Consider the following 57,671-nt stretch of genomic DNA (forward strand, 5'->3'; position numbering starts at 1 on the left):
CCCATTACACCAAAAGAAAAATAAGGTTTTTCATCTTTCATTACAAGGGCAGGAATAATCGTGTGGAGCGTTCTTTTTCCTGGTTCTAATGTATTTAAATGGCTTTCTTCCAGAGAAAATCCTACCGCTCTATTTTGTAAAAACACACCTGTCTCCCCCGCAACCACTCCTGATCCAAAAGGAGTAAATAAGCTATTAATAAACGATATAACATTTCGATCTTTATCTACTACCGATAAATAAACGGTATCCCCTACCAGCTCAAAGCCAGGGCTTTCATTCGTCATCGGGTGTAACCTGTCAATTTGCTGGCTGCGGCTCAGTGCATACTGCTTGCACAGCATTTTTTCTACTGGTACAGGAGCAAAATCAGGATCAGCAATAAAACAGTCGCGATCAGCATAAGCAAACTTTTTTACTTCAGTAAGAAGATGAATATACTCGGAAGAATTGTGCTCTACATTTTTAAAGTCGAAGTTTTCGAGAATATTAAGCATCGACAGCGTGGCTACCCCTTGTCCATTTGGGGGAAGCTGATAAACATCATGGCCCCTGTAATTTGTTGAAATCGCTTCCACCCATGTTGATGAGTGTGCAGCTAAGTCCTCGTAACTAAGAAAGCCGCCTTGCTTTTCTACATACTCTGCAATTTCGCGGGCAATCTTTCCTTTATAAAAGGCATCCCTTCCTCCTTCGGCGATTGCTTTTAACGTATCGGCCAGTTTCGGGTTTTTAAAAATTTCCCCTTCTCTCGGTGCTCTTCCTTCTATCAAATAGTACTCGCTTGCTTCTTTATTTTGTTTTAATAGCGGTTCTGCCCGCCTCCATTGTGCCGCAATGATCTCAGAAACAGGGAAGCCCTTTTCAGCGTACTCAATGGCCGGCTGTAATACTTCAGCAAATGTCATCGTTCCATGCTTCTCTAAAACTTCAGCCCATCCATCTACAGTACCTGGAGTTGTGATTGATAAAATTCCTGTCTCCGGTACCTTCGTATATCCTTGTGACAAATAATAGTCTCTGCTTGATTTAAAAGGAGCACGGCCACTGCCATTTAAAGCCTCGACTCTTTTGTTCTTTTGATTGTAAATGAGTGCAAACATATCTCCTCCAAGTCCTGTCTGCATCGGCTCTACTACGGTCAGTACCGCTGCTGCTGCTATAGCCGCATCAAATGCATTCCCCCCTTGCTGTAAAATTTGCAGGCCGGTCATCGATGCTAACGGCTGGCTTGAGGCGGCCATACCATTTGGTGCATGAACAACTGAACGAGTAAGTGTCGGATTTCCAGCTGGACGATCTGCCATTCTTCTTCCCCCTATCTTATCAGATATCTGAAAATTCAGATTTATATCTTTGTAAAATACTTTCTCACAAACAATTGGTTAAGTCAATGACTTTTTTTCATTGATTTAGAAAGTTATTTAATATATAGTTATTCATAACGAAAGATTTTATTTTATTTAGCTTACATTTCGAAACAAAACTATTGGAGGGTCAGCTGATGACAAATAAAGATTTTGACAAAAATGAAATGCCCCCTATGAAACTAAATGAAATTGACAAAAAAATTTTGGAAGTACTTCTCGAAGATGCTCGCATCTCTTATACCGATCTTGCCAAGAAAATCGGGCTTTCTAGAGTAGCCGTTCAATCTCGTATTAACTCCTTAATTGAGGAAGGGGTAATTGAACGTTTTACCGCTGTTATTAACCCTATAAAAGTAGGCGTTCAAGTTTCAGCATTTTTTAATGTGGATGTGGAACCGAAGTATTTAGACGAAATAGCTGAAAAGCTGGCCTTGCATCCTGCAGTCACCAGTCTTTATCATATGACGGGACCGAGTACACTCCACATGCATGGCGTTTTTAAAAATGCGAAGGAAATGGAAAGCTTCTTACTTGAAACCCTTTATTCCACGCCAGGAATCATGCGTGTAGACACTCAAATGCTGCTAAAACGTTATAAGAGCCGAATGGGACTGAAGCTGTAAAATGAAACTTCCATCAGTGGGGTTTTCTCCATCCCCACTGATGATTAGTTGAATGGATCGGGCGTTTACTGGCAGTTGATCCCCACCTATGCTTCTTAGAAACAACCTAAAGACTTTGGGAGGGGGGTCTTACTGCCAGTTAATGCGGGATAAATGGATGAAAACGATGGGAGGGAGTTTATATGAACTTGAAAGCGTATTTAAATATTGCAGCGGCAATGATTAGAACGGGAATTTTAGGATATGGAGGCGGTCCATCAGTTATCCCGCTTTTCCGCCACGAAGCCGTCCTGCGATACAAATGGATGAGTGATGAAGAATTCGGTGATATACTAGCCTTCGCCAATGCTTTGCCAGGCCCTATTGCAACGAAGATGGCCGCACAACTCGGCTATCATCGAAAAGGAAGTCTCGGTGCGTGCATAGCAGTTATATTCCATATTTTGCCCACTAGTATCGGAATTGTCGGCTTATTAGGACTACTCTACTCCTTAAAAGAATCCGTCATTGTCGCTGGAATGGTTGCAGCTGTCCGTCCAGTTATAGCTGTCCTTCTCGGTATGATGGCTTATGATTTTTGTGCAAAAACATGGAAAGGATTAGGGAAAGTTGTCGGAGTGGCCTTCGGTCTTCTATCTTTTTTATTGCTTGCCGTCATTCATTTGCATCCAGCTATTACCATTATGTTGTTTTTAATCTATGGAGCGTTCCATATAAAGCTCTCCGGTTTGATGAAGAATAAATGGGAAAAATCAAAAACTAATCAAGATCGCGGGGTGTCATCATGATTTTGTGGGAACTATTTTCAGGATTTTTTGTAGCAAATATTCTGGGCTATGGGGGCGGACCAGCCTCTATCCCGCTTATGCAGCAAGAAGTGGTTAATCATTACGGATGGATGACAAATGAACAGTTTGTGGATATGCTGGCGGTTGCCAATGCCCTTCCCGGACCAATTGCGACAAAAATCGCCGCTTTTGCTGGTTACCAGCAGGCTGGGTGGATCGGACTCATTGTAGCCACGCTGGCAACCGTAGCTCCATCGGCGATTGCTATCATTATTCTTCTGAAAGTTCTGAATCACTTTAAGCAATCTTCTGTCGTTAAAGGAATGACGCTTTTAGTACAGCCGGTTATCGCAATTTTGATGATTCAGCTAACGTGGGATTTCAGCCATGTATCCTTTGATTCCATCGGTTATTGGCAATCACTCCTGATCGCCGGTATCGCTTTGTTAGCTATCACTAAGTGGAAAGTACACCCTGCACTCGTTATCGTAGCAGCGTTTATTTACGGCGGAGTTGTTTTGCCGCAGTTTATTATATGATTTCTTGTTCCTCTCTTCTTCCAAAGATAAGACGGCTCTCCCTAAAGGTAGTTATATATATAAGGCCATGGATAAACTCCATGACCTTTTTTATTATTAACGATGAAATTGGAAAATCTGTTGTAACCTGACTCGATAGATTCGAAAAAACTTACGTAGTGACAGGCACACTTCCATTATTCATATACTTTTTCTGCTCCTGGATGAATGGGAACTCCTTTAAACCCTTTTAAAATATCTTCTTCTTTAAAGTCTTTCATTGGTTCATTGTTCTTGATTAATTCATCTTTATTTTCTACGATGGCTCTAGATATACGCTCTACTAACTCTTCTGGCAAATCATTACTTGCGAAAATAACTGAGTAAGAAGCTAAAGTATCGACAGGCTCTTTTTGTCCTTCATATGTGTTTGCCGGGAGCTGAGCGGGTATAAACCCTGCGTTGTTTTTCTGAATATCTTCTGCAATCTCTTTAGGAACTTCTAAAAATTTAACACCCTTTAATGCATTTAATTCCATGACCATCGAAGAAGGAGCTGCAGTAATACCCATTGCTACATCGGCATGACCATCTGCAAGCAACGATGGCATGTCTCCAAAGGTTGTGTATGAAACTTTCCCTCCATTTTTTTCTATATCTTTATATGAAACATCATAATGTTTTAAAATGGCTTTAGTTACTAACTCGCCTCCCCAATTTTTCATGCCTGGAAGCAAATGTGCCCCTTTAGAAAGATCTTTAAATGTGTCGTATTTGCTATTTTCTACCGCAAACGCTTGATAATACGAAGTATACAACGAGGCTATACCACTAACATTTCCAATAGCACCGTCTTCAAACACGCCAGCTCCATTTACTGCATCATTAATGGAATCGGAAAAAGTGTAGCCAATGTGAGCGCTTCCATTCGCGACATCGCGAATGTTCGATTCACTTCCTCCTTCTATTACCGTAACATTTAATCCTGGAATTTCTTTCATTAAAATTTCAGCAACACTTGCCCCTGTTTGATACCATCCTCCTCCAATCGGTCCAGATGCGAGAGTAATATTGTTCGGTACTGGTTTGTAATTATCTTTTTTCGCACCTTCTCCTTCAGCAGCCGAATTTCCATCACTACAACCAGCCAAAGCTAGTACTAGCGAACCTATTAAAACTAATATTAAATTTACTTTCTTTTTAAGACTGTTCATTTTCATTCCCCCTTTTGTTATTATTCTCCATTACTCAGGAAAGCAGTTGACTAGAGTCAGCAAGGCCTTGAGAATGCCGCTTTTCTTTTTGTTTGCGGTGTTGATTAATTAAAGTGACCAAAAAGATTGAAATACCAATGATGTCAGTGATCCAGCCGGTATCTATTAATAAAACAGCACCAACGATATTTGCAGCTCTTTCAAATACATTCATTTTTTGGAATAACCAACCTTGCAAAGCAGAAGCTAAGCAGATGATCCCAATCATGGCGGTCACTACAGCTATAACAATATTTACAAGTTCTCCTTGAAGTAATAATTCGGGGCCGAAAACAAACATGTACGGAATAATAAATGTACCTAAACATATTTTCAAACCCGAAAAGCCTGTTTTAGTAGGGTCAGACTCAGCTATGGCAGCAGCGGTATAGGCAGCTACGGCCACCGGCGGAGTGACGTTTGACATAATGGCAAAGTAGAAAACAAAGAGGTGAGCTGCCAACGGGTCTACGCCAATTTGGACAAGAGCAGGAACCCCTAGGACAGCTAAAATGACATAGGCCGAAACAGTTGGCATGCCCATACCTAGAATAATAGATGCCAGCATAATAAAGATGAGAGAAAGAATAAGACTGCCACTTGTGAAATTCAAAACAACAGATGAAAACTTTAAACCGAGTCCTGTTAAATTCACACTGCTGATCAACAGACCTGCCGCTGCGCAAATGGCAGTGATTGATACTGAGTTTTTTGCCCCTAGTTCTAATGCTGATAAAATATCTTGAATACTCATTCTCGTATTTTTTCTAAAAAGCGAAACGAAAATAATAGCTAAAATAGAATAGAATCCTGCTATTTGAGGGGAATACCCTCCCATAAGCATTCCAATGATCAAGATGATAGGAAGTAATAAAAACCACCCTTCAATGAATACTTTCTTCAAATCAGGAAGTTCTTCTTTTTTAAGGCCTATTAAATTATTTTTCTTTGCTTCAAAGTGGACCATGTAGTAGACGGCAAAATAATGCAATAAAGCAGGAATTAAAGCATATAACATTAATTCAGCATAGGGGATTTGTAAGTTAGCCGCGATGATAAACGCTGCTGCTCCCATCACTGGAGGCATTAACTGCCCGCCTGATGATGCTGCCGCTTCTACTCCTCCAGCAAAGTGCCCTTTATACCCTACTCTTTTCATTAAAGGAATCGTCAAAGTTCCCGTTGTTGCAACGTTTGAAACCGCTGCCCCGCTAATAGTTCCCATCAAACCTGAAGCTACAACGGCTACTTTAGCTGGTCCCCCTGTTTTAGCACCAGTTAAAGAGTATGACAATTCTATAAAAAATTTTCCGGCTTTTGATTTTGCCAAGAAGGCTCCGAAAATGATAAAAGTAATGATATAATTTGACATCGCCCCTAAGATAATGCCAAATATCCCCTGTGTCGTATTAAAGTAAGTACTTATGGCTTTTTGAAACGATATGCCCGGGTGACCGAGAAGCCCTTGAAGATGTTGGCCAAAAAATACGTACATAATAAATAACGCAACGATAATAGTCATAGCCCAGCCCACAGATCTTCGAGTAGCTTCTAGTACTAATAAAACTAGAACCGTTCCAATAATCAAATCTGGCTGGGTTGGGGTACTTTCACGAAATACAACATCTGGATAACTGAAGATAATATAGCCGGCTGTTATTAAAGCTGTTATAAAATAAAGAGAATCAACTACCTTTTGCACATGGCTTGTTCGCTTTTTAAATGGAAATAGAAAGGGTATTAAGAGTAAAGTGAAGCATAAAGTGATAGAGCGTTGCTGCCAGGCTGAGAAAATACCAAAACCAGACGTGTAAAGGTGAACAATAGACATGGTGATCCCTAATGCCGCAATTAACGAAAATAATATTAGCTTAGAACCTGTTACTTTCTTTTGCATAATCTTGTCTATAAAAGAGTCCGGCTCTATTTGAATATTGTCTAAGTTTAAGGCATCCGCTTTTTTATCCATTTCTGTTCCCCGCTCTCTTATTTAATTTGCCTTTACATCATTTGTTTTCTTAAACACACTTTCAATGCCCCCGTGAGTTTGTTGAATTAAATTAAAGTCTAAACGATTTAATATAGAGAAAATGTGATTATACATTAATAAAGAGGCTTTTTCCGAATGACCATTTTTAATTTCCATTAAAATATTAAAATGTTCTTTAGGGGAACGGGGATTATTTGATGACATCGATCCAAAGAAAGTTAAATAAATATTTGTTAAGGCGATTAGATCCCTTAATTGATTGACCAAAATGTTGTTTCCAGAAATTTTTGCTATTTCAACATGAATATCTTCCACTTGTAATAACACTCCAGGAATATCTCCTTGTGAATAAGCTGCTTTTTCAAGCTCTATACATGATTCAATTCTTTCAAAAAACCCTTTTGATTCTTTAGATTTTTCACATGCTTTTCGAACCGAATAGTCTTCCAATAACATCCTCATTTCAAAAACATTTTTAACTTCTTGTGGCGTAGGCTGCGCAACAAACGCTCCTCTGCGCGGAATAATCGTAACTAACATTTCATAGGACAGTCTTTTTAAAGCTAGTCTAATAGGTGTCCTGCTTACATTTAACATGTTGGCAAGCTCTTCTTCCGATAATTTCGTTCCAGGTGCCAGTTCTCTATTAGTTATAGCTCTTTTTATCATTGAATAAATTTCGTCATCTAAAGAAACCTTCTTTTTATTTTTCTGCATAAAAACAAATCCTTTCTAAATTGTATTTGTGATTGTATACAATTTTAAATACGCTATTAAATCCAATTTATTAATCCTCCGCGCGTAGTATTCTAATTATTCAAATAAGTATATTTTTTGAGGCATGAACAACAGGGTAAAATCCTGTTGTTCATGCCTTAAGATAAATGGACAAAAGTAGGAATTTTCAGTACAATCTGATACAGCACCCTTCTTTATTAATCTGGGTTTTTGCACCTTAATTTTACTTAAAGAAATGGTGTTTTTCTTTTTCTGAAAAAGGTCGAATATTCAACTTCTAATAAGCATTAAGCCAAAAACTCATATACAGAAGTTGAGATTTCAATCATTTATATCTTCAAATAGAAAAGTAATCTCTCACTATTTCCTTCAACGTATTAACTTTTTGCAGGAGGCTATATGATGCACCGACTATCTAATATGTCTATGAATGTTGATATGACATTGGAAACACTTGTGAAAATCTTGGATTACTCGTCTGATGAGATCTTTGTTCTTGACAGCAATAAAAAGATTATTTACGTAAATAACGCCTGTGAAAAACATTATGGATTAAAAAAGTCAGATGTATTAGGCAAGTCCAGTGTAGAACTATTCGAAAAAGGATACTGGAGGCCGTCGCTCGTTCCAGAGGTATACGAAAAGAAAAAACCGCTTTTAATAAAGCAAACAACGAATATTGGCGCTGAATTACTCACCTCAGCCATTCCTATACTTAATGATAAGAACGAAGTCGAATTAGTCGTAACGACGGCTAGAGAATTACAAAGCTACAATATGCTCAAGGTGAAAGAAAAAGCAGGGGCACATTCTTCTAAACAAATAAATCAAACCGATATAGGTATGATTACTAATTGTGAAAAAGTCAAAGATATTCTAAAATTCGCTCAAAAAATTGCTGTAACAAACTCGACCGTTTTAATTCAAGGCGAATCCGGAACAGGTAAAGGAGTTCTTGCCCGCTATATCCATCAAACGAGCAAAAGAAAAGAAGGACCATTTTTAACGATTAACTGTGCAGCCATCCCGGCAGAATTACTTGAATCTGAACTTTTTGGATATGCCCCCGGAGCCTTTACTGGCGCCAATCGATCAGGGAAAATTGGGTTACTTGAAGCAACAGACAATGGCACACTCTTTCTAGATGAAATAGGTGAAATGTCACTAACACTCCAAGCAAAGCTGCTTCAGGTGATTCAGGAAAAAAAGTTTATTCCCATTGGCAGTCACGAAGAAAAAAAAGTGAATATCCGAATCATTGCTGCAACGAATCGAAATTTGAGCGAGATGGTAGAAAACAGGCATTTTCGAGAAGATTTATTTTATCGATTAAATGTCATTGATATCAAAATGCCGCCTCTTCGAGAACGAAAAGAAGATATTATTCCGCTCTCCTATCATTTTTTATATAAGTTTAATACCATGTACGAAGTAAATAAACTCATTTCAGAAGAATGCCTTGATATGCTTACATACTACAAATGGCCTGGAAACATACGGCAGTTAGAAAACCTAATAGAGAGGTTAGTTATTACAAGTGATTCGATCATTGAAGTTCATGATCTCCCAGAATCGGTCTACCACAATATTCGAGAAAATTCCGAGCTGTCCATCCCTTCATCACTCAACGAAGCGGTAGACAGAGCAAAAAAAGAGATCGTCCGAAAATCATTTCAAAAGTATAAAAGTTCTCGAAAAGTAGCAAAAGATTTAAAGATCAGCCAAACGAATGCTTTGAAGCTCATTCAAAAATATTGTGATGATTTACGTGACAATACAGAAGAACCTTGATTCAAAGGTTCATTAAAAAATAGGAATCGTCCGTTTATAAACGGACGATTCCTATTTTTCATTATCCATGCGCATGAAATTGTGCTGGGAAGAAAAAGTTACTTCATTAGCTAGATTTTCGTTCGGAAGAATACTCCTTTTCTTCACTCTTTTCAGATGAAGATTGTTGTACTGAAGAATTGATGTAACTATCTTCTTTTAACCACTTTAATAGTGATATCGCAATGATTACGGAAATAAACATAATCGGGAAGCCCGTGATCACCGATAACGTTTGTAAAGCTTCTAATCCACCCCCATACATTAATGTGATCGCGACAGAACCAATAATCATTGCCCAGCTTAAGCGAATCCATCTTGCTGGTTCTTTCTCATCAGTCGTTGCTTTTGTCGACATAAAAGAAAGTGTATAAGCAGCAGAGTCAATCGTTGTTGCCAAGAAGATAAACGCAAGTACAACGAATACGGCGAGAAGAACATTAGCTCCCATTGGCATTGCTTGAATCATCGCAACAATAGCTGCCGGTGCCCCCTCATTTTGTAAAATATCGATGACTGGAAGAATATTGTTTAACTCAAAATAAAGGCTCGTATTGCCAAATACAGAAAAGGCTAAAGCACACCCGAGAGTTCCCCCGACACACATGGCAAGTATTACTGAGCGTATCGTTCTCCCTTTTGAGATTCTAGCTGTAAACATTGCCATAAACGGAGCCAAAGCAAACCACCATGCCCAATAAAAAATCGTCCAATCCTGCGCAAAGCTTGATCCGCCTACCGAATCTGTATAAAGACTCATTCTTAAAAAGTTTTGTATTAATAATCCCGCGCTATCTGTGAATTTGTTAATAATAAATACAGTTGGTCCTGCTATAAAAAAGAAAAGAGCGAAGGCAATATAGATATAAATATTGATATCACTTAATACTTTTAACCCTTTTTTCAATCCGAAATATACACTTGCAGAAAAGATAGCGGTCCAGAACGCAATAATAGCTACGTCCAGTCCTAAAGAACGCTCAACCCCGATTAACTTCGAAACAGCTTCAGCTAACATTGGTGTACCAAGACCAAGAGATGTTCCGACCCCTCCGACGATGCCAAACATAAACAATATGTCGATGCATTTTCCTAAGTAACCGTCCACTCGATCTCCTAAAACGCCGCGACAAGCTGAGCTTAGTCGTGTATTAGGAATTTTCCGCACATATAACGCGTACGCCAAAGCAATAGATGGCAAACAATAAATTGAAAACCCCATAAACCCCCAATGGAAAATTCCGTATGTGGAAGCCCATTCAGCAGCTTCTACACTTTCAGGAGTAATGCCAAATGGAGGTGCTGTATAATAATAACTCCATTCAATAAACCCCCAGTATAATAAGCTTGATCCAGCTGTTGATGTAAATATTAAACCAATCCAACTGGCAGTAGAGAACTCCGGCTTGTCTTTTTCGTCACCCAGCTTAATATTTCCATACTTACTTACCGCTAAAAACATTAAGGTACAAAAAATTAAGAACGTTACTAGTAAATAAAGCGAACCGAACTTTCCGCTAATAAGCCCCAGTATGCTTCCTAAAAATTGATTGCCTTTTTCCGGATTAATTAAAACAGGGACCGTAAATACTCCTAATACAATTAACGCCATTGAAAAAATGAACTTGTCCACCCTCGTTTGTTCCATAACCCATCCCCTTCTTTCTGTATAATTTGGCGTTCAAAAACAGAAAATTGATTATTAAAATTTAAAAAATAATTGTTATGGCCTCCAATACAATCTCATTGAACTTTCCTCTTCTTCAATCATTGTAATAGAAGAGTTTTTTCTTAACTTTTCATCATGATATAACTGCCGTCCAAGGTTAATGGCCTTGGACGGCAGTCATGATTGAATGAGGACTAAATGACGTACATGTACAGCTTTCAATACCTTATTTTATTATAATGAGTTTGAATAAAGCGAGTGTTATCTGCAAGCGTTTTCATTTCCTGAAAAACTATCTTACGTCCATTGCTTCCTTAATTCGCTGATGAAAGTGATGTAAAGCGTGTTCACTTGGTGAATAAACACCTTGTTTAAAAGCTTGTGTATGGAAACCTTCCTGCAGCATTTCCACAAGTTCAAAATCTTCTTCACGGACTTGGTCAACAAACTTTATGAGTTCTTCTTGCTCTTCTGAAATATGCTCACTCGGAAAATAATAACTGTAAATAGCCAATGATTTATTTGGTGCAATCGGCAAGATCTGACTCGTTGTCATATTTCCAGAACCCGGATAAATACTAATCATCATATTCGGCCATACCCAATAAAACTGAGCTTGTTCTTCACTATTTCCACTTGTTAAACTTGAATATTGGCAGCTGTAATTCCTGTGAAGATCAATATTGTAATTTTTCATATCGAACGTTTTCGAGAAAGCAGGATGAGCAATTTGACAATGGTCACATTCTAAATAATTATCAACCACTGCTTTCCAGTTCGCATTAATTACACGTTGATTCACTCTAACTTTCTTTAAAGATTCGAGAAACGTGTATTTATCCAAACTTCCTACTAATTCTTTATAAGAATCCTTAAGAGGCAAAGCTTCGGAATCTAAATTAATAAAAATCAACGATTGGTATACTTCTAGCTTTACAGGAGTCATACAGCTATGGTCTCCTAAGTCATTCGTTCGAAAGTTAGGTGCCTTATTTAATTTACCATCTAAGTGAAATGTCCAGCCATGGTAAGAGCACATAAATATTTTTTTATTTCCTTCTTCACTGCGTTCTACCTTTGCGCCCCGGTGAGGACAAATATTATAAAAAGCGTTTAATTGATCATCATTGCCCCGGCTAATAATGAGCGGTTCTCCAGCTATATCAAAAGTAAAAAAATCGCCTTTCTTTTCCACTTGACTTACATGCCCAGCCAAAATCCAACTTTTAAAAAATATCTTCTTTTTTTCCTCCTCAAAGACTTCAAGATCTACATAGCGATTGTAAGGCAGCGTATACTCTAATTCCTTCACTTTTTCTTTCATATTCACAGAAAATTCCCCTTCCCGTCATTTAAGTAATAGTAATTATGCACTTGCTATCTATAATGCAATAGTTGTGCCAACGCTAATTGAACGGAAAAAGGCAATAAAACGGGGTTTTTCACAAAAAACTGAGTTTAATTACGTTCAGGTGATTTTTTTAAGAATCACCTTTATGTTAAAATGAATGTTCTTTTTTTAGTACAGACTAACTTTCTCCAATCATCGTTGAAAAGGTATTGTCTCAAAAGCTTATTTTGCGTAACTTTTATTTTATCATTGGGCAGCGCGCATATTCTAACTGTTCCTGCGCATAAATAGGATTTGGGCGTGCAGAAGATCGTAAAACTCGTTCACAAAGGCCGGTGACCGGTGCATAAGTTTGTTTGCCGTGCATATTTCGGTGATTTCCGTTCAGAAAACTATTACAGCCGTGCACAAACGCTAATAACCGGCGCACATTGCAGCACCACTCCACATTGTCTATTTAAAGAAAGGGCTGTTCCAAAAGTCTTTAAGCATCGACTTTTGGAACAGCCCTTTTGCGTTGGCATCCGTTTAGATTGTGAAACTTAGTCATTGAAGTACATGAGTGTAGACAAATAAATATGCTTTTCTTCTTGAAGGTAATTGTTTTGCGCCAAAATCAACTCGATTCATTTATGCTTAAAGCGATAACACTTCTCGGCGTCGTAATTGAGAGCGGCTCGATTTTTCATTTATTAGATCATTCCTATAAAACGCTAAGTTTCTCGTCTCGCACATCGCTAATAAACATATGACCAGGGGCATGGGTAATCATCAATGAAGGTTTGCTTTGTAAGGCGACTGCTTGAGGTGTCACGCCGCAAGCCCAAAATACAGGGATCTCCCCTTCCTTAATTGTCACTGCATCACCGAAATCAGGTTTGGAGATATCAGCTATGCCAATTTGACTTGGATCACCGATATGAATAGGTGCTCCATGTACAGAAGGAAAGCGCGTGGTAATTTGAATGGCGCGAATCGCATCTTCATGCGTCATTGGACGCATACTTACAACGGTCGGCCCTTCAAACACCCCTGCTTTTTCACATGAAATATTCGTTTTATACATTGGAACGTTACAGTTTTCCTCGATATGTCGAATAGGTATACCACCTTCAATGAGCGGTGTTTCAAATGTAAAACTACAACCTAGTAGGAAGCCGACCATATCATCTTCCCAATACTCTGTAATGTCTGTTGTTTCTTCTGTGAAAACACCGTCTTTATAAATGCGATATTTAGGAATGTCCTTTCGAATATCCGCATCCCCGGCAATTTTACTCGGATGGAAAGAGCCGGGTTCCGTCACATCCAATAAAGGACATGGCTTCGGATTCCGTTGGCAAAACAGCAAGAAATCAAAGGCATATTCTTTCTTTAAAATAACTAAATTAGCTTGTGTAAATCCTTTTGACATACCAGCCGTTGGCCCCGTAATGTCTTGTTTACGGATAAGGTCCCTTATTTCATTTGGAGCCATGTTTTCATAGTTGGTCATGTACAATCTCTCCTCCCGATATTATTTAAATAACAATGGTATTTGTTCAATTAGTGTCACGATTCCCAAATACCCCATGACGACGACGACGAATCCGCCTGAAATCGTTAACCATAGCGGGTGTTTATAATCGCCAACAATATTTTTCTTGTAAGCAGCTATTAACAGCGTTCCGAGCGCAATTGGTAAAATCAAGGCATTCAGAGCCCCCACTAATAATAAAACCTTAACAGGCCGTCCGACTAAAGAAAATGTTAAAGTTGAGACTAAAATAAATAAAATAATAATCCAATTATGATACTTTTCGATTGCTGGGCTGAACGAACGAATAAAGGAAACAGATGTATAAGCGGCACCTACGACAGACGTAATGGCAGCTGCCCACATAATGACACCGAACATTCGATAACCGATATCGCCTGCAGCGAGTTGGAACACGGAAGCTGGAGGGTTTTCTGGATCAATGGCGAGACCTTGAGACACAACGCCGAGTACAGCTAAAAATAACGCGACACGCATGACACCTGTCACAACAATCCCTGTTACAGAACTTTTCGTCACTTCAGGTAATGATTCAACCCCTTTTATCCCCGCGTCTAACAAACGATGCCCGCCAGCAAATGTAATGTATCCTCCTACCGTTCCACCAACGAGTGTGACGATAGCAAATATACTAATTTTTTCAGGAACGAACGTATTAGCAATGGCTTCTCCAACAGGCGGCGATGTAGAAAATGCCACATACAACATTAAGATGATCATAACGAAACCGGCGATTTGAGCCGCTTTGTCCATTGCTTTACCAGCTTCTTTAAATACGAAAATAAAGACAGCAAATGCGGCACTAATAATCGCACCTGTAATAGGATCAATTCCAAGCATAGCATTTAATCCAAGCCCTGCTCCGGCGACATTTCCGATATTAAATGCCAGACCGCCTATGACGATAATAACTGCTAAAAACACACCTAGTCCGGGTAAGACCTTATTAGCAATCTCCTGGCCACGCAGCCCCGAAACGGCAATGATCCGCCAAACATTCATTTGCGCAAAAACATCTAAAATTAATGAAATTAAAATAACAAACGCAAAGCTTGCGGCCAATTGTTGAGTAAAGACCGTCGTTTGCGTTAAAAACCCAGGGCCAATCGATGATGTCGCCATTAAAAAAGCGGCACCAAGCAAGACACTCCTACTTACTTTCTTTTTCACTTTACCTGTTCCATTTTTTTGTTCTGTCATAAAGGTGTCCCCATTCTATTCGATGATGGATGAAACAATAATCTTGTTATTTTCTAACGTTTCTTTAATATACTTCGCAAAATCAAGTGCATGTTCACCATCTCCGTGAATGCAAACCGTGTCTGCTTTTAAAGAAACTTCCGTATTTTGTTGAGAAGTGACTTTTCCTTCTGTCACCATTTTCACTACTTGGGTCACTGATTGTTCTTCATCTATTATTAAAGCGTCAGACTGCAAACGAGAAGTTAACGTACCGTCCGATTGATATGTACGATCAGCAAACACTTCGTGTGCCGTATGTAGGCCGATCTTTTCTCCTGCCTTCGTCAATTCACTTCCAGCAAGTCCGAATAATACTAAAGATGGCGAAACGTCATAGACAGCTTGGGCAATAGCCTCAGCCAGTTTCGGATCTTTTGCTGACATATTGTACAAAGCCCCATGTGGTTTCACGTGTTGCATCGTTTCATTACATGTGGATAAGAACCCTTGAAGAGCACCAATTTGATAAACGACCATATCGTATGCTTCCTGCGGGGTAATTTTCATTTCGCGGCGCCCGAATCCATTTAAATCCGGCAGGCCGGGATGGGCACCAATTTTCACGTTATTTTCAATGGCAAGCTTGACCGTTTCCCTCATCACACTTGGGTCACCTGCGTGAAAACCACACGCAATATTCGCTGATGTTACATATTTTAATATTTCTTTTTGTTCACTAAGTTTATACCGGCCGAAACTTTCCCCTAAATCACAATTCAAATCTACTTTAAACATCCTTTTCCCCTCCAAATAGTTTGATTAAACTTCTATCCACCTTCGAGTAAAGGTAAGCGTTTACAAGATAAAAGCACAACAAGTTCCGAATTAAGGAACAAAGGTTTTGAAATGCAAATTTATTTTATCATAAAAAAAAATGTCTGAATAGACACCATTATCGAATTTATTGAAAATACCGAAGTGAAATACTTTTGAGATTTCCACACTTGTTTTTTTATTTTTTGCTAATTATAATTTAAATAGTCCATTTTTAAGAACTTTAGTACCGAATTTTGAAACCGTTGGGGGTGTTGAAATTGACTCATTGTTTCCCTGAAGCTATCATAAAACCTTTAGGTGATTCCGCACTGATTGTCCAGCTTGGCGAGGGAATAAGTCCGTCTATTCACCAAAAAGTTCAAGCGCTGTCCATGTTGTTGAATACTTATCCTTTTGATGGCTTTGTTGAGTCTGTACCGGCTTTTAACAATATTACCATCCATTATGATCCCGTATTAGTGTTGAATCACCTTGCAAACAACCAGCCATCATTGACTTCTTTTCAAATAGTTTGCTCGAATGTAAATGAATTAATTCAACATATTGATGACTCACAAAAACTTGAAGCAAGACTAGTTGAGATTCCCGTTTTATATGGCGGTGAATATGGCCCTGATTTAGATGATGTAGCTTCGTATCACAACATATCACCAGAAGAAGTGATTCGAATACATACTCAGAGTGAATGTTTAGTTTATATGTTAGGGTTTGCTCCGGGCTTTCCATTTATGGGGGGAATGGATGAAAGAATTGCAACGCCCCGCCGCGAAACTCCCCGGTTATCGATTACACCCGGATCAGTCGGAATAGCCGGCAAACAAACGGGTGTTTATCCATTAGAAACACCCGGAGGCTGGCAGATTATTGGGCGTACGCCATTAGATTTATTTCGCCCGGATCTTTCACCGCCGACATTGCTGCAAGCTGGAGACAAAATCAAATTTGTCCAAATTTCTCCTGAAGAATATCACACGTATAAGGAGAAGAAGCGATGACTGTAAAAGTGCTTAATCAAGGTCTGCTCACAAGTATCCAAGACTTAGGGAGATACGGTTCTCAAAAATATGGTGTCATTGTTAGCGGAGCAATGGATAAATATTCGCTAAGAGTGGCAAATTTACTAGTAGGAAATAAAGAAAATGAAGGTGCTCTGGAAATTACATTATTAGGTACGTCCCTTCAATTTGAAAAGGATATGTTAATCGCGATAACAGGCGGTGATTTACTCGCTTCGATTGATGGCGAAAAAGCACCAACGTGGCGGCCTGTATTAGTGAGAAAAGGATCTGTGTTACAATTCAAATCTCCTTTAAAAGGATGCCGGGCCTATGTAGCTTTCGCTGGAGGGATCGCTGTTCCAGAAGTAATGGGAAGCAAAAGCACATACCTTCGTGCAGGAATAGGCGGATTTAAAGGCAGAGCTTTGCAAAAAGAGGATGTACTTGAATTCGGTGAAATGAATAGACTCAGCACTTCGTTGTTTCATCAATTAAATAAGAGAAATAACGATTTTACGTGGGCAGTCAATTATGATGCGCTCATCAATTTACAGCAAACTCAGACGATACGTGTCATAAGAGGCACGGAGTTTGATCGATTCGATGAAAAAAGTAAAAGAACCCTTTTTAATGAACCGTATACATTAACAACTCAAGCAGATCGGATGGGTTACCGAATGGAAGGTCCTCCCCTCTCTTTAGCAACAGAATTTGAATTGCTATCTGAAGGTGTCACACATGGAACGATTCAAGTACCGCCAAACGGACAGCCCATTATTCTCATGGCAGACCGTCAAACAACAGGCGGTTATCCGAAAATCGGTCAAGTGATTACTGCTGATTTGCCTAGCATAGGACAGTTACAACCGACTGCCAACATCCATTTCAAGGAAATTTCACATAAAGAAGCAGAGAGGGAATTATTAAAGAAAGAACAAATAATAAATGAAATAAAAATAGGCGTCCGCTTTAAAGGACTTTACTTATGAGAGGGAATGACATCATGAAAGTAAATGAGTTCAAAGAATTAATCGACTATATTGAGCAGTCTTCTATCGATGTACTTAAATTAGAAAATAAAGAGTTAAAACTATATTTTCAAAAGCACAATGCGGCGAACGTGACAATAGATTTGGCAGAACAAGCAGCTCCAGCCGCACAAATGGCGCCAAAAGATGAAACGATAGTGGAACTAGAACAGCCTGCCTCAAATGAAGATAACAGTTTTCATCAAATCGAGTCTCCTATGGTTGGAACTTTTTATTCACGTTCGAATCCAGACGCAGAACCTTTTGTTCAAGTAGGATCAATGATTGAAAAGAACCAGCCCGTTTGTGTGTTAGAGGCTATGAAGTTATTTAATGAAGTGGCATCAGATGTTGACGGAGAAATAATAGAAATATTAGCTGAAGATGGACAAATCATTGAATTTGGACAGCCGTTATTTGTTGTAAAGGTGAGTGACTGACATGCTAAAGAAAGTATTGATTGCCAATCGCGGCGAAATAGCTGTTCGCATTATTAGGGCATGTAAAGAAATGAATATTCAAACGGTTGCTGTCTATTCTGAGGCAGATAAAGAGGCGCTCCACGTAAAATTAGCAGATGAAGCTTATTGTATAGGCAAAGCCCCGTCAAAAGAAAGCTATCTTAACATCGTTAATATTATAAGCACTGCAACGATCACTGGAGTCGATGGAATACATCCTGGTTACGGATTTCTAGCAGAAAATGCTGATTTCGCTGAATTATGCCGTGACTGCCACATTGCCTTTATCGGTCCTTCTCCAGAATCTATTCGAAAAATGGGCATCAAAGACGTGGCTAGGGATACGATGAAAGAAGCTGGCGTTCCTATCGTACCTGGTTCAGACGGAATCATAAACGATTATGAAGAAGGCTTAGAGGTTGCGAAAAAAATAGGTTTTCCAGTGATCATTAAAGCAACAGCAGGCGGCGGCGGAAAAGGAATACGTGTTGCCTACGACCAAGAAGAATTAAAAAAAGGAATCGAAGTCACACAACAAGAAGCAGAAACTGCCTTTGGAAATCCAGGCGTTTATTTGGAAAAATTCATCCAAGACTTCCGCCATGTAGAAATTCAAATTATGGCGGATTCACATGGAAACGTCATCCATTTAGGCGAACGTGATTGTACGATTCAACGAAGAATGCAAAAACTCATAGAAGAAACACCATCACCGGCTCTTTCAGCCGAAACTCGAGAAAAAATGGGAAATGCGGCTGTTCAAGCAGCAAAAGCTGTTGATTATGTAGGCGCTGGTACAGTTGAGTTTATATATGATCACAAAGAAGACAATTTCTATTTCATGGAGATGAATACCCGCATTCAAGTAGAACATCCGATCACAGAGATGGTCACCGGAGTCGACTTGATTAAAGAACAAATTCGAGCAGCTTCCGGCTATCCATTACAATGGAAACAAGAAGATATCACCATGACTGGGTGGTCAATTGAATGTAGAATTAATGCTGAAAATCCAACCAAAAACTTCATGCCTTCACCAGGAGAAGTAAAAAAATATATTTTGCCTGGCGGTTTTGGGGTTCGAGTTGATTCTGCTGTCTATGGCGGATACAACATACCGCCGTTTTACGATTCAATGGTAGCAAAATTAATCGTACACGCCAGTACAAGAGAAGAAGCCATTAAGAAAATGATCCGTGCTTTAGATGAATTTATTGTAGAAGGCGTTTCCACAACGATTCCATTCCATAAAGCACTTTTGCAACATGAAGTGTTTTTAAGCGGAAACTTTAACACGAATTTTCTCGACACATATAGTTTAGATATAAAAGAAAACTAAACCGAAAACATCCTCTATTTATTCCTGAAAAACAGGTGAATAGAGGATGTTTTTTATGCTTTGATATAGCCTAACCGTTCGGAAATTTGCTCCGCTGCCCGCTTGGCTTTTTCTACGAAAACAGGGATATTTTCATTTTGATAATTCGCTTCAATCCCAGCAATACTAATCCCGGCAACAACATCACCTTTATGATCAAAGATAGGAGCAGCGATGGCCGATGTATGATTCTCTAACTCAGAATGACTAATCGTGTACCCATCTTTTTGAGCTTGTTTAATCGCTTTAGATAAACTTTCCTTATTAGTGATCGTCCCCATCGCAAAAGGCTTTAGTTCAATCGATTCAATATATTCATCAACTTCCGAGCTCGGTAAAAAAGATAAAATCACTCGGGAACAGGCCCCCGCATACAAGGGACTTCTTCTGCCGATTGCCGTATATAAGCGAACTTTTTGGTTCGTATCGATTTTTTCAATATACATGGCCTCATTGCCTTGTTTAACAATTAAATTCACAGCTTCCCCCACATCATTATGCAGCTCTTGCATAATGGGGAAGGCAATTTGCCGAATATCAAGCCTGGAAGAAACTAGTTGACCGAAATGAAGAAACATTAGACCCAGTCGATATTTTGAATCTGCGCCCTTCTCTAAAAAACCCATCTCCTCTAAAGACATTAACATACGATAGACAGATGTTTTCGGAATGCCAGATAAATCAATAATTTCTTGAAATGTTAATTGGGCATGGTCTATAAATAAATTTAAAATATCCATTGAACGGACAACCGTCTTATTTTTCCGGTACATGACTTGTCTCTCCTTTATGTAGACATGTTACTTTACATATTTGATCATTTAAATTTGGGCCACTACCAAACTATCTACATAGAAAGCAGGAAAAAGGAGGATCCATATGGCTTAATACTATCATATCAAATTTTCGAAAGGCGTAGAAGGCAATCACAAAGACAGAGTAAATATTTTTTGATGCTTCAAGAAAAGCCGTTAAAGCGATAGTTTATCTTCTAGTATTGAGTAGTCGTTCGTAGAGAATGTTCTTAACGGACCTACTGCATTGTGCACAGATCATTGGCATTTATGCACGACTGTGCTGGCTTTCTGCACGGGAATCGTTGAATTGTGCACGGAAAACAGACTTGTGCGCCGGCCGCCGGGCTTTGTGCACGGGCTGTCCAGTTTTCTGCACGCCCACGTCCAATTTATGCGCGAGAACAGCCGGAATATGCGCATGAAATTAAGAAGCTTTTGAGACAATCTCCTTGTCATTTTCGACAGTATTTTGATGATATCCAGCACACTCACTCCCCACTCCCTCAAGCCATTCAAAATGCTGTTCATCAAGAAGACGGTTGACGATTCCCCAATAATAGCCAAACACCCGGTTTATCCGCTTGCCGCTTTTAATTTTTTTGAAAAGAATTCGCAATGCTTCGAGACCGATTTCTTCCCGGTCGTCAGCAGTGTAGTGAAAATAATACTTTGTCGATAACAGCACAATACGAAAGCTTTCTTTGATTATAAAAGGATCACTCCATAGCCCCTTTGCATAAGCGGCAAACTTTTCAGGTACATGTGCTAATATCGATTGATCACTACGTGTTTTTAAAGGTTGGTTAGTTTTTAAAAGATTACTAGTTTTATGGGGTGTCAATCGTTCAACAACTTTTTCCTTTCGCCACACGGTTTGCGCTTGTTCGTCCACCGTTTGGGGGATGTCATTTCTTTCTTTTTCCCGATCCATCCAACGATTAAATACCCAGAGATTACTCGACTGGGATTGGTCTTTTCTTTCCGTGGCATGCACGGATAAAAGGCCAAACTTCACCGCTTTTCGCTTCATGCGATGGAAGGTTGATTCTGAAACTGGTCCCCACTTCCCCGCTGCTGCTTTTAAAAGCGTGGATATAGAAGCGTTGCTCACACCAGCCACCTTCGCGCAAAAACGCAGCAACACCTTCAAACAAATGATTTCTCCTTTTGTAAAATCAGCTTTATGCTCAAATAAAAAAGCTTCCATATGATGATTGAATTCTTGCAAAGACTGAAACTGGCTAAACCGTTGAAAATTTCTGATCTCTCCTGCACGCACTCGTCATGCCCCCATTTTTTCTATGTAGTCACTTCTTATATAAAAAAAGTGGAGAAAAAAGGACACCTTATGTGGAAAAAATATTGATCTGTTCAAAATATTTCCAATCATTTCTTTTTTCATATAGTTTCAGCCACTGCAGTTTGTAATAATGTAGATTAGAATAATTTTTTAGGAGGATCATAGATGTTTACATTTACTACTAGTATCAGCAAGCTTCTTATGCCGTTTATCTGTTTGCTGCTTCTTACGGCTTGCTCTAATACGCCTGAGGAAAAGCCAAGTGAAACGGAAAAATCAGCAGAGGCCACCCCGGCTGAAAAGATTCCGAAAGCAGGAAGAACAGCTGAAGAAATGATTACACAAAAACCGGGCTGGTTAATGAAAAAGCATTTTGATAAAGACATTGAAGCCGTGAAAACGATCGATTGGTACAAATACCGCAACTTTTACGATGATACGTTTAAACCAATTATGGAAAAAGAAGTGGGGAATTATTTTCAGGAGCATAAGAACTTAACGAGTGATGAAGTGTATGACTACCTTGTGTATACGCTCGGTTCAGGACAATATGAAAGGTTTTACGAGCCGCTCTCTTCTTTTGATCACGGCTTTCAAGCACCTGACTTGCCGACCGGGGAAGATACCGTCGAGAAGGAGCAAAAACAAGCCAATGTCGTCGTATTAATGGATGCGAGCGGCAGCATGAAAGCCGAAGTTCCTGGCGGAGTGAAAATGGATTTAGCGAAAGAAACGATTCAAGCTTTCGCTTCTGAACTTCCGAAAGAAACAAACATTTCATTGCTCGCCTATGGCCACGTTGGAACCGGAAGCGATGCGGATAAGGTAAAATCATGCCAGGCGATCGAATCTGTTTTTCCTTTGGCAAAATATGATAAAGCTTCCTTTAACGAGGCGGCCGATTCCTTTCAAGCGAGCGGCTGGACACCGCTTGCCGGTGCGATTAACAAAGCCTCTGATATCCTTTCTGCTTATCCGTCTGATGAGTATGCCAACATCGTTTATATCGTCAGCGACGGCGTGGAAACGTGCGACGGTGATCCCGTCGCAGCAGCTAAAAAGCTGCAGGTACAAAACATTCAAGCGAAGGTGAATATTATCGGCTTCAATGTGGATGATCCGGGTCAGAAGCAATTAAAGGAAGTGGCTGAAGCGGGCGATGGAGAGTATGTCACCGTCAAAACAAAAAACGAACTGGAAACACAAATCATTAAAAAGTGGCGACCTTCCATCTTTGAGATTATCGGAAAACAAGGCGTGCCGCTCAGTCAATACGCGAACAAAACAGCTGAACTCATCGACTACAAAGTTCACTTAACAGATTTAAGCAACTATGAAAAAAGCCGGATCGTGAACGCCGTTTACTTTTTACATGATAAAGACCTCATCGATGAAAAAATAAAAGAAGAAGTAAAATCCCTTGCAGAAGAAATGAATGAACTGCGCAACGAACATTTTACTAAATTACATGACATCAAAAAACAAGAACTCGAAGATGCTAAAAACGACATTGATCAGGAAGTTTCAGAGTGGAAGGAACAGTGGGAGGAATGACAAATAAACAGCTTAAGAACCCAAGGCGTTTGCCTTGGGTTCTTAAGCTGCCTAAACTCGCAACCGGATCCATTGCCTTCTGTCGTTTTAATTGCTTGAGATTGAATGGCGTCTTCTATTTAACGTAGTCATAGAACGCTTATTAACCTTTAGCTTTTTTTCCTTTTCTTTTTCTTTTTTTCTTTCTATTTTTTTTCAAACCCGTGATTTCATCTTCCAATTCAGTCATTTTCTTTTCCATCTCTTCTATTCTTTCTAACAAGCCTTTCGGAAGGTGATTCTCGCTGATTCTTTGAAACGACATGAAGTTCATCTCCTATCCAGTAAAAAAACAGTCAAAGGGACATCCAATGACTGTTTCATTACGTTTAATACCATTAATTATGATTTTCTTAGTTCAGTTATTACTAGATAGAAAACCTACTTCTTGCAAAGGATCAGCGTATCAGTGAATACGGCAAAGTGAACTCTCTAATTCCTTCTGCATATGAGCCATATTCATAAGGGTTAAAGTACATTACAAACCCTGTGTTTGTCATATAAAATTGGTATTGATGGTCATCTAAACTTTCGAGCCCATCCCAGGAGATGTTCCGCAAAGCATATGCCTGGGCGTTAATCCGGTCAATAACTGCCCGCTTATAATTTGATTTCAGTGCGAGATCATCAAGCGACATAAAATGGTCGTTTTTCACGTCATAATTGTCGGAGAAAAGCTGTCCATACCCATGCGCACCGCCTGTATATTGAAAGTCTTCAAAAACAACACTTACATAATTCACATCAGCGCGGGCTACTTTGTAGGAAACGTCATATTCATAATACTTGCCCATCCAATCGTCTTCCCGAGCAAGATCCATAATTTCCTTTCGGATATTAACGAGCTCTTTGCCTGTTTCCACATAATAATTGTTCAAAGAGTCAAAATTCTGTACGCCATTCGTATCTTTAAATTGTGGATAAAATATGCCTTCAGCTGCCTTTTTCGGATAAGAAACCACGCTCATTCTAAACTTTTTATTGAGCGCCCGGGCAGTGAAAACAGCAAACTGCGCGCGCGTAACGACACCTGACGGATTATATTTAGTGGCCGTATATCCAGATGTAATTCCATTAGCAACAAGCGGGCTGACATAAGGAGAACCCCAATAAGCCCTCGTCATATCTTCCCATTCGACCGGTACGGATCCTGATAAAGAAAAGGCTTCCTTCGTAATCTTTGCCATTTCAACACGTTTTAACTGTCCATTTGGGTTAAAGTTTGCTGCTTTTGAAAACCAGCCAGCGTTTACAGCGGCGGCAATTTCTTTATAAAACGGGTGCGATGCCGGCACGTCTTTAAATCCCGGGTTCGGCACATTCGTCAACGGCAACTTTTTCGCACGCACAAGGATGGCGGCTGCCTGAGCTCGAGTAACCGGTGCATCTTTGTTGAACTTTCCATTTGAACCACCTTTTAATACACCCAATTCACTCAAATAATAAACTTCCTTTGCACTCCAGTGAGTCGATGGCACATCTGAATAAACAGCCGCCTCTATGTTTGATGTTGGAAAAAAGCACAAAAGTAAAACGGCAAGTAAAGCAACTTGTATTCTTTTTGTTAGATTCATTTCTCCACCCCTTTTTCAATTTTCCGAATTATATGATGATAAATTCATAATACCATATTACTATTTTAGTTTTATACATGTTTCATGAATTAGTGGTCATACAAACATTTTTGATGGCGGAGCAGCTTGCTTTAAAATATCTCTGCATGCGAAGAGTACCTGACACTAATTCCGCCTAAACAGAACGAATTACAAAAATAGGAAGATGGATTTAATTGTGAAAACCGATGATTAAAACTTATAATTAGAGAGAGTAGATGGTGAGACTTTAGGTACAACCCTTGCATTCATATGAGCAATGTTCAGAAAGGAAGGTGGAATGTTGAGGAGCTTATTTCATACTTTAATAACTTTATTCATTTTATTCGTCTCGTGGCCTTTTATCGAAAAACAAATAGAAAAAACGGATGTTTCCCCCGCATTAGAGAAAATCAAATCGGATATATATGCTTTTAAGGAAAATCCCGAAGTTTCAGCAGTGTTTGATAGTCTTTCGGGAAGCTTTTATCAGCTAGTAGGCAAGCTGGATGAGACGGCCTCCCTGTCGCAAAACCAGGAACAAACGGGGACCAAGCACGTTGAAAAACCGAATTTAGAAAGGCCAATGGAACAAGCTTTCTCGATCCATAATATTGAACTGATGGATAGTAAAGAAAAGGTGGAACAACTTCTCGGCCCCTCCAAACGCTCCTCTTATAATGAATACGGAACCGAGTGGCATGCTTATCATAAAGACTATCAAAACTTTTTGATGGTCGCCTATGATGAAAACAATAAAGTGGCGGGCCTTTATACAAACCAAGATTTAATCGCTTCAGTAAGCGGGATAAAACTCGGAAGCCCAAAAGACACGGTTCTTCAGAAATTAGGGACACCCTTAAGCCAGATACGCAAAGGGTTGGTCTATATTCAGCTTCAAGAAGATCAAGACTATGACGTATTCATGCTTGATGGCAGCTATGTAACGGTGTTTTATGACAAACACAAAAACAATACAGTTACTGCCATCCAACTCATTAACGAAGAGCTGGAACAGAAAAAGAACGATTTTTACACAAAGGCCAGTGAACCGTTAAAAGAAGGCTTTGAGTATCAATTGTTTGATTTAACAAACGCCGACCGCGTCAATCATCATCTCCCTGTTCTAAAATGGGATAACAAAGTGAAAGAAACCGCAAGAAAACATAGTATGGATATGGCTGAACAAAGTTACTTTTCCCATACAAATCTTAAAGGGCAGTCTCCATTCGATCGGATGAAAGAAGATGAAATTTTCTTCACAACAGCCGGAGAAAATTTGGCATACGGACAATTCAGCAGCATCTTTGCACACGAAGGCCTCATGAATTCCCTCGGACACCGAGAAAACATCCTCCGTCCGGAATATCGCTTTTTAGGTGTAGGAGTAGCTTTTAATGAGGAATCACAACCTTACTATACAGAAAATTTCTTTACGAAATAGTTTACTGGGCTGAATGAACAATTCAGCCCATTTGTTGTGGGAAATGTGAATTCACTCTTGTTGTTGCTTTCAAACGGAAAATAGTTCATGAACCCATATTTTTTCCTATTCAAATTGATTATTTTCAATCAACATCAAGAGACCCCAGCAAAACTAGAATCTTCTTTGTGTAAGTTAAAATTAACGAAAAAGTGGAGGAAACCCTGGTGGTTGTTGATTCACTTGCTTTACCGTTGTTTCTTGCGAATACAGAATCAACCGTGTTGACCTGATTCGATAATTCGAGTGGCGACAGGCCCATTTCTTACGTTTGCAGTTTTCGAATCTCATCTTCAGATAGCTCGGTCAACTTCGCAATCAGCTCTATGGAAAACCCTTCTTTCAACATACTCTTTGCGATTTTCCGTTGACCTTCTTCTCTCTCCAACTTGACCAACTCCCCAAATGTAGGCGGCAAGTTGTTTCGATCTAAATACATCATTTCCATCTCCTCCTGCGAGAGAATAATTTCATTTCGAAGCTTTTTAGACAGTTCTATTGGAATTTGTAGTAAGTAGTCAATGAAGTAAATTAATGTAGACAAATAGATGCGTCGTTCTTCTTGGGGATAAGCGTTTCTTTGTAAAATTAATTGGATTAACTGGCATTTGAAGCGATAGCGTTTCTCGGCGTCCTTTTTGGCCTCATTGGCAAATTTGCCCGCCAATACAGCGATAGCGAATGGATTATTTGATTCCATAAGCTCTTGTTCATCGTAATCAGTAAACTTGAACATATTATATTCATACGTTAATGCGGTGCCGTGAGACGAGCGATGATACATGTGAGGACGAAACTGTTTGGAAGCATCCGTTAACAGCGCAACTGCTACAATGTCCCGGTCGTACTTATCAAAGATCCGATAATAATAACGAAACATTCTTTTTGAAAAACTTGGATCAGGGTTCCCCTGCACTTCAATGTGAATCAAAATCCACCTTTCCTCGCCGCTTTTTAAAAACACCTTCACGATTTGATCGGCTACTTGCTTGCCTTTCTTTTCTTGAATGATCTCTTGAAAAAGCTCCTGCTGCAAAAATTCAGGTTCTTTTACAAATTCAATCTCTTCGTACAAGTCAGGCGCAAAAAACAACACAAACTCTTCAAACAGCTCGCGGATCAATTTCTTCCAGAGACCATCATAGTCGACCGCACCGTATTCGCGCGGCTTCTCTAGCACCAAGCTATTTATCACTAATATATCACACCCTCCATTCATATTATACATCCATAATAACACAAAAAAGAAACATGCGTTCGTAATTAACACTCGACAATTTTCGAGCAGTGACAGCACTTTGCCGAGCCGGTATATTACCTCATAATCAAGGATAGACTGGGAGACAGAACATTGGGAAATTATAGGCGTTGAAGAGAATGCCCATATACAAGAAGGGAGGATACTGCGATGGATGAAGCCGGACTTCTAAAAAATAATAGAAATGATGCCGCTCGCTCTGCTTACTCGGCCCGCAATCTCTGGTCAGGTTTCCTGTTCGGACTTGGACTTATTGCCTTTATAGACGAAACTGTTTTTCATCAACTTCTGCACTGGCATCATTTTTATGATAAATCCACGACTAACATTGGACTAGTCTCAGATGGGTTGTTCCATGCTTTTAGCTGGTTTGCGACGATCGGTTCCTTGTTTATGTTTGCAGATCTCCGCCGCCGAAACGCACTGTGGCTTACAAAATGGTGGGGAGGAGTTTTGCTCGGAGCAGGCACGTTTCAGTTATACGACGGGATCATCCAGCACAAACTCATGCGCCTACACCAAATCCGCTATGTGGAACCCATTCTTCCCTACGATTTAGTATGGAACATAACAGCTGCCGCTATGATTATAGCAGGAGCCGCCCTTATCGTTCGCACACGACGGGAATCACAGTAGAGGGGGCGTAACAATTGAATCACGAATATATCGATCACACCATTGGTCTTTCCTTACAACTTATTTTAGCCGTACTGTTTGTGCTGGCGCTCGTTATATATGCTGGGGCTGGACTTTTATCCAGTACACGAAGTCACTTAAAAAAATGGCCAAAGTACCGTTACGTCCTCTGGATTTTGGGCGTTATTAGTGCTGCTGCAGCGATAGTCGGACCTCTAGCCGCTCGCGCTCATTCCGACTTCACAGCACACATGCTCGGTCATCTGCTGCTTGGAATGCTTGCCCCTCTGCTCCTCGTTCTTGCTGCACCGATGACCCTGCTTTTACGAACGCTTAGCGTAACGAAAGCGCGCCGTCTTTCAAGAATAATGAAGAGCTGGCCAGTACGTACGGTTAGTCATCCCATCACCGCATCTTTTCTTAATATCGGAGGACTGTGGATATTGTATACGACGAGTTTGTACGCGGACATGCAAGAGAATATCCTTTTACATCTAGTCGTGCATATCCACGTATTCTTAGCAGGTTATGTTTTTACAGCATCCATGATTTATATTGACCCCACTCCCCATCGATTAAGTTTTATTTACCGGGCCATCGCATTAGTGCTCGCCTTAGCCGGTCATGCGATCCTATCCAAGTACATCTATGCTTACCCGCCTACTGGTGTACCTACAGCACAAGCAGAAATGGGCGGCATGCTCATGTACTACGGCGGAGATGCCATTGATCTTACTCTTATCTCTATCCTGTGCTTTCAATGGTTCAGAGCAACCCGGCCTCGAACACCATTATCCATGAGCCGGTCCATGCACTCTTAAACATTGAAAAAGAGAACAAAGCAGGAGCGTTAACTTCGGGAAGCGGCAGCACCAAGACTATCTTTTTTCAAAAAGAAAAAGAGCAACCGCCATGGTTACTCATTTATTGCTCTTCCTATCTTCCCGCCAAGATGCGGCTATTAGCCGCCAAACTGATTCATCAAAAACATCGATTGTTCATTCGAGCGCTGGATCGCCTTTTCCATCGCGGTGAACTGGCGCCAGTAGCGGTCTTCAATCTGCGTGAGCCGATCTTCAAAGCTGTCGATCCGGCTGTCCAAGCCTCTAAGTGTCCGTCCGATCGCAAATTGCTGAAGCGTGGAAAAAGAATTACCCGCTTTTTCTTTCAATTGATCCATCGTACCGGTGACTGTATCGTATAGACGTTGAATGACTCCTTTTTGGCCGGCCGTTGTTCCATCCCCGCGGAAAAAATTCTCGACAGATTCCGGATCTTCTTCAATCGCTTTACGGAGCTTAGACTCACTAATTTCCAGTTTCCCGCCTTCTAAATAGTTGGCAGTAGTCGTGATTCCCAGCTTAGCGAGCTGATTAAACATACCAGATACTTTGTCATTTGCCACAGGCTGCGAAAAGTTCATCCGCATATTCGTTAAGACGCTTGCCAGCAGAGGGTCCCGGCGCAGCAATCCGCTTTTCGCTTTTTCCTCCCATTGTTCTTGCTGCTTATCTGACAGTTGTTCACGCTGCATGTCTGTCAGCGGCGTATAGCTGCGGTATCTGTCTTCACTCGTCTTCTTTTGGATTTTATCGATGAGTTCGTTGTATTTGTTGACGAATTCTTTGATATTCTCAAAGACTTTATTACTGTCATTATTGATCGATATACTAACAGGCGTGTTATCTGTAAATGTTTGTTTTAACGTAAATGATACGCCGTTCATCTCAAATGTATTAGAATTTCGTTCAGTTGACAGGCCGTTTATCGTAAAAACAGCATTTTCTCCGCCTGTTTCGGTAGAGTTCGAAAATTTTAATAAATCATTGATGAAACTTCCAGTCGTCTGAATTTCACTATCCGTTGCATCATCATACGTACCAGGCGATGTTGGAGAAGAGTCACCGCCTCTAAAGTTTCCTGTTTCCGTGCGTGTCAAGGAAATCCGGTCAGAGAACGTATCATAAAACATAGAAATCCCCGCGTTCGCACTGTTCACTTTATTAATCACTTGATTCATTGATTCAGATGCTTCAATGAGAAACTTTTCTTTTACCTCTCCCTTTGAGGTATGGGAAGTAATATTGAAAGCGGCATAATCCTGTTTATATGTTACCTCTACGACGGTGTCTTTCGCCTGCTCATTGTCGAAAATCACTTTTCCCATATCTAAGTTGATTTTGCCTATAATTTCTCCTGATCCTTCGGCTGCCAGCTGTGTATACCCTTCACCGTCGGCTGAACCGCTTAGTTTGTAGGTCGTCGTTGTACCTCCCTTCGTCACCTTTAAAGAGAAATCAGTGTCTGTAAGGCCTGCTTTAGAAAGCTGCATTTCCTTAGTTGCCTCAGTAAATGTCTTTGTCTCTACCTTTTGGTCAATTATATAATCCACTTTAATAACAGCATCTTTCTTAGGAGCTGTCTTAAATGTCAGCTTGCCATCCTGGCTTAAAAATACTTCATCATCAACAAGTACTTTATTAGGATCAGTCGTAATATTAAAAGCTTTTCCATCTACTTTTACAGTCATATCACCCGACTTGTCCGTAAGAATCTTTTCTCCTGTTTTCAAACCGATTTCAACTGTCGCATCGGTGCCATTAGCCGTTAGAGTAGCTCTTCCAACGACACCTTTTTCCCACGTAAAACTGCCGCCAGCTCCAAATTTAGTTTGCTGGCTGCGAAGGCTTTGAGAAGCATCCACCTTATCAGTAGAGCTTCCGGAAATGGAACCGGCATTGATTCTCGTTGCTGCACTCGCTAGCTGCTCTACCTTACTGATCGAATAAGAAGCTTGCGAAGCTGCACTGCTCGCCGTTGCTGTTACCCTTTCCTCATTTGTAGATGACGTCGTTCTTGCACGGTATCTAGTCGTCAGTTTCATCTGTGTCAATTCTGACCGGAAATCTAACAGCAGCGTATTCATAGATCGATAATCATCGCGCTGCCACTCTAATGTTTGTTTCTTTTGCTTGAGCTTATCAAGTGGCATCCGCTCCGCTTTCATTAAGTCACTTACGAGCGAATCGATATCCATCCCGCTCGCCAATCCGCCAATTCGAACCATTTACACCCAACTCCTATATTTTTTAGTCGACCAGCAGCTCAAATAATCTGCTTTGGTGACTGATCCGCTATATGTAACTATCTCTTCCGATTATCTTTTCCAATATTTATATCGGTTGATTCAGAGGGAGTTTAATAATAACTATGAAACAATTAAAAAAAGCCGTTTGATTTTATAAAAATAAAAAGCAGACAGAGACGATGATCTGTCTGGGGTTTGAGCTTTATTTTATTGTTTACAGAATCCATATACAACTAGAAAGAGCAGATAATTTTTTAACAAATTTCATTTATTGATTGAAAATTTCAAAAATAAGTTTTATAATTTCAATATACAAAACATCATTTCTAATAATGAAACGATATTTATTTGTCAAACGATCATTTTTTAAGGAAGGAGAAGTTATGTTATTTACGTCTAATAAAATACAAAATTTAGCTCCTTATTTTTTTTCTTCTATTAATAAAAAGAAAAAGGAATTAATCGCTCAAGGGATCGATGTGATTGATTTAGGAATTGGCGCACCCGACCTGCCGACTCCCTCGTTTGTTATTGAAAAGTTGAAAGAGGAATTAGATAATCCTAAAAATGGAACATATTCTCCCTACTCTGGGCTTCAGGAATATCGGGAAGCTGTTGCCTCCTTTTATTTAAAGGAGTACGGGGTAACTCTCGATCCAGACACAGAAGTGTTAGCATTAATTGGTTCGAAAGAAGGCATTGCTAATATCATTCCAGCTGTAGTAAATCCCGGAGAGTCTATATTAGTACCTGACCCTGGCTATCCTGTATACCGGACGTCCGCTTATTTATCTGATGTAAACGTTATCAATCTATCGCTTAAGCCTGAAAATCAATATGCTCCAGACTTCACGGAAGTGGATAAAAACGATATCGAGCGCTCGAAACTACTATTTCTAAACTATCCAGGAAACCCTACTTCCGCTACGGTCGATTTGAGCGCATTTGAACATGCTGTTTCCTTTTGTAAAGAAAATCAAATCGGCATCGTTCACGATGCTGCCTACTCTTTAGTCACATATGAAGGCTATAAAGCACCTAGCATCTTAGAAGTTCCAGACGCTAAAGATATAGCCGTTGAAATGGGCTCTCTTTCCAAAAGTTATAATATGACTGGATGGAGAATTGGTTATGCCGTTGGCAACAAAGAAATGATTAAAGCACTTGCTACTTTGAAAAGCAATATTGATACGAGCCAATTTATGGCGATTCAAAAAGCAGCTTGTGCCGCCTTAACTAGTGACCATGCCACTGTGAAAGAAAACAATAATATTTATTATGAGCGAATGAAAAAAATGGTCAGTGCTCTAAATAGTATAGGTATTGATGTTGAACTTCCTAAAGGATCGTTTTTCATATGGGCTCCTGTTCCAAAAGGATACTCCTCAGCCGCCTTTGCCGAACAAGTATTAACTGAAGCAGGAGTAATCATAACACCTGGCCATGCATTCGGCCCTTCTGGAGAAGGATTTTTCAGAATATCTATGTCGGTCTCTACCGATCGATTAGACGAAGCGATTAAAAGAATCGCAAATTTGAAAACGGGGGTAACACAATGATTAACAATCAATGTATTAAAGTTGAAAAGTTATCGGGCGGCCAAGGTGTGGTCGCCTGCTTAAAACAAGAAGGTGTCTCCAAAGTATTTTGTGTGCCTGGAGAAAGTTATTTGCCTGTCATGGATGCCATTTATGACGAACCTTCTATTGAACTTATTTCTTGCCGTCATGAGGGCGGCGCTTCGTTTATGGCGGAGGGTTACGCTAAATCTACTGGCGAGCCTGGTGTAGTCATGGCGACAAGAGCGGTTGGCGGAGCGAATTTAGCTATCGGTGTTCATACTGCCTATCAAGATTCTACTCCTATGGTTGTTTTTCTAGGTCAAGTACATACAGCTTTTCGGGGGCGTGAAGGCTTTCAAGAAGTTGAATTAGATCAATTTTTTGGCCACATATCTAAGTGGACCGTTGAAATAAAAGATACTGAAAGAGTTCCTGAACTAGTCAGCCGGGCCTTTAAAGTCGCAAAATCTGGACGACCTGGTCCAGTTGTTGTCTCTTTACCGGAGGATATGTTAAGAGCTGTTGCCGAAATGACGTTTATTCCCACACCTGAACGGCCAAAACCAGCTCCTTCCGTCTCTGAAATTGAGCAAGTACGTTCTTTATTAAATCAGGCAAAAAAACCGATCATTATCGCTGGAGGCGGAGTTGTACGAGCGAATGCCGAGAAGGAATTGGCGGCTTTCGCCCAATCATTCGGCATACCGGTTATGGCTTCCTTCAGGCGTCATGATGTGTTTCCAAATGACCATGACTTATACGTCGGACATTTAGGTTTAGGTACGCCGCTGCCTATATTAGAAACAGCCAAACAAGCGGATGTTATTTTAACTGTGGGGTCAAGACTTTCGGAAATTACTTCCCAAGATTATTCATTATTTAATAACAATCAAAAGTTAATCCACATCGATGTGAATGAAGATATCATTGGGAAAGTATTCATTCCTGCTGTAGGAATTTTATCCGACGCCAAAGAAGCCCTCTCTGCCTTCTCAAAGATGGATGTAACGATTGGAGCAGAAGCAGCTAAATGGGCCTATGAACGCCGCGGGCTTTTTGAAAAGCATTCCGAATTAAAGCCGGCTGCCCAAACCGGAGAGGCGATCTCTTACCAACAAACGATTCAACTATTACAAAGCGAGCTTCCGCAAGAAACAATCTTTACTAACGATGCCGGAAACTTCGCTACTTGGTTCCATAACTATTTCGTTTTCACTAAAGAAAAAACATATATTGGCCCTACCTCAGGAGCGATGGGATATGGAATTCCAGCAGCCATTGGAGCCAAAGCCGCCAATCCAGCATCTCCTGTTGTATCCTTGTCAGGTGATGGCGGTGCGATGATGACGATTCAAGAGCTAGAAACAGCCGTCCGATATGAACTTCCGGTTATTTGCATTGTCTACAACAATCAAATGTACGGAACGATTCGCATGCACCAAGAAATCCATTATCCTGAAAAAGTAGTAGGAACAGATCTTGGAAAGGTGAATTTTGCACTTCTTGCGCATTCAATGGGCGCTTCAGGTGAATTGATCGAAACAGCGGACCAATTCAAACAAGCCTTGCAAAAAGCGTTAAATAGCAAACTTCCTACCCTTCTCGAACTAAGAATGAATCCAGAACAAATTTCTGTTTCAAAAACCATTGCAGAATTAAGACAATCTAACAAGTAAGTCATGCTCAAAGAGGCTGTCCCATAAGTGCCTGGCTCCTCCTTTATATGTCCGTATATAGTAGAAGATCGAAGACTTCATACTATATATTACGCTGGAGGTGCCTGGCACTTTGCTTTTGAGACAGTCTCTTTGATTCCCACAAAATGTGTTTCACTTTTTGTGGAAACAAATAATATTAGGAATTATCAAAAAATATTGCAGTATCATAGAGACTGTGGTAAATTTATCATGACAAATAAAGAAATGACGTTTCGTATAATGAAATTTGTATTGTATTGATCTTGTATACAAATATAGAATAAGATTATTTTTAAAGTAAGAGCTCTTATTTGTAAGCGTATACATCAAAACATCATGAATCCATAAAAATCCTTATTAATGGAAAGGCAGCTCGTTTCTGTCCAACTCCAATACAAAGGATCACACTATGGACAAGAATACACTAATATCTTCATTCAAGATACATTAGGGGGGATTTAATGCTTCAGCTATGGAGTTGGTATAAAGAGAAATCATTTATTTTAAAAATCACGACTGGCTTTATTCTCGGTGTCATTGTAGGGTTACTATTCGGTCCGGCGGCCGGTGTGTTGGAACCTTTCGGGACGCTTTTCCTTAAGCTTCTTAAAATGATTGTCGTGCCGCTGATTTTGTTAACTTTAATCGTATCCGTCAACAATTCTAACCCGAAAGAGCTGGGCAGGATCGGCGGAAAGATCTTCCCCTATTATTTGATCACAACAGCTATTGCAGTAATGTTGGGTATCTGGATTGCGAAATTGGTTAAGCCAGGGGTAGGGTTAACTATGCCAGGAAGTGCCGATTTTGAAGTTCCCGATGCTCCGTCAGCGTTAGATGTTTTACTTAACATCGTACCGACAAATATTTTTCAGTCGCTCGCTAATGGTGATATATTGAGCATCGTATTTCTAGCGCTTGTCGTTGGCTTTTCCATTTCATTCATGCGGCATTCCAAAGATGACGGAATGAAAGATAAAGGAGAGTTATTATTAAACTTTTCAGAAGCCGGCAGTGAAGTAACTTTCCGAATTTTAAGCGGCATTCTTCAATATGCTCCGATTGGCGTGTTAGGCATTACGGCTACTTCAATTGGAAATCAAGGGTTTGAAACACTGCTATCTTTAGGAAAATACGTCGCCGCTTCCTATCTCGGTGTCGGTATTCAAATGTTTATTGTTTTCCCACTGATTTTGTTGTTGTTTAAAGTGCCTGTCCTGCGATTTTTCAAAAATATTCGCGAAGCTATGATCACCGCTTTCGTCACGTGCAGCAGCCTTGGTACTCTTCCTGTTACTCTCAAAGCGGCCCAAAAAGCCAAGATTAGCGACCGGGTAGCAAACTTTACCTTGCCTGTTGGCGCAACGGTTAACATGAACGGCTCAGCCATTCATTTTGGTGTAGGCGTTGTATTTGCCGCAGATATAGTCGGCTACGATTTAAGCCTCGGAGTGATCATTGGCATCATTTTAACAGGAACACTCGCTGCCGTTGGAACAGCTGGCGTACCTGGTGCCGGGCTGATCGGCATGTCCATCGTCTTTACTCAGGCTGGCCTGCCAATTGAAATTGTCGGCCTGACTGCCGGAGTGAATGTCATCACTGACATGATCTTTACAACCTGTAACGTTACTGGTGACATCGTGGGAGCAGCCGTTGTTGATAAAAGCGAGGAGAAACACAGCGACTATAATGAACCCGTCGTAGATATTACAGCCAAAACGATGACAAAATAGTCTATCTTAAAGCAATGGCCAGACAGTAGAATTACTGCCTGGCCATTGCTTTTTTCTTTACTCTCGAACCCAATGAATACCACAATATTAAACTTCTCATAAACAAACCTATTCCATGCAGCCGAGTGCTTTTGAAATATTCAATGCGGCTTCCCTAGTTTTCACCTGAATCTCATCTTGAACATGACCATCAATTCTACTAACAGGCCCACTCACGCTCAAAGCCGCAATCACGTTCTTCGAATGATCTCTTATAGGATAAGAAATACCGATTGTTTCCCTCTCCTGCTCCCCAAGACTAATAGAGTAACCTTGAGCCTTAATTTGTTCTATATGTTTATATAAAGCTTCTTCCGACTGAATAAGGCTATCTGCATTGTCCTCTAATTTTATCCGGGAAATGAGACCATTTTGTTGTTCTGCGGGCAAAAAAGCTAATAATAACTTTGGTCCCGACCCTATGTAAACACTAGAACGTTTTCCTACACGAGTATGTAATCGAACCTTTTGATTACTTTCTATTTTTTCAATATAAACCGCTTCATCTCCATCCAATATCACTAGATGAACGTCCTCATTTAATTCTTCACACAACGCCTGCATCCACGGCTTTGCAACAGTTCTAATTTCTAACTGTTCAGCTACAACATTGCCTAACTGTAACAACTTAAGCCCTAAGCGATAGCGGACATCGTGGCCCGTGTTTCTGGATTTCATTAACATTCCACATGCTTCTAATGACGAGAGAAATCGAAAAACAGTCGGTTTAGGCATCCCAGATTTCTCTGTTATCTCACTCAATGTCAATTCAGTTTGACCATCTAAAAAAAAATCTAGCAACTTCAAGGCCTTGACTACGCTCTGATTCATTATTGCCCTCCTCAAACTCAACGTGCTGAAAAGTTGTTTGCGCTTTCATCAGATGTTATTCCTATTATACCACGTATTCGTACCATCGCTCACTGAAGAGAGCTTTGCTGATGATAACAGCTATAGCTATATAAACCTCACTTGATTGCTCTAGACACCCAAACCCTTAAGCTTCTTATCTATACTGTGCCTATCAAAATCTGTTAGGAGCGGATAATAGATAAGAATAGTTTGGATGAGATTTGGCACTTAGCTTTTCTTCATTCGAATTATTTATTCATGACAGCACAAAAAACATATATTCATAATAGAAACTAAACAAGCTTCCAGTGTCGCACAGTTTCTTTTTTTACAAAACAGAAAAAGAGCAACCGCCATGGTTACTCACTTCTTGTTCTTCTTCTTATCCTTTGAGATCGATGCTTCCTCCGAGATGTGGCTGAGCAGCGCGCTGCAGAGCTTGCAAGTCGGCTTGCCCCATCATCTTGTTGAGAAAATCAGCATTCCCTTCTGCTTGATCCATTGCTTTCTTCATAACCGACATAGAAGCCTGTTGCTGGACTTGACCTTGGCTTAATGCTATGGACATTAATGCGATATCCATGAAAACATCACCTTTCTCTTTTTAATGGATAACAGAGTGCAACTTCTTTTCTAGGGAATTCACTTCATTCTTTAACACATTCAACTGACCATTCAATTGCTCAACTTCACTTGCTGAAAGCTCATGTTCTAAAGCATATTCAGCTATCCTTTTCATTTCATGAAGCTTCACGTTCATTTCTTCTAAGATATAATTTTGTTCCTTACACCATTGGAGCTGCTGTTCGAGAAATTCCTTTTGCTCTTGTTGGTCTTTATCCATCTGGTTTCCTCCTCGTTAACAGCTTCTGTATATAATAGTAACAATAGAGATTCTGGAAAATTAGTAAGCATTCTTAAACATTATGCAAATCTATTACTCTTCGATAAAATCTAATAATTTTCGGGTGGTGACAGGAATTAAAACTCATGGGGGTGGATGGTATCTGACACTTACTTTTTATTCCAACCTTCTACGTAACACTCAATATTTGAATCATTCAAACTTTTATGATAACATTATTTCACGATTATAAATGGGAATTTCCTCTGCGCTTAATTTATTTGCCTATTAAGGCGGTATGAATTTGTGTATCCGTGATGGCACATCATACGTGCACGTGTGTTGCCCGTACATCACATCAATGCAGGTACTATTGCTCATTTAGCCTATTATGTTATGAGCAGAGTTTTCTGCTTAATGGTAAGAGCTGTACGATTCATGTCCCAGATCCATCTCCTTTTAAAAATGAGCAGAGGGGCTAAATAGCCTAAATTAAAAGGAGGTTTTCAGATGAATGAAAATCAAGGAAATCGTATGAATCGATTTAAGATAAGGAGAAAAAGACATCGGGGATTTTGTATTGCTTGGGGTGTTCTTAGTTTCATGAGCACACTAACAGTTGTCCCTCCAATCACCTCCTTGCTGTTAAAAGTACTTTTCTATCTCTTCTCCTTTTTAGCTAAGTTATCGCTAAAAATGTGTAATGGGATACAAGTTATAACAGACCTTATCGGCTCTTACCTCAATTATATAAAGCTCTGGAGAAGTTCATGGTTGATTTTAAACTGAGTAAATTATATGGAATAAACAATAAAAAGTATTTATCGGAACTTTTAAAAGTCGAACTGTCTAAATTAAAAGACATTGAAACTCATTTCAGCACTACTCCTTTTTATCAAAAGAACCAAAAGGGAAAACGTCGTCGACTTTATAACCCACATCCTGATTACAAAAAAGTCTTACAGCGCTTAAATATTCACTTAAGCAGGATAGTTGCACCTGATTATGTACTTGGCGGTATTAAGAAACGAAGTTATGTTATGAACGCAAACCTTCACAAGGAAAACGATTATTTCTTATTATTAGATTTAAAAGATTTTTTCCCTTCTACCCGTGATAATCATGTCTATTATTTTTTCAGAAATAAGCTCAAGATGTCTCAAGATATAGCCAAGATCTGTACTTTGCTTACTACAGAACCATCAGAAGATAGAACCTTTAGGCACTTGCCTCAAGGTTACTCTACTAGTCCTTATTTAAGCTTCCTAAGTTATTTTGATATGTACAATGGCATTAAAAATATCTCAGACAATCAAAATATTATTTTTTCTTGTTATTATGATGATTTAACGTTTTCTTCGAAAAAACGCATTTCTTTTAAGTTTAAAGAAACAATTTCTAACATTGTAGCCGATTATCATTTAACAATAAATAAAGATAAAACACGCTTTTACACAAAAAAGAGAAAAGTTATTAAGATCACAGGTGCAATTATTAACAAAGGTCAGCTTTTAAAAGCGCCTAACAGTCTTCAAAAGAAAATGTATATATACTTCAAAGAATTAACGCAGAAAACCCAACAAAGACCCGTAGAAAAAGAGCATATAATTAAATTATGTAATAAAGTAATCGGTTGCTTAACAGCAATACAGCACATAGAACCGAAAAGGGAATTTCCACACATCAGAAAAAAAGTAAAAGAAATTCGTAAAGCTCTAAGATAAAAGGCCGCCTTAACATTGGACAATAATGATACTTGTCCAATATTAAGGCGCACTTGTCTATTTCGATAAACAGAATATAAAAAAGCTGGCTGCTAGATATCCCATTGTCCGCCTTCGAAATCGGCTTCATAGTTTATCAGTCGTTAGCTCAGCGTATGATCTAGCGTAATAACAAAATTTATAGAAATCAGTTCAAAATCAGACTAACTCTGCAACAAACTGATAGTCCATTAGTTTCAAAAAAATGATGGATCCTCAACCGTAATTATTTCTATACCTGCTCTTTTTAAAATCATCTTTAATCGCCCAAACCCTCCCCCTTTAAAATCCTCCGGAAAAACAGCAACAAACTGATATTCTGAAACTGAAGGATAAAGCACCATCTTCCTTTCCGTCTTCTCCGTATAACCCGGGTACAGGCCAGAGCCATATAAGCCAAAGTATTCAACAATATACTTCCGGCCGTTCTGCTCAATGATCCAGTCGGGAATGTACGTTTCATTAACTGCGTCATTGAAAAAGCGCGCTGCTTCCCTCTCTACTTTCGCACCCGGCAGCGATCGAAGAAAAAAGTTATGAAGCACAAGTTCTTCTTTAGAATCACAAATCTGTCCATCTTCTCCTGCAAGCAGTTGAAACTCTTCCGGGGAAAACTTGTATTCTGGAAAACTTTCAATAATCCATTGATAAAATTTGCTGTCATAGTGGCGGTCAGCGACGCTGATAAATCTCGGAAAGTATTTGCGAAAATAAGCTCTGTTGAGGAGCGGCAACCCCTCGCGCAGAACCTTCTGTTTTTCGCAGTAATCCCGCATCGCCTGTACTCTATGTTCTTTCGTATACCAATACTTATTCGGCACACGCTGGAATTCCGTTACTGTAAATCTCCCCGGATACAGAGCTTGGACAATCTCAATGGGCGATCCATGAAAGCGGTCAAGCAAGCCGCCGAGTTTCGCAGCCGCTAGCCTTTTCTTCGTGAGAAACGAGGGAATATCTTTTTCTGCTACACCTTCCGCTTCTAAAAGGTGTTCAATCGCACGTTTAGCATGACTAAGATCCTCCCAATAGCCATTCGGTTTCGCCGGAAAATCTTCGATGGAAAAATGCTCAGGAAACAAGAAGCAAAATAGCTTTGAAACTGAATTGGAGTGATAAGAAAGAACGCCTGACAAACGATACCGAACAAGCAAATCGCGGTTTACCTTTTTGGGAACATCTTCTAAGAAGATATTTTCTTTCTGAAGTATTTCGATAATTTGTTTTTTCAATGTGGCATTATCCTTTCGATAACGTTGAGGAGTTTTCTTGAAGTCAGTTGCCTTGAAGTGGTTGGGATAAATCGCATGTAACAAACGAAAAGGAGAATCCCCATGGCGTTTCAGCGGATTGGAAACCCCCCATTTCAAAAGAAGTTCACAGTTAACGACCGAAGGAATATCAGCAAACGTCAGTCCTTCCTGTTGAAGCCACCATTCAAAACGCTCTTTTATTCGTTCTATGTCTGCCCAATAATTGACCGGCACACGGTGGAAATCAAACTCTTGATACTCACCTAGATAAACAAAATGAATCAACTTGCGGATCGACTTAAATCTGTTCAGTGCACCCCATAACTTGTTTTCCTTAATATGAGTCCGTGTAATTCGAGGAATCTCAGCCCTCGACAAACCAAGCTTTACTTCTAAAACATAACGGATCAGGACAATCACATTCTCATCGTTCTGCCAAGTTCCCGGTGGTAAGGCGTGAATCTGGCCAGCGAGTAAATTATGATAAGACTTTACAACAGAATGTTCGATTAATTCATCGTTTGAGAAATTATAGATACAGGTTTCTTTCATTTTTATCACCCTACTTAATTATAACACAAATTACGAACATTCGTTCCTTGTTTGTGTCATTGTCAACAATAACCTAAAACCATCTCACATTTTAATAGGAATCAAAATATAAGAAAATCCGGTCTCCCTATTAAGGAAAACCGGATTTTTATTAAAATTAACGAAGAAGTTGAAGAACCCCCTCGTGGTTGTTGGTTGGCCTGCTTTGCCGCTGTCTCTTTGGGGGACAAGAATAGACTATCTCTTCATCCGTACATGCTTAATCAAATTATTGAATAAAAATCAGGTGGTGACAGTAATACCAAGCTTCTTGTTATCCTTTTAGATCTATGTACCCGCCTAGATGGGGTTGAGCTGCACGTTGTAGCGCTTGCAAGTTCGTTTCTCCCATCATCTTATTGATGAAGTCAGCATTTCCCTCTGCTTGATCCATCGCTTTCTTCATGACTGACATAGAAGCTTGTCGCTGGACTTGTCCTTGGCTTAATGCGATTGACATTAATGCTATATCCATGAAAAACACCGCCTTTCTATTTCTAATGAACAACAGAACGTAACTGTTTTTCCAGAAAATGAACTTCACGCCTCAATTCGTTCAATTGGCCATTCAACTCGTTAATTTCTGCCGAATTTAGCTCATGTTCGCGAGCGTATTCAGCTATTCTTTTCATTTCATGAAGCTTCACATTCATCTCTTCTAAGATACGATCCTGTTCCTTACACCATTGGAGCTGTTCTTCAAGAAAATTTTTATGACCTTGGTGATCTTTATCCATCTCGTTCCCTCCTGTTAAACAGCTTTTTACAAAGACTATGGGCACCCTATTTCTTTTTTCCCTATTCAAAAGATATTTTGCTATTTATCTTGAAAATAAATTCTTTTAGCCATTTTAAGTAATTATTTGAGAGTTCTAAAATGCCCTCATGACCGCTCCATTCATTGAAGGTAAAATGATAAGATGTAACTACTGAATCTGTATTTCCGTTAAATGAAACATTATGATACTCAGGCTCTGTAAAGGCTAAATGTACAATTTCTTCTCCTTTTTCATTTACAGTGTACATTTCAGCACTTATAGATTCCGCGGGTTTAATTGTAATAACCGATTGAAGATCTGTATTCACCTGCGCTGAAAGCTCTAACAGCTTTCTGTGCACAGTATAATTCCTTTGGTTTACTAGGAATCGGATTATTGAGTTTTTATCAACTAAATCTTCTATCTCTTGCTTTTGCCTTGGCTTCTTTGCCTTATCTTTTACATAAGTAGTAATGCTTCTCGCAGCTGATAGAAACGCACTTAAGTTATAAGTGAATTCTAAGAGATTTCCTTCATTCTCTAGCGTTTGCATTTTTTCAAAAAAGTACTTAGCCTCAGCTAGTTTATGATCGCAATAATCCATATTCCCTTCCTCCTCTTATGGTGATTTAATTCTACTAAAAGTTATACCCTTTATGTATTAAAATAAAAGGCCATGGATAAATTCCATGACCTTTCTCTTTCTATTAACGAAGAAGTTGTAAGACTCCTTGTGGTTGTTGGTTGGCTTGCTTTGCCGCTATGTCTTTCGATCATAGAATAGACTATATCTTCATCCATGTGTTTCATGGAGCTGGGCACTTCGAACAGCTATTGCTGCCCTATGAGATTCATAGTCATAGCTTTCGCCTTAGACCGTACTTCCCTAGTCGTTGAACCTTCTCCAATGTTTCCATACAGGAGCTTGGCTGCTGATTATCCATTGTGTCATCTTCATCATTTTCAGACCTTCACGCCTACCGTTTTCAGTTACGTTGTGGTTGATGAAGCTTTAGGAAGTTCCAGCAATTCACCCAGTCATACTCTAGCTCGTTACCAAGCTAGACGCCCTTCAAATCAATTATCTCAAGAGTTGTAACACTCCTTGAGGCATTTGATTGGATTGAGCCAACATTGCCTGTGCTGCTTGAGAAAGAATTGAGTTCTTCGTTTGAGTCATCATTTCCTTCGCCATGTCAACGTCACGTACACGAGACTCAGCAGCTGTTAAGTTCTCAGCAGATGTTCCTAAGTTGTTAATAGTATGCTCTAAGCGGTTTTGGAACGCACCAAGCTTAGAACGTTCAGCAGATACTGATTCGATAGCATCGTTGATAACATCAATAGCTGCACTAGCTTTATCATGAGAAGATACGTCTAACGCTTTAAATGTACCTGTATTATTAGTACCATTTGTTACATCAGTAGCAGTTGTATAAGATGCTGTTTTTCCAGAATTAGATACTACTGTTGTACCATCCTCACTGGCAACTTTTAGGGCATCTGAAGTTGCACGCATGTCACGAACATCAATTGTCATGCTCTGTCCAGCATTTGCACCAATTTGGAAGTTAGCAGAGAATGTTCCAGTTGCTCCAGCTTTATCAGCAGTAAAGACTACTGGTTCTGTTGCAGATTCCTGACCTACTTCTTGAGTAAGTTCAATAGTTGCACTTGAACCTGCTGCTGCTTCATACTTTCCAGCTAACGTAGCATTACCATCAATAGCTGTTCTTAAGTTTGCAGCAGTTGCGTCAGCATCTGCTCCAATTTGCACATAATTAGCGCCTGTTTGCGTAGCATCATCTGTAAAGATAAACTCTTGTCCATCAATATTGATCACGCTATCAGCAGCTGGTTGTGCTGATAAATCGAAGCTATATACACCTTGTTGTGTTGCGCCAGTTACACTTGTAGTAGGGGCTGTTCCTGTTGCTTCACCTGCTTTTTCAGTGATTGTTAAAGTACCATCATTTCCATCAACTACAGTAAAACGTGCATTTAATCCAGCATCTGCTTCAATTGCAGCTTTTAATGCCGTTGCTTGTTGAGTAGTTGTTGTTGCAGAATCAGTGTCAATATCTAAACCAGAACCCGCATCAAATGTTACTCCACCAAATGAGATTGATTCTCCAGCATTTAGTGCAGTACCTAATGTGAAAGTATATGCTCCAGCTTGTTCAGCAATACCAGCCGTATCCTGTGAAACAGCTGACACAGCACCTGCTCCTACACCGCCACCAACTACAGCTGTTGCGGAAGCAGCATCAGCAAAGCCCGCATTCTCAGTTAAGATAATCTTCGTATTATCTACAGAATCTACAGATGCTGTGTATTTTTCTCCAATTGCACCTGATCCTGTTTGAGCGTTAATGTAGGAAGTTAAGGCTGCAGCCTGTTGTGCAGCAGTAGTAGCTGAATCAGTATCAACATTCCCACCACTTGCAAAAGTAATTGCTGTAAATCCATCGATTGTTAAATCCTTACCAGCAACAAGAGCAGTGCTGATATTAAAAGAATATACACCAGCCTGTTCTGCAATACTAGCTGTGGTTTGAGAAATACTAGATGCTCCAACAGCAGCTTGAGGTCCGCCAGCAGTACCAACTGTAACAGCTTTATCAGTTGTTTGAGTACCACCATTTAATAGCTTCTGAGTATTAAACTCAGTTGTATTACCAATACGATTAATTTCAGATGTTAATTGGTTAATCTCTTTTTGGATTTCACCACGGTCTGTATCTGTATTTGTATCATTAGACGCTTGTGTAGCTAGTTCACGCATGCGTTGTAGAATATCATGTGTTTCATTTAATGCGCCTTCAGCTGTTTGAACCATAGAAATCAAATATGTTATCGCAGTGGCTTTTTATCCGCTGCTTCTTTATGTTTCCATAAAGTTCAGGTCATATCTTCACCCATATTTGGGTGCCCCGCGCTCGTGGGTGGGTTATTGGTACGGTTCCTCACCACCTGACCGTCACACCTTCCTAACTACTAGCTACCGATTCATTAGGCTTGGCTCGGTATTGCCCACCATCCACCTTGAGAGGCTTGGTTTGGGGTTCCACCGAATTCACGGAGTTATCATCTAAGCATTACTGCTTAGAGCGGCATTTCTAGTCTACCGTCTTGAGCGTTACGGGAAGCCATATCTAATCCACGAATTTGTCCACGCATTTTTTCAGAGATGGCAAGACCAGCTGCGTCATCTCCAGCACGGTTAATACGAAGACCTGAAGATAATTTCTCCATTGATTTTCCTTGTGCATTAGAAGCGCTGTTTAATTTGTTATACGTGTTGAGCGCCGCAATGTTGTGATTAATTCTCATTGTAATTTTCCTCCTTGAATGTGCCGTTCACGTCCTTGTGAACTTTTAATTTTTTACGAGTTGTCCAGGTCGGCCGCCCTATCTAACTCGCTACATGGTTAATATCGGAGGGATCGGAATATATTTAATAGTTTTGAGGAATTATTTTTCTTTTTGTGGCGGATTATTGAATGAAAAAAGAGCTCCTTTTGATAGAAGCTCTCCGCTTTATGATTTATTCGCTTTTTCAAGCAGGCTAAAGATGTCTTTCACTTCCGCTAACGCACTTTCATTTTCCTCCTGAATCGCCAAATACACTTCTTTCCGATGTATATCCACATGCTTCGGGGCATTGATGCCGAGTTTGATTTGGTCGCCTTTGACGCTGACGACGGTGATCTCGATGTCATCACCGATTTGGATGGCTTCGCCTGTTTTTCTCGTTAAGACTAACATTGTTCGCTCACTCCTTTTTGGCGCTGGCCGGCATGATGAGGTGGCGGGTTTCGTAGCGGCTGTCGTTAAGGATCGTTTGCTTTGCTTTTTTGTTTTTTATGTTCATAATGATCGGTGCCTGTAGGTTTGCCGTTGTTTCATTAAATGGTTCCCGAACGGTTAAAATCGTATACACAGCCGCTTCTTCTGCTTTTCCCAGTTCAAGTGTCTCAATTGTTGATTCATCTAGCTGAATATCATACTCCGAAAAAAAAGCAAAAGGACTGGCGACGATAAAGCCGAGTGCCGGCGTACTTGTGGACTGAAGGACAAAAAACACATCGTTGTCCGGAAAAGCGAGCAAAGTGAAGCTTTTTTCATCTACAAATCCAGGAATGCCTTGGCTGAATGTCCATACTTCCTCTTCGGTTACTTCCACTTGACCGTGGTATTTTGTTTCGATCATCATCTTTTCCACATTCCTTTACTTAAATTTCCTGCTCGTAGTTAATACCTTTATACTTTAAGTTTTCGAAATCAATTGATAAAGAAGGGGATTGTTTCATCGCAATATTCACTTTGCCTGGCTGATAGTTATGGATCGGCTTTTGCGCCCTTGTGTTGTTAATAACCGGGTTCGTTTTTACGTTAATATTCACTTTACCCGGAACGAAGTCGATCTTAACACTGCCTGCGGAAGGAATCCAGCCAATGTTAAATTCAAGCTCCGGCCCTTCGCTGTTCCTTTTCGCCTGTTCTGGAATCGGATCGCCGCCGTTTTCAATCATCATTAGCTGGTCGCCTTCCTGCGCTCTTCTTTCCAGGCCGCTCAGCCAATCTTCATACCCTTGCTGGGCCGCTTCTTCAATCCGCTTGGAAATATGCTTTAAATCCATATCTTCGCGCGCTTTTGTCTGGTCGATCGTCAGCTGCGCCGGAGTGCGTTCAATTTGCATATCGGCTTTCGGCTGCTGCAGATCGAGTTCAGCTTGCGGCTGTTCAATCGACTGCACTGGCTGCTCGGTCGTCAGTTCAATTTTCGCTTGCTGTGATGTCATTCGTATTTGCGGCACTTGCATAGCCAGTCACCTCACTTTCATAAAATAAAAAAGCTACCCCCGCGGGAATAGCTTATCGTAAAAAGTCCATTAATGTCGGCTGGATAATGCGGGCACCGATGCTCAGGGCGGCACGGTGGACGCTTTCTTGAGTTTTTAATTCTGTGATGACTTTTTCGACATCGATGTCTTCGTTTTCAGACATGATCCGGGTCGCGATGACTTCCTGCATCATCACGCGTTCTTCCATTAGTTCGATCCGGTTTAAACGGGCACCCATGTTGGCGCGTTCATAAGTGATCGCATCTGTATGCCCATCCAATTTTCCAAGGAAATCACCAATTTCAGTATCGGTCTTCTCACCTTTTAATGTCTTTACAAGGTCATTAATATCATCGAACAGCCCTTGTGTAAATGCTTTCGTCGGATCGGCATTCACTTGGATGTAGACGCCTTTGGACAGCTCAAGCTTCACCGGGCTGTTATTCGTTGTGGCGGTCACTGCATCGCCATCCGTCGTGACCGGCGTCTTCAGTGTATCCGTTCCGTTGAATAAATACTTATCGCCAAACTTCGTGTTGGCAATTTGCACGAGGTGCTCTTTCAACTGTTCCACTTCCTGCGCGATAGCTTCCCGCTGGCTGCCTTCATACGTATCGTTGCTTGCCTGCACCGTTAATTCACGGATACGCTGCATCGCACTTGTCGCCTGGTCGAGTGCTGCATCGGAACTTTCTGCCCAGTTGTACGCTTCACTAAAGTTACGCTTATATTGTTCCACTTCCAGCAAGTTCGTCCGGTATGTCATCCCTTTCATCGCAACGACAGGATCGTCGGATGGCCGGTTGATTTTCTTTTGTGTCGTCATCTGGTCCGACAGCTTCCCGAGACGGTCATAGCTATTAGAAAGGTTCGTTAACATATTGTTAGACAGCATCGATTGTGTTACGCGCATTCGTTACCCTCCTTATCTTCCGCCGGTTCCCATACCGTTAATAATTTTATCTAGCATTTCATCGACAATTGTAATGTTTCTCGCCGCTGCATTGTACGCATGCTGGAATTTAATTAAATTCGTCATCTCTTCATCTAGTGAAACCGAGCTGACTGATTGGCGGTTCGTTTCCACTGACTGAGCGAGCACCGCACTGTTTTTCGTCATGCGCACTGCTTGCTGGGCCTCAACGCCGAGCTTTCCGATGATCCCTTCATAAAAAGACTGAATCGTTCCGGTCTCAATCGCACTGAAATCTTGAAGGTTAATTTCCACCTCTGGATCGGTAAAGCCCTCTAGTTTCTGTGTGCCGTTCAACAGCATTTGGGAAATGTTCGCCAGGTTAATCGCATTCGTCCCGTTCCCGCCGTTTGATGCTTTCACAGAAGCCGCGATCTCTTTCGTTGTGATATTGCTCATTTGAATGGTTTTTGCCGCATCTTTAACATTCGCTTTATCTGTACTCAGTCCGTCAAAGAAATTTTTAGTTGACTGCGCGTCTGCTTCCAATCCGTATCCTTTTTTATGCACTTCATTGAAAATCCGGCCAAATGTATACGCCATTTTATCCAAATCGTTAAGTGCTGTCGGATAAAGATCTTCATGTGATTCCGCCAGCCCTTTTATCTTTCCTTGGGGAAAATCAGAAACAGTAACCGGAGTGGCTTGCCCCTCTACTTTAAAGCCCGTAATAGATCCATCCGTAATTTGAGTCTCAATTTTATTAAATGTTAAGCCTTCACTATCTACAAGTGTAATATCTCCGGTCACATCAGCTAGTTTAATTGTGTATTTCCCTTCAGCAATCGCCAAAGCTTTCCCGCCGGAACCAATCGTTTCCACCTTCACATTCACATGCTGCGACAACTGATCTACTAATCTATCACGCTCATCATACAAATCATTCGGTAAATAGCCATGGGGCTCGATCTCGCTGATTTGTTGATTAAGACTGCTGATTTGTTCGAGGATGGAGTTGACTTCTTTAACAGTGACGTTGATTTGGCTGCCGATGTCATTTTTAATCGCGGAAATCGAGTCATGCATGTAATGGAACGTATCCACGACTGCCTGTCCGCGCTGCAAAACAACCGCCCGCGCCCCTTCGTTTTCCGGGTTCACACTCAAATCTTGAAGCGACTGCCAAAATTGGCCCATAACAGCGGATAAGCCGTTCGTGCTTGGCTCGTTTAAGATGTCTTCCATTTTGCTTAAGGCTTCTGACTTCGACTGCCAGTAGCCAAGTTTATTGTTTTCGCCGCGATACTGTGTGTCTAAGAAACTTTCACGTACGCGTTGAATCGAGCCCGCTTCGACGCCTGTCCCCATTTGTCCGGGAATTTGCGGACGGTTCATCGCCGGTGCCGGGTAAGGTTCAGTTTGTTGGAAGTTTACGCGCTGGCGCGTGTAACCCGGCGTGTTCGCGTTGGCGATGTTGTGTCCGGTTGTGCTGATCGCCGTTTGCTGTGTGAACATGCCGCGCTTGGCAACTTCTAATCCATGAAAAGTGGAGCGCATGGATGTTCCTCCATTTCTATATCTTCATTTTACTCAAAAAAAAGGGGGCGAGCCCCTTGAATTATACTTGTGAATCGAACATGGAACGTTTTTGCTGTTGTCCGCTGTTCTTCGCCGGATGAGTATATGTCGCTTGCGCAGGCTGCGGCTGCAGCATGCCCATGCTCATGTTGACAAATTGCAGCGACTGGTAAATAAGCTTTTGATTTAATTCATTCAGCTCTTTCAATCGTTCCAGCCGGCCGGAAAGGCTTTTCTGCAGCTCCATGAGCCGCCCTTTGTCCACTCCAACTGCGGCATGAATGCAATCCGCAATCGTTGCTCCCGCTTTCCTGGCCATTTCATCTGCTTCCCGCTGCCGCTGCCGCTCCATTGTTTGGATGGCCGCCACGTATTTTTGCTCGTCCTTCAGCAATTGATCAAGTCCGTTCATATCGTTTTGCTTAATAATATCCGTTTTCTTCTCACAGAGCGCCAGCAGCATCCTGTGCAGGCGGTCCATTTTATCGAGTACGTCAATTAATTTTCCTGCAGACATTCCCATTATCCTCTGCTTTCCTGCGGCGCGTTTGGCACTCCGCGTTCATTACTTTTTATAAAATTTCACAATACCTTCAGCAATTTTCTCCGGTTGCGGCTGATATTCACCCTTGGCCACCTGCTGTTTCAAGCTTGCGATTTTTTCCATTCGTTCTTTCGTCATTTTAGACACTTCCTGCATGCCTTTCGCCGCTGAAGAGATTTCCAGCTTATCAGTTGGCGCTTCGATCGCCTTCTTCGGATCGTGTAGTTTGTTTAATTGCTTTTGGTACGGGTTGATTCCGGACACGCCAGTTTGATTAATTTTCACTGCAGATCCCTCGCTTTCTTTTTTTCCGATTTTCTTATTTGTTACTTATTATATCGGTTTTGTGGAAAAAAAGTTAACAGCGGCTTCATAGGCGGTTTTTCTTAATTTTGTTAAAACTTCTGTTGCCGCTCCAAAAAGAAAATCGGGTCATTTATACCATTCCATGTTCTACCTTCTTTTATTCGCCGCGTAGTACGTCATATGCTTGTCGCTTCTTTGTTCTCCTGCTTCAAATGCTTCTTCACGCTTGATTCTATCCAGATCGTTTTCAATGTCATCTGTGCAGTTTCCGCAAATTTTGCCTTTGTTAATGATCGCTCCGCAGCGGTCGCACGGGTAGCCGAGGTTCGGAAAATGGGCTGCATGGAGTCGGCCTTTTTTCACCCACTTGTGAATCTGGATTTCATCCGCTCCTGTCACTTCCACGACTCGTTCAATCGTAGCCGCCCGGTTTTCCCGCTGGCGTAAAAATTTATAAACCGCTTCATACATGAGTTCTTCTTCTTTCGCGCATTTGGCACACACATCACGGAATGCATTTTCCATATACAATTCACCACAGCGCGAGCAGTTAACGATTTCATTCATATTTATTCCTCCAACGCTCTAATCTCTTTTTCTCTCTCAAGTTCCCTGTCCCCGGGCGAGTGTAAGTGAACGCACTTCTACCGCTCCCGCTTGTTTCAATAGGAGAGCTGCTTGCCTGAGAGTTGAGCCTGTAGTATATATATCGTCGATAATGAGAATTTTTTTATTAGAAATGACCGTTTTTTCTTTCAAGCGGAAAACTTGCGGACCTTGGAGGCGTTCTGTGCGGGATTTTTTCGACTGTTTTTCTGAATGAATCCGCTCGAAAACGTCTGCCGTTTCAAGCCCAGCTTCCTTGGCGAGTGCTTCCGCCTGGTTAAAGCCCCGTTCATACAGCCGCTCTTCACTTAAAGGCACAGCGACAACGAGGTCAAACGGAATCTTTTTCACCGCTTCCTTAATCTCCTCGGCAAAAGCACGGGCAAGCACGTAATCTCCGCGGTATTTAAAGCGGGCAATAAACTCTTTCATCGCTTCATTGTAACTGTACAAAGACGAATTGCCGGTGAGTACACCTTGAAAAGTGAGGTCCTCTTCCCAGCGCAGGCAGTCAGAGCAAATGCCATCAGCGATAAAAGCAGGATCAATAGCAGCAAGCGGCTTGGAGCATGTCCGGCAGTGCTCACCGGTGATCCGTTCAAATGTGCTGTGGCATTTCAAGCAAAGGGCAGGCGGGGCTTCGAGCAGGAAAAACTGCCGCCAGTTCAAGCTTCTATTTGTTTCTTCTTCACAAAGCAGGCACCCATTCATCGGTCCAGCCACCCCTTTTCACGCCCTTCTTTGTTCATTTGGCGAATGTGGGCTACCGCTTTTTCGATCGCTTTCGTTTTTCCGAAATGAAAAAAGCGGACTTTGCCGTCAGGAAAGTCGGCGCTTCTGCCGGCGCGGCCGGCAATTTGCACGAGCGCGCTTTCTGTAAACACATCGTCTTCCGCACCGATGACAGCCACGTCAATATTCGGAAACGTCACACCACGCTCTAAAACCGTCGTCGACAGCAACAGTGGAATCTTTTTTTCACGCATAAAAGTGACTTTTTCTTTCCTTGATGGATCTTCGGCATGCACCGCTTCAATCGAAGGATCCAATTGCTGAAACAGCGGCAACGCTCGTTCCATCGAGTCAATGTGCGGGAAAAACAAGAGAGCTTGCTTGTTTTCTTCTAGACGCTTAACAGCCCACTCTTTTATATTCCTCGGCAGGCGGCCTTTTTCAATGGCTTTTCTCCAGTTGCCGCCCCACTCTAGTTTCGGTACAGGGAGCGGGTGACGGTGAAAACGAGCGGGGATTTTCACGAACGGCCTTTTTCCAAGACGGCATTCTTTTTGCCACGTGTCATTTGGCGTGGCTGTTAAGTAAATGAGAGCGGATAGAGGTTTGCGGGCTTTTTGAACGGCGAATTGCAAAGTGGATTCATATGAGTAAGGAAAGGCATCGACTTCATCGACGATCATGACGTCGAATGCTTCTGAAAAGCGGAACAGCTGGTGAGTTGTGGAGACGACGAGTGGACTGTACGAATGGCGGTCAAGGCTGCCGCCGTACAAAGCGGTGACTTTTGCGTCAGGGAAGACTTTTTGCAAACGCGGGGCGAGTTCGAGGACAACATCGGTGCGCGGAGTGGCGATGCAGACGCGTTTGTCGGCGAGCAGCGCGGCTTCGATGCCTTGAAAGAGCACCTCCGTTTTACCCGCGCCGCACACGGCCCAAATAAGGACGTCACTGTTATCACGAACGGCCCGGATCACCGCATCGGATGCCGCAGCCTGTCCTTCTGACAATTGGCCGCTCCAGTGCAGTGTACCGTCCCCTTCAAATAAAGGTTCAGGCCCAACCCAGCGGACAAGCCTCGAACAGCCTGAAACCCGCCCCATCATCAGGCAGTGCCGGCAATACGGACACGCTTTACCGCAGCGGGCACACGGGAACATGGCAAACCGTTCTTTTTTCGTGCTGCCGCACCGTTCACAATGATAGAATTGATTTTTTGTAGAAATACCGGATATGAATTGCAATTGCGGAGAGTTCGATAGAGGAAACGGGACTTCTTCTTCAAGAAGCAGCCGGCCAGCTAAAAAAGCGGCTAAAGAAGAGGGTGAAACAGGGATTGGCATAAAGTCAGCTCCTATTCTTTTTTGATTCTCTTCTATTATACGTGATTCCCTTCTCACTTGGTTACTTTTTTCTCTTTCAAAAAGTAACCAAGTGTTTTAAGATAGTATGTGCAATTTCCCAGTATCCTCCTATAAAGATAGAATTAAATTGTGATATAATGCCAGAGGAGAAAAGACTCAAAATGGAAAGGGGTTACTATGAAAAAAATAACTGCGAGCTTGGCCGTGATTGTTTTATTTTTCACTTTAACGATCCAAGCGTCTGCCCAATCATTTAATGATGCAAATAGCCACTGGGCGGCGAAAGAAATTCAGGCGCTTGTCGATGCCGGTGTCATTAACGGCTATGATGACGGAACGTTTCGGCCATACACTCAAGTAAAAAGAGGACAGTTTGTCGCATTTTTAGTACGGGCATTAGATCTTCCTCCGGGAGATTCTGCTTTTAAAGACGTTCCCCGAGGGAGCAGTTTATATAAAGAAATTGCCGCTGCCAAAAAAGCCGGACTGATGGAAGGAACGATAGACGGTTATGCGCTCGCCAATGATCCGGTGACGCGTTCTGATGTAGCCGTCATGCTTGACCGGGCAATGCAGCTAAAAGGCAATTATCCGACAAAAGCGAAGCTGACGTATAAAGATACAGCAGACATTACACGCTATGCGTACGAGTCCGTCCAGCGCATGACGCACTACGGACTGATTAAAGGAACAGCCGACAATGAATTTTTGCCGAAAAAAATCGCCACGCGCGGTGAGTCAGCGGTGTTCGTTTACCGTATGATGGAGAAGCTTGATTTGTTCTCTGGCGACAAAGATCCAGTCGACATTCCTAAGCCCAGCGATTCTTCAGAAGTCGTCGTGCCCGTCAATGACTCTCAATATATTAAAGTACGAATGAACACGCGCGGTGTGCCGCTTACATACGATAAGTACACAACAGATGGTCACATTCGCTCGACCGATCACCACTACTATTATCATATGGGCAACGCTTCAAAGCCGCTCGGTTCGCTCCGGGTGACATTGAGAAAGCTCGACAATGGCGATGTGTTCGTCTTTACGAAATTCATTCATAATGGCGACAACACGTATTCCGCTTCTGTCATCGTGCCATTCCAGCAGTCGACAGACTACTCACTGGCAAAATACGAATCATTCGGGAAAGTAGACCAAAGCCACGATGGCACATTTGGTGTGGATAAAACGTCCCACCCGGTCGGTATTTTATCAGCGAAAAAAGGCAATACGGTAACAAACGAGATGATGATGGGGAAAAACTATATTTCCCTTCACCGTCAGAAGAATTACGGGAACGGACAAAGTTCTGTTCTTCGTGAACTTGTCAATGAATATGAAAGCTATCAAATTTATACAGACGCACAGCGAAACCTTGTTACCGCTCACGTAAACATGTCGGTTAAAGGAAAAGCGATCTCTGAAAACTGGGTATTGCTTTCTAGTAAAAAATTATTTGCGGATAACACAAACCGCGACGACTGGTTTGAGCGGACGATTAAAGAATACAGCTCGATTAATAACTGGCTGACCGCTGACGGTGCTTATACAAAATTGCCTTGGTCCATTGAGCCGGGCTATCAAATGGGGTACGGCCGCAACATCGGCAGGCTGCAAGGCGGTATTTATTTAACGGCCTATACCGGCAATAAAGAACGTTACTTACAGGACCTTGTATTAAACGCTATCGCTGATCTTGACGTTTTTTCAGGCGGAGCGGTCACAGCCGGCAGGACGCCTATTTTTAAAACGGAATACACGAGCACATGGCTGAAAGGTACGTACGGGACAACCGCTCCTTACGTGGACACACGCCATAATGAAAACGCGGCGCTGTTTTTAAAAAATGCTTCGGAAATCCTCGATATTCCGCAGCTGGCTGAAGCGAACCTTCGCTATGCGGACTTCCTCGTGCAGCAAAAAGCAATCGGCAACATTATCCGGGTATCACCATCGAGCCACTTGATTGCGGACTATTATGCGCCGGGCAGTCAGAAAACGCACGTATCGCTCAACCATGCACTTGGCGAAATGAGATTTTTACTGGAAACGTACAAACAAACGAAAAATGAGACCTATTTTAAAACAGCCAGAGAATTAAAAGCAGGCATCGAAAACTTGCATCCGCGATGGATTCGTACTGACAGGGCCGGCGACCTCTGGTACCAAGTGAACGGCAACTTTCAATTTACCGGGAATGACTATGACTGGTTAACTTTGATGGACTTGCTGCTCGGGCAAATCGCCTTTGAAGAAAATGGCCTTCCACGCAGTACCATTTTTGATAAAATGATTCGCTCAAAAGCACAGTACCTCGTCGATAACAACATTGAAATCAAATCACAGATCGTGCTTCTCCTCGAACAGCAAGGGTTCGGCGACATTGTCAAATCTGCTTCTGCGAGTGCAAAAGCGAGAGGTCAAAAACTTGATCTTGACGAACTGCCGAAAGACGAACTTGATTTACTAGCAGAATAAGCAAAAAAGCTCTCCCCGAGTTGATCGGGGAGAGCTTTTTTACTATGAAATTTATGCGGCCTGGCCGGTTATTGGCCGGTTTGCCGAATTTACTAGCCATTCCAGCTGCCCGGCAAACATGCTTTTACCGGGCGAGCGCTGATTTATTATCCGATTCCACTCTTTTATTAACCAAAACAATCCATTTCCAAACCGAACGATCAATCCCGCTGTTTCGACCAGCCAAACCCGAACGCTCCTTCACCGAGGTGGGTGCCGATGACGGGGCCGAATTGGCTGATGCCGAGTTTTGCATCTGGAAAGCGTTCCTTCAGCTCGACCATCCACTGGCGGGCTTCCTGCTCGCGGTTGGCGTGAATCACGACCGCTTCGAGCGGTTCGCCTTTTTCGTAATCCTCCGCGAATAAGTCTGCTACCCGCTTCAGTGCTTTTTTACTCGTGCGGATTTTTTCAAACGGCGCGACCTTTTTATCGACAAAGTTCAGGAGCGGCTTCACTTGCAGCAAGCCGCCAATCAATGCCTGGGTACCGCTTAACCGCCCGCCGCGCTTTAAGTGGTTCAAGTCATCAACGACGAAATACGCTTTGACATATGGCCGCATCGCTTCCAGCTCCGCCATGATTTCGTCCGGCCCTTTGCCTTCATTGGCGAGTTCTGCCGCCCGCAGCACGTAAAATGCTTGCGGCGCGCTGCTGATTTCCGAGTCAAACGAGCGGACCGTGAAACCTTCCACGAGATCCGCTGCTGCGACGGACGTTTGATACGTGCCACTGATGCCGCTCGATAAATACACACCGACGACGGCGTCATAGTCTTTTGCCAGCTGTTCATACAGCTTCACAAATTCGCCGATCGGCGGCTGCGAAGTCGTCGGCAGCTTTTCTGCTGTGCGCACGGCTTCATAAAATTCTTCCGTTGTAATATCCAGCTCTTCTCTGTATGTTTCCTGTCCCATTACGACGCTTAACGGGATCATATGTATGTTTAACTGGTCGCGCAATTCTTTCGGAAGATAGCTTGTACTATCCGTTACAATTGCCGTTTTCATAAGGATACCTGCCTTGTTTTATTTTTGTCTTTCAATTAAAACGAGTCTATTTGTCCGGAAAGCTGAAAATGGACAAACTTATAGTCCGCGTTTATTTTATTCTATAAGATATGCCGTTTTTTTGCATCTCATTCCGAAAAAATTTGTTTGATCCTGGGCGGCGTGCATATTCCGAAGGTTCTCGCGCACAAACCGGGTACCGGCGTGCAGAAATTCGTGTTACTCGTGCACAAATCCCAATAACTCGCGCACAATCGAAAAACTGCCAGGTCCCTCTATTTGTTGTTCATCAGTTTGGTAGCTTTGTTCACGATCCCTACACGTTGTTCATCATTTCTGTCTACTAAAAAAAGCGGCTGCCCCTGCACTTGGGACAGCCGCCTGTCATGTCGCTTTTATTTCTTTCCTTTTCTTCGGAGCAACGTGAATCGCCTGGCCGATTAAGCCTTCGACGGCTTCGAGCAAGCCTTCGTTAAAGCTTGGGTGGGCATAGGATGGGAATTTCACGTCTTCTTCTTTCGCGGCCATTTCGAGCAGCTGCACGAATGTACCCGACAGCTCGACCGCTCCTTCACCGATCATGTGAATGCCGGTGATGATATCATTCGACGCATCGGAAATGACTTTGACGAAGCCGTCTTTTTTGCCGGAAATCATTGCGTAGCCGTTGCTGCCGAGCGCAAACTGGCTGACGCGGATGTCCATGCCAAGGTCACGCGCTTGTTTTTCTGTGAGACCGGCAGAAGCGATAGGCGGAATCGTATGGGCAATAGCCGGCACGAACGTCAAATCCACTTCCGGTTTCCCGCCGAATATTGCTTCTGCGGCCGCTTTTCCTTGCTTGATCGCTTTCACGGCAAGGAG

Annotated in this window: 52 protein-coding genes and 3 pseudogenes (2 of these 55 cut by a window edge); 18 read left to right on the top strand and 37 right to left on the bottom strand. The window is 41.4% G+C overall.

What is annotated here, in order from left to right; genetic code table 11:
• On the bottom strand, window positions 1-1,307 hold the 5' portion of the coding sequence (gene ggt, locus F9802_RS09980) for a gamma-glutamyltransferase (RefSeq protein ID WP_152151489.1). Its footprint begins 292 nt before the window's first position; only the first 1,307 of its 1,599 coding nucleotides appear in the window; it begins with the start codon at window positions 1,305-1,307; its stop codon lies beyond the left edge, outside the window.
• A 197-nt stretch (window positions 1,308-1,504) separates the two neighbouring features.
• Between ggt and F9802_RS09985 the strand changes: the two genes are divergently transcribed.
• The 3 genes from F9802_RS09985 to F9802_RS09995 all read left to right on the top strand — a co-directional run bounded on the left by F9802_RS09985 (window position 1,505) and on the right by F9802_RS09995 (window position 3,320).
• Window positions 1,505-1,993: an Lrp/AsnC family transcriptional regulator gene (locus tag F9802_RS09985; RefSeq protein WP_152151491.1), complete on the top strand. Its 489-nt coding sequence runs from the start codon at window positions 1,505-1,507 to the stop codon at window positions 1,991-1,993.
• Between the two features lie 182 nt (window positions 1,994-2,175).
• The gene (locus tag F9802_RS09990; RefSeq protein WP_152151493.1) at window positions 2,176-2,781 is read left to right on the top strand and encodes a chromate transporter; all 606 of its coding nucleotides are present in this window, start codon (window positions 2,176-2,178) and stop codon (window positions 2,779-2,781) included.
• On the top strand, window positions 2,778-3,320 hold the full coding sequence (locus F9802_RS09995; RefSeq protein WP_152151495.1) for a chromate transporter: 543 nt from the start codon (window positions 2,778-2,780) through the stop codon (window positions 3,318-3,320). The genes F9802_RS09990 and F9802_RS09995 overlap by 4 nt, the downstream gene beginning before the upstream one ends.
• Before the next feature lie 176 nt (window positions 3,321-3,496).
• Here the strand turns inward: F9802_RS09995 and F9802_RS10000 are convergent, their stop codons facing one another.
• Genes F9802_RS10000 through F9802_RS10010 form a run of 3 tightly spaced genes read right to left on the bottom strand, consistent with a single transcriptional unit; the run spans window position 3,497 to window position 7,259 of the window.
• The gene (locus tag F9802_RS10000) at window positions 3,497-4,513 is read right to left on the bottom strand and encodes a TAXI family TRAP transporter solute-binding subunit (protein ID WP_191991853.1); all 1,017 of its coding nucleotides are present in this window, start codon (window positions 4,511-4,513) and stop codon (window positions 3,497-3,499) included.
• Window positions 4,514-4,547: 34 nt separating this feature from the next.
• On the bottom strand, window positions 4,548-6,521 hold the full coding sequence (locus F9802_RS10005) for a TRAP transporter permease (protein WP_152151499.1): 1,974 nt from the start codon (window positions 6,519-6,521) through the stop codon (window positions 4,548-4,550).
• 21 nt (window positions 6,522-6,542) lie between these two features.
• On the bottom strand, window positions 6,543-7,259 hold the full coding sequence (locus F9802_RS10010) for a GntR family transcriptional regulator (protein ID WP_152151501.1): 717 nt from the start codon (window positions 7,257-7,259) through the stop codon (window positions 6,543-6,545).
• Window positions 7,260-7,682: 423 nt separating this feature from the next.
• Here F9802_RS10010 and F9802_RS10015 point away from each other — a divergent pair, with 423 nt between their 5' ends.
• Window positions 7,683-9,071 carry a sigma-54 interaction domain-containing protein gene (locus F9802_RS10015; protein ID WP_152151884.1) on the top strand — a complete coding sequence of 463 codons (1,389 nt, stop codon included), beginning with the start codon at window positions 7,683-7,685 and terminating at the stop codon, window positions 9,069-9,071.
• 106 nt (window positions 9,072-9,177) lie between these two features.
• On the opposite strand, the gene F9802_RS10020 is transcribed toward F9802_RS10015, so the two are convergent.
• The 5 genes from F9802_RS10020 to F9802_RS10040 all read right to left on the bottom strand — a co-directional run bounded on the left by F9802_RS10020 (window position 9,178) and on the right by F9802_RS10040 (window position 15,644).
• A complete protein-coding gene (locus tag F9802_RS10020) occupies window positions 9,178-10,758 on the bottom strand; it encodes a BCCT family transporter (protein WP_152151503.1) in 1,581 nt (526 codons plus the stop codon).
• Window positions 10,759-11,071: 313 nt separating this feature from the next.
• On the bottom strand, window positions 11,072-12,103 hold the full coding sequence (locus tag F9802_RS10025) for an aromatic ring-hydroxylating oxygenase subunit alpha (protein ID WP_152151886.1): 1,032 nt from the start codon (window positions 12,101-12,103) through the stop codon (window positions 11,072-11,074).
• Between the two features lie 730 nt (window positions 12,104-12,833).
• Window positions 12,834-13,625: a putative hydro-lyase gene (locus F9802_RS10030; RefSeq protein WP_152151505.1), complete on the bottom strand. Its 792-nt coding sequence runs from the start codon at window positions 13,623-13,625 to the stop codon at window positions 12,834-12,836.
• A gap of 21 nt (window positions 13,626-13,646) precedes the next feature.
• Window positions 13,647-14,867, bottom strand: a complete 1,221-nt coding sequence (locus F9802_RS10035; RefSeq protein WP_152151507.1) for an NRAMP family divalent metal transporter — start codon at window positions 14,865-14,867, stop codon at window positions 13,647-13,649.
• Window positions 14,868-14,882: 15 nt separating this feature from the next.
• Window positions 14,883-15,644, bottom strand: a complete 762-nt coding sequence (locus F9802_RS10040; RefSeq protein WP_152151509.1) for a LamB/YcsF family protein — start codon at window positions 15,642-15,644, stop codon at window positions 14,883-14,885.
• A 299-nt stretch (window positions 15,645-15,943) separates the two neighbouring features.
• On the opposite strand from F9802_RS10040, the gene pxpB reads away from it, so the two are divergent.
• From pxpB to accC, 4 genes are read left to right on the top strand one after another with little or no spacing between them, the layout of a single operon-like run.
• A complete protein-coding gene (gene pxpB / locus F9802_RS10045; protein WP_152151511.1) occupies window positions 15,944-16,681 on the top strand; it encodes a 5-oxoprolinase subunit PxpB in 738 nt (245 codons plus the stop codon).
• Complete coding sequence (locus F9802_RS10050) at window positions 16,678-17,673, top strand: 5-oxoprolinase subunit C family protein (RefSeq protein ID WP_152151513.1); 996 nt, start codon at window positions 16,678-16,680, stop codon at window positions 17,671-17,673. Before pxpB ends, F9802_RS10050 begins: the two co-directional genes overlap by 4 nt.
• Before the next feature lie 14 nt (window positions 17,674-17,687).
• Window positions 17,688-18,152, top strand: a complete 465-nt coding sequence (gene accB, locus F9802_RS10055) for an acetyl-CoA carboxylase biotin carboxyl carrier protein (protein WP_152151515.1) — start codon at window positions 17,688-17,690, stop codon at window positions 18,150-18,152.
• 1 nt (window position 18,153) lies between these two features.
• The gene (gene accC / locus F9802_RS10060) at window positions 18,154-19,512 is read left to right on the top strand and encodes an acetyl-CoA carboxylase biotin carboxylase subunit (protein WP_152151517.1); all 1,359 of its coding nucleotides are present in this window, start codon (window positions 18,154-18,156) and stop codon (window positions 19,510-19,512) included.
• Between the two features lie 53 nt (window positions 19,513-19,565).
• On the opposite strand, the gene F9802_RS10065 is transcribed toward accC, so the two are convergent.
• Window positions 19,566-20,324, bottom strand: coding sequence for an IclR family transcriptional regulator (locus F9802_RS10065; protein ID WP_152151519.1), 759 nt, complete (start codon window positions 20,322-20,324; stop codon window positions 19,566-19,568).
• Between the two features lie 448 nt (window positions 20,325-20,772).
• Entirely contained in the window at window positions 20,773-21,555 is a 783-nt protein-coding gene (locus F9802_RS10070; RefSeq protein WP_152151521.1) for a hypothetical protein, read from the bottom strand.
• A 258-nt stretch (window positions 21,556-21,813) separates the two neighbouring features.
• Between F9802_RS10070 and F9802_RS10075 the strand changes: the two genes are divergently transcribed.
• Window positions 21,814-23,202 carry a vWA domain-containing protein gene (locus F9802_RS10075; RefSeq protein WP_152151523.1) on the top strand — a complete coding sequence of 463 codons (1,389 nt, stop codon included), beginning with the start codon at window positions 21,814-21,816 and terminating at the stop codon, window positions 23,200-23,202.
• A 142-nt stretch (window positions 23,203-23,344) separates the two neighbouring features.
• Here the strand turns inward: F9802_RS10075 and F9802_RS19635 are convergent, their stop codons facing one another.
• Both F9802_RS19635 and F9802_RS10080 read right to left on the bottom strand, forming a co-directional pair.
• Window positions 23,345-23,506, bottom strand: coding sequence for a hypothetical protein (locus F9802_RS19635; protein WP_191991855.1), 162 nt, complete (start codon window positions 23,504-23,506; stop codon window positions 23,345-23,347).
• Between the two features lie 133 nt (window positions 23,507-23,639).
• A complete protein-coding gene (locus F9802_RS10080) occupies window positions 23,640-24,815 on the bottom strand; it encodes an S-layer homology domain-containing protein (protein WP_152151525.1) in 1,176 nt (391 codons plus the stop codon).
• Between the two features lie 319 nt (window positions 24,816-25,134).
• On the opposite strand from F9802_RS10080, the gene F9802_RS10085 reads away from it, so the two are divergent.
• Entirely contained in the window at window positions 25,135-26,277 is a 1,143-nt protein-coding gene (locus F9802_RS10085; protein ID WP_152151527.1) for a CAP domain-containing protein, read from the top strand.
• A gap of 304 nt (window positions 26,278-26,581) precedes the next feature.
• Here the strand turns inward: F9802_RS10085 and F9802_RS10090 are convergent, their stop codons facing one another.
• Entirely contained in the window at window positions 26,582-27,511 is a 930-nt protein-coding gene (locus F9802_RS10090) for an RpnC/YadD family protein (protein WP_152151529.1), read from the bottom strand.
• A gap of 213 nt (window positions 27,512-27,724) precedes the next feature.
• On the opposite strand from F9802_RS10090, the gene F9802_RS10095 reads away from it, so the two are divergent.
• Together F9802_RS10095 and F9802_RS10100 are read left to right on the top strand one after the other, a co-directional pair.
• Window positions 27,725-28,210, top strand: coding sequence for a DUF2243 domain-containing protein (locus tag F9802_RS10095; protein ID WP_152151531.1), 486 nt, complete (start codon window positions 27,725-27,727; stop codon window positions 28,208-28,210).
• Window positions 28,211-28,239: 29 nt separating this feature from the next.
• A complete protein-coding gene (locus F9802_RS10100) occupies window positions 28,240-29,031 on the top strand; it encodes a cytochrome c oxidase assembly protein (protein WP_404799163.1) in 792 nt (263 codons plus the stop codon).
• Between the two features lie 140 nt (window positions 29,032-29,171).
• On the opposite strand, the gene fliD is transcribed toward F9802_RS10100, so the two are convergent.
• Window positions 29,172-31,277, bottom strand: a complete 2,106-nt coding sequence (gene fliD, locus F9802_RS10105; protein ID WP_152151535.1) for a flagellar filament capping protein FliD — start codon at window positions 31,275-31,277, stop codon at window positions 29,172-29,174.
• Between the two features lie 404 nt (window positions 31,278-31,681).
• Between fliD and F9802_RS10110 the strand changes: the two genes are divergently transcribed.
• The 3 genes from F9802_RS10110 (at window position 31,682) to F9802_RS10120 (ending at window position 36,293) form a co-directional block, all read left to right on the top strand.
• Window positions 31,682-32,857, top strand: coding sequence for an LL-diaminopimelate aminotransferase (locus F9802_RS10110; protein ID WP_152151537.1), 1,176 nt, complete (start codon window positions 31,682-31,684; stop codon window positions 32,855-32,857).
• Window positions 32,854-34,536: a thiamine pyrophosphate-dependent enzyme gene (locus F9802_RS10115; protein ID WP_152151539.1), complete on the top strand. Its 1,683-nt coding sequence runs from the start codon at window positions 32,854-32,856 to the stop codon at window positions 34,534-34,536. Before F9802_RS10110 ends, F9802_RS10115 begins: the two co-directional genes overlap by 4 nt.
• Window positions 34,537-35,018: 482 nt before the next feature.
• Window positions 35,019-36,293 (top strand): dicarboxylate/amino acid:cation symporter, encoded by a 1,275-nt coding sequence (locus F9802_RS10120; protein ID WP_191991857.1) that lies wholly within the window; start codon window positions 35,019-35,021, stop codon window positions 36,291-36,293.
• Window positions 36,294-36,401: 108 nt separating this feature from the next.
• On the opposite strand, the gene F9802_RS10125 is transcribed toward F9802_RS10120, so the two are convergent.
• The 3 genes from F9802_RS10125 to F9802_RS10135 all read right to left on the bottom strand — a co-directional run bounded on the left by F9802_RS10125 (window position 36,402) and on the right by F9802_RS10135 (window position 38,028).
• Window positions 36,402-37,163 carry an IclR family transcriptional regulator gene (locus tag F9802_RS10125; protein ID WP_152151541.1) on the bottom strand — a complete coding sequence of 254 codons (762 nt, stop codon included), beginning with the start codon at window positions 37,161-37,163 and terminating at the stop codon, window positions 36,402-36,404.
• A 403-nt stretch (window positions 37,164-37,566) separates the two neighbouring features.
• A complete protein-coding gene (locus tag F9802_RS10130) occupies window positions 37,567-37,767 on the bottom strand; it encodes a YjfB family protein (protein ID WP_152151544.1) in 201 nt (66 codons plus the stop codon).
• A gap of 21 nt (window positions 37,768-37,788) precedes the next feature.
• Window positions 37,789-38,028: a hypothetical protein gene (locus tag F9802_RS10135; protein WP_152151546.1), complete on the bottom strand. Its 240-nt coding sequence runs from the start codon at window positions 38,026-38,028 to the stop codon at window positions 37,789-37,791.
• A 510-nt stretch (window positions 38,029-38,538) separates the two neighbouring features.
• Here F9802_RS10135 and F9802_RS10140 point away from each other — a divergent pair.
• A complete protein-coding gene (locus tag F9802_RS10140) occupies window positions 38,539-38,817 on the top strand; it encodes a hypothetical protein (protein WP_152151548.1) in 279 nt (92 codons plus the stop codon).
• A complete protein-coding gene (locus F9802_RS10145; protein WP_152151550.1) occupies window positions 38,799-39,752 on the top strand; it encodes a reverse transcriptase family protein in 954 nt (317 codons plus the stop codon). Before F9802_RS10140 ends, F9802_RS10145 begins: the two co-directional genes overlap by 19 nt.
• 236 nt (window positions 39,753-39,988) lie before the next feature.
• On the opposite strand, the gene F9802_RS10150 is transcribed toward F9802_RS10145, so the two are convergent.
• The 17 genes and pseudogenes from F9802_RS10150 to F9802_RS10225 form a co-directional block, all read right to left on the bottom strand.
• Window positions 39,989-41,596, bottom strand: coding sequence for a hypothetical protein (locus tag F9802_RS10150; protein WP_152151552.1), 1,608 nt, complete (start codon window positions 41,594-41,596; stop codon window positions 39,989-39,991).
• A gap of 313 nt (window positions 41,597-41,909) precedes the next feature.
• Window positions 41,910-42,110 carry a YjfB family protein gene (locus F9802_RS10155; protein WP_152151553.1) on the bottom strand — a complete coding sequence of 67 codons (201 nt, stop codon included), beginning with the start codon at window positions 42,108-42,110 and terminating at the stop codon, window positions 41,910-41,912.
• A gap of 22 nt (window positions 42,111-42,132) precedes the next feature.
• Window positions 42,133-42,372 (bottom strand): hypothetical protein, encoded by a 240-nt coding sequence (locus tag F9802_RS10160; protein WP_152151555.1) that lies wholly within the window; start codon window positions 42,370-42,372, stop codon window positions 42,133-42,135.
• Between the two features lie 61 nt (window positions 42,373-42,433).
• Window positions 42,434-42,997, bottom strand: coding sequence for a hypothetical protein (locus tag F9802_RS10165; protein WP_152151557.1), 564 nt, complete (start codon window positions 42,995-42,997; stop codon window positions 42,434-42,436).
• A gap of 477 nt (window positions 42,998-43,474) precedes the next feature.
• Window positions 43,475-43,813: pseudogene (locus tag F9802_RS20135) on the bottom strand (flagellin); the annotation flags it as partial.
• A 1,275-nt stretch (window positions 43,814-45,088) separates the two neighbouring features.
• Window positions 45,089-45,232: pseudogene (locus F9802_RS19645) on the bottom strand (flagellin N-terminal helical domain-containing protein); the annotation flags it as partial.
• Between the two features lie 287 nt (window positions 45,233-45,519).
• A pseudogene (locus F9802_RS10175) lies at window positions 45,520-45,726 on the bottom strand (flagellin N-terminal helical domain-containing protein); the annotation flags it as partial.
• A gap of 207 nt (window positions 45,727-45,933) precedes the next feature.
• A complete protein-coding gene (csrA, locus tag F9802_RS10180) occupies window positions 45,934-46,161 on the bottom strand; it encodes a carbon storage regulator CsrA (RefSeq protein ID WP_152151561.1) in 228 nt (75 codons plus the stop codon).
• A 7-nt stretch (window positions 46,162-46,168) separates the two neighbouring features.
• Window positions 46,169-46,609, bottom strand: a complete 441-nt coding sequence (gene fliW / locus F9802_RS10185; RefSeq protein WP_152151564.1) for a flagellar assembly protein FliW — start codon at window positions 46,607-46,609, stop codon at window positions 46,169-46,171.
• A 19-nt stretch (window positions 46,610-46,628) separates the two neighbouring features.
• A complete protein-coding gene (locus tag F9802_RS10190) occupies window positions 46,629-47,219 on the bottom strand; it encodes a DUF6470 family protein (RefSeq protein ID WP_152151566.1) in 591 nt (196 codons plus the stop codon).
• Between the two features lie 52 nt (window positions 47,220-47,271).
• The gene (gene flgL, locus F9802_RS10195) at window positions 47,272-48,153 is read right to left on the bottom strand and encodes a flagellar hook-associated protein FlgL (protein WP_152151568.1); all 882 of its coding nucleotides are present in this window, start codon (window positions 48,151-48,153) and stop codon (window positions 47,272-47,274) included.
• A gap of 12 nt (window positions 48,154-48,165) precedes the next feature.
• Window positions 48,166-49,710 (bottom strand): flagellar hook-associated protein FlgK, encoded by a 1,545-nt coding sequence (flgK, locus tag F9802_RS10200; RefSeq protein ID WP_152151570.1) that lies wholly within the window; start codon window positions 49,708-49,710, stop codon window positions 48,166-48,168.
• Window positions 49,711-49,771: 61 nt separating this feature from the next.
• Entirely contained in the window at window positions 49,772-50,248 is a 477-nt protein-coding gene (locus F9802_RS10205) for a flagellar protein FlgN (RefSeq protein WP_191991859.1), read from the bottom strand.
• Window positions 50,249-50,296: 48 nt separating this feature from the next.
• The gene (gene flgM, locus F9802_RS10210) at window positions 50,297-50,560 is read right to left on the bottom strand and encodes a flagellar biosynthesis anti-sigma factor FlgM (protein ID WP_152151574.1); all 264 of its coding nucleotides are present in this window, start codon (window positions 50,558-50,560) and stop codon (window positions 50,297-50,299) included.
• Between the two features lie 168 nt (window positions 50,561-50,728).
• Complete coding sequence (locus F9802_RS10215) at window positions 50,729-51,148, bottom strand: TIGR03826 family flagellar region protein (RefSeq protein WP_152151575.1); 420 nt, start codon at window positions 51,146-51,148, stop codon at window positions 50,729-50,731.
• A gap of 36 nt (window positions 51,149-51,184) precedes the next feature.
• Window positions 51,185-51,898, bottom strand: a complete 714-nt coding sequence (locus F9802_RS10220) for a ComF family protein (protein WP_152151577.1) — start codon at window positions 51,896-51,898, stop codon at window positions 51,185-51,187.
• The gene (locus tag F9802_RS10225) at window positions 51,895-53,262 is read right to left on the bottom strand and encodes a DEAD/DEAH box helicase (RefSeq protein ID WP_152151579.1); all 1,368 of its coding nucleotides are present in this window, start codon (window positions 53,260-53,262) and stop codon (window positions 51,895-51,897) included. The genes F9802_RS10220 and F9802_RS10225 overlap by 4 nt, the downstream gene beginning before the upstream one ends.
• 198 nt (window positions 53,263-53,460) lie before the next feature.
• On the opposite strand from F9802_RS10225, the gene F9802_RS10230 reads away from it, so the two are divergent.
• A complete protein-coding gene (locus F9802_RS10230) occupies window positions 53,461-55,758 on the top strand; it encodes an S-layer homology domain-containing protein (protein WP_152151581.1) in 2,298 nt (765 codons plus the stop codon).
• A gap of 200 nt (window positions 55,759-55,958) precedes the next feature.
• Here F9802_RS10230 and F9802_RS10235 read toward each other — a convergent pair whose 3' ends face one another.
• Window positions 55,959-56,807 (bottom strand): DegV family protein, encoded by an 849-nt coding sequence (locus tag F9802_RS10235; RefSeq protein WP_152151583.1) that lies wholly within the window; start codon window positions 56,805-56,807, stop codon window positions 55,959-55,961.
• 384 nt (window positions 56,808-57,191) lie between these two features.
• A protein-coding gene (gene lpdA, locus F9802_RS10240; RefSeq protein ID WP_152151585.1) for a dihydrolipoyl dehydrogenase crosses the window boundary here: on the bottom strand, window positions 57,192-57,671 show its 3' end. Its footprint extends 957 nt past the window's final position; only the last 480 of its 1,437 coding nucleotides appear in the window; its start codon lies off the right edge, out of view; it ends in the stop codon at window positions 57,192-57,194.

Origin of the sequence: Bacillus aerolatus (assembly GCF_009183655.1) — a bacterium.
Lineage (GTDB): Bacteria > Bacillota > Bacilli > Bacillales > Domibacillaceae > Pseudobacillus > Pseudobacillus aerolatus.

What these genes read in the sequence shown, in the direction of transcription:
- F9802_RS09985 (WP_152151491.1), top strand. Translation starts at nt 1,505, where the DNA reads ATGACAAATAAAGATTTTGACAAAAATGAAATGCCCCCTATGAAACTA.
- F9802_RS09990 (WP_152151493.1), top strand. Translation starts at nt 2,176, where the DNA reads ATGAACTTGAAAGCGTATTTAAATATTGCAGCGGCAATGATTAGAACG.
- F9802_RS09995 (WP_152151495.1), top strand. Translation starts at nt 2,778, where the DNA reads ATGATTTTGTGGGAACTATTTTCAGGATTTTTTGTAGCAAATATTCTG.
- F9802_RS10000 (WP_191991853.1), bottom strand. Translation starts at nt 4,513, where the DNA reads ATGAACAGTCTTAAAAAGAAAGTAAATTTAATATTAGTTTTAATAGGT.
- F9802_RS10005 (WP_152151499.1), bottom strand. Translation starts at nt 6,521, where the DNA reads ATGGATAAAAAAGCGGATGCCTTAAACTTAGACAATATTCAAATAGAG.
- F9802_RS10010 (WP_152151501.1), bottom strand. Translation starts at nt 7,259, where the DNA reads ATGCAGAAAAATAAAAAGAAGGTTTCTTTAGATGACGAAATTTATTCA.
- F9802_RS10015 (WP_152151884.1), top strand. Translation starts at nt 7,683, where the DNA reads ATGCACCGACTATCTAATATGTCTATGAATGTTGATATGACATTGGAA.
- F9802_RS10020 (WP_152151503.1), bottom strand. Translation starts at nt 10,758, where the DNA reads ATGGAACAAACGAGGGTGGACAAGTTCATTTTTTCAATGGCGTTAATT.
- F9802_RS10025 (WP_152151886.1), bottom strand. Translation starts at nt 12,103, where the DNA reads ATGAAAGAAAAAGTGAAGGAATTAGAGTATACGCTGCCTTACAATCGC.
- F9802_RS10030 (WP_152151505.1), bottom strand. Translation starts at nt 13,625, where the DNA reads ATGACCAACTATGAAAACATGGCTCCAAATGAAATAAGGGACCTTATC.
- F9802_RS10035 (WP_152151507.1), bottom strand. Translation starts at nt 14,867, where the DNA reads ATGACAGAACAAAAAAATGGAACAGGTAAAGTGAAAAAGAAAGTAAGT.
- F9802_RS10040 (WP_152151509.1), bottom strand. Translation starts at nt 15,644, where the DNA reads ATGTTTAAAGTAGATTTGAATTGTGATTTAGGGGAAAGTTTCGGCCGG.
- F9802_RS10050 (WP_152151513.1), top strand. Translation starts at nt 16,678, where the DNA reads ATGACTGTAAAAGTGCTTAATCAAGGTCTGCTCACAAGTATCCAAGAC.
- accB (WP_152151515.1), top strand. Translation starts at nt 17,688, where the DNA reads ATGAAAGTAAATGAGTTCAAAGAATTAATCGACTATATTGAGCAGTCT.
- accC (WP_152151517.1), top strand. Translation starts at nt 18,154, where the DNA reads ATGCTAAAGAAAGTATTGATTGCCAATCGCGGCGAAATAGCTGTTCGC.
- F9802_RS10065 (WP_152151519.1), bottom strand. Translation starts at nt 20,324, where the DNA reads ATGTACCGGAAAAATAAGACGGTTGTCCGTTCAATGGATATTTTAAAT.
- F9802_RS10070 (WP_152151521.1), bottom strand. Translation starts at nt 21,555, where the DNA reads ATGGAAGCTTTTTTATTTGAGCATAAAGCTGATTTTACAAAAGGAGAA.
- F9802_RS10075 (WP_152151523.1), top strand. Translation starts at nt 21,814, where the DNA reads ATGTTTACATTTACTACTAGTATCAGCAAGCTTCTTATGCCGTTTATC.
- F9802_RS19635 (WP_191991855.1), bottom strand. Translation starts at nt 23,506, where the DNA reads ATGTCGTTTCAAAGAATCAGCGAGAATCACCTTCCGAAAGGCTTGTTA.
- F9802_RS10080 (WP_152151525.1), bottom strand. Translation starts at nt 24,815, where the DNA reads ATGAATCTAACAAAAAGAATACAAGTTGCTTTACTTGCCGTTTTACTT.
- F9802_RS10085 (WP_152151527.1), top strand. Translation starts at nt 25,135, where the DNA reads ATGTTGAGGAGCTTATTTCATACTTTAATAACTTTATTCATTTTATTC.
- F9802_RS10095 (WP_152151531.1), top strand. Translation starts at nt 27,725, where the DNA reads ATGGATGAAGCCGGACTTCTAAAAAATAATAGAAATGATGCCGCTCGC.
- fliD (WP_152151535.1), bottom strand. Translation starts at nt 31,277, where the DNA reads ATGGTTCGAATTGGCGGATTGGCGAGCGGGATGGATATCGATTCGCTC.
- F9802_RS10110 (WP_152151537.1), top strand. Translation starts at nt 31,682, where the DNA reads ATGTTATTTACGTCTAATAAAATACAAAATTTAGCTCCTTATTTTTTT.
- F9802_RS10115 (WP_152151539.1), top strand. Translation starts at nt 32,854, where the DNA reads ATGATTAACAATCAATGTATTAAAGTTGAAAAGTTATCGGGCGGCCAA.
- F9802_RS10120 (WP_191991857.1), top strand. Translation starts at nt 35,019, where the DNA reads ATGCTTCAGCTATGGAGTTGGTATAAAGAGAAATCATTTATTTTAAAA.
- F9802_RS10125 (WP_152151541.1), bottom strand. Translation starts at nt 37,163, where the DNA reads ATGAATCAGAGCGTAGTCAAGGCCTTGAAGTTGCTAGATTTTTTTTTA.
- F9802_RS10130 (WP_152151544.1), bottom strand. Translation starts at nt 37,767, where the DNA reads ATGGATATCGCATTAATGTCCATAGCATTAAGCCAAGGTCAAGTCCAG.
- F9802_RS10135 (WP_152151546.1), bottom strand. Translation starts at nt 38,028, where the DNA reads ATGGATAAAGACCAACAAGAGCAAAAGGAATTTCTCGAACAGCAGCTC.
- F9802_RS10140 (WP_152151548.1), top strand. Translation starts at nt 38,539, where the DNA reads ATGAATGAAAATCAAGGAAATCGTATGAATCGATTTAAGATAAGGAGA.
- F9802_RS10145 (WP_152151550.1), top strand. Translation starts at nt 38,799, where the DNA reads ATGGTTGATTTTAAACTGAGTAAATTATATGGAATAAACAATAAAAAG.
- F9802_RS10150 (WP_152151552.1), bottom strand. Translation starts at nt 41,596, where the DNA reads ATGAAAGAAACCTGTATCTATAATTTCTCAAACGATGAATTAATCGAA.
- F9802_RS10155 (WP_152151553.1), bottom strand. Translation starts at nt 42,110, where the DNA reads ATGGATATAGCATTAATGTCAATCGCATTAAGCCAAGGACAAGTCCAG.
- F9802_RS10160 (WP_152151555.1), bottom strand. Translation starts at nt 42,372, where the DNA reads ATGGATAAAGATCACCAAGGTCATAAAAATTTTCTTGAAGAACAGCTC.
- F9802_RS10165 (WP_152151557.1), bottom strand. Translation starts at nt 42,997, where the DNA reads ATGGATTATTGCGATCATAAACTAGCTGAGGCTAAGTACTTTTTTGAA.
- csrA (WP_152151561.1), bottom strand. Translation starts at nt 46,161, where the DNA reads ATGTTAGTCTTAACGAGAAAAACAGGCGAAGCCATCCAAATCGGTGAT.
- fliW (WP_152151564.1), bottom strand. Translation starts at nt 46,609, where the DNA reads ATGATGATCGAAACAAAATACCACGGTCAAGTGGAAGTAACCGAAGAG.
- F9802_RS10190 (WP_152151566.1), bottom strand. Translation starts at nt 47,219, where the DNA reads ATGCAAGTGCCGCAAATACGAATGACATCACAGCAAGCGAAAATTGAA.
- flgL (WP_152151568.1), bottom strand. Translation starts at nt 48,153, where the DNA reads ATGCGCGTAACACAATCGATGCTGTCTAACAATATGTTAACGAACCTT.
- flgK (WP_152151570.1), bottom strand. Translation starts at nt 49,710, where the DNA reads ATGCGCTCCACTTTTCATGGATTAGAAGTTGCCAAGCGCGGCATGTTC.
- F9802_RS10205 (WP_191991859.1), bottom strand. Translation starts at nt 50,248, where the DNA reads ATGTCTGCAGGAAAATTAATTGACGTACTCGATAAAATGGACCGCCTG.
- F9802_RS10215 (WP_152151575.1), bottom strand. Translation starts at nt 51,148, where the DNA reads ATGAATGAAATCGTTAACTGCTCGCGCTGTGGTGAATTGTATATGGAA.
- F9802_RS10220 (WP_152151577.1), bottom strand. Translation starts at nt 51,898, where the DNA reads ATGAATGGGTGCCTGCTTTGTGAAGAAGAAACAAATAGAAGCTTGAAC.
- F9802_RS10225 (WP_152151579.1), bottom strand. Translation starts at nt 53,262, where the DNA reads ATGCCAATCCCTGTTTCACCCTCTTCTTTAGCCGCTTTTTTAGCTGGC.
- F9802_RS10230 (WP_152151581.1), top strand. Translation starts at nt 53,461, where the DNA reads ATGAAAAAAATAACTGCGAGCTTGGCCGTGATTGTTTTATTTTTCACT.
- F9802_RS10235 (WP_152151583.1), bottom strand. Translation starts at nt 56,807, where the DNA reads ATGAAAACGGCAATTGTAACGGATAGTACAAGCTATCTTCCGAAAGAA.